This is a genomic window from Halorubrum sp. AS12 (assembly GCF_051122765.1).
Taxonomy (GTDB): domain Archaea; phylum Halobacteriota; class Halobacteria; order Halobacteriales; family Haloferacaceae; genus Halorubrum; species Halorubrum trapanicum.
In genome coordinates this window covers 562796-620466 of record NZ_CP185385.1, presented here as the reverse complement: position 1 = coordinate 620466, position 57671 = coordinate 562796, and the positions used below count along the sequence as shown (strand labels likewise).

The 57671-nt window shown below is 67.7% G+C and carries 44 protein-coding genes, 1 tRNA gene and 8 pseudogenes (2 of these 53 running past the window's edge); 29 read left to right on the top strand and 24 right to left on the bottom strand.

The annotated features are described in order from the left end of the window. Positions 1 to 1354: the 3' portion of a long-chain-fatty-acid--CoA ligase gene (locus tag ACODNG_RS03140; RefSeq protein ID WP_434523047.1), read on the top strand. 263 nt of this gene lie to the left of the window's left edge; the window shows 1354 of its 1617 coding nt (coding positions 264-1617); its start codon lies off the left edge, out of view; it ends in the stop codon at positions 1352 to 1354. 11 nt (positions 1355 to 1365) lie between these two features. Here the strand turns inward: ACODNG_RS03140 and ACODNG_RS03135 are convergent. Then, positions 1366 to 1729: pseudogene (locus tag ACODNG_RS03135) on the bottom strand (DUF5779 family protein). Positions 1730 to 1869: 140 nt separating this feature from the next. Here ACODNG_RS03135 and ACODNG_RS03130 point away from each other — a divergent pair. The 4 genes from ACODNG_RS03130 (at position 1870) to ACODNG_RS03115 (ending at position 6340) form a co-directional block, all read left to right on the top strand. Next, complete coding sequence (locus ACODNG_RS03130; protein WP_434522395.1) at positions 1870 to 2538, top strand: DsbA family protein; 669 nt, start codon at positions 1870 to 1872, stop codon at positions 2536 to 2538. Positions 2539 to 2639: 101 nt separating this feature from the next. Beyond that, positions 2640 to 3974: an MFS transporter gene (locus ACODNG_RS03125; RefSeq protein ID WP_434522394.1), complete on the top strand. Its 1335-nt coding sequence runs from the start codon at positions 2640 to 2642 to the stop codon at positions 3972 to 3974. Positions 3975 to 4064: 90 nt separating this feature from the next. Further along, positions 4065 to 4838 carry a prephenate dehydrogenase gene (locus ACODNG_RS03120; protein WP_434522393.1) on the top strand — a complete coding sequence of 258 codons (774 nt, stop codon included), beginning with the start codon at positions 4065 to 4067 and terminating at the stop codon, positions 4836 to 4838. Between the two features lie 26 nt (positions 4839 to 4864). Next, positions 4865 to 6340 (top strand): small ribosomal subunit Rsm22 family protein, encoded by a 1476-nt coding sequence (locus ACODNG_RS03115; protein ID WP_434522392.1) that lies wholly within the window; start codon positions 4865 to 4867, stop codon positions 6338 to 6340. Between the two features lie 33 nt (positions 6341 to 6373). Here ACODNG_RS03115 and ACODNG_RS03110 read toward each other — a convergent pair. Next, a pseudogene (locus ACODNG_RS03110) lies at positions 6374 to 7121 on the bottom strand (SOS response-associated peptidase). A gap of 184 nt (positions 7122 to 7305) precedes the next feature. Here ACODNG_RS03110 and ACODNG_RS03105 point away from each other — a divergent pair. Continuing rightward, the gene (locus ACODNG_RS03105; RefSeq protein ID WP_434522391.1) at positions 7306 to 9057 is read left to right on the top strand and encodes an alpha/beta hydrolase family protein; all 1752 of its coding nucleotides are present in this window, start codon (positions 7306 to 7308) and stop codon (positions 9055 to 9057) included. 78 nt (positions 9058 to 9135) lie between these two features. After that, a complete protein-coding gene (locus ACODNG_RS03100; RefSeq protein WP_434522390.1) occupies positions 9136 to 9906 on the top strand; it encodes a ribonuclease H-like domain-containing protein in 771 nt (256 codons plus the stop codon). Positions 9907 to 10011: 105 nt separating this feature from the next. Here the strand turns inward: ACODNG_RS03100 and ACODNG_RS03095 are convergent, their stop codons facing one another. Both ACODNG_RS03095 and ACODNG_RS03090 read right to left on the bottom strand, forming a co-directional pair. Further along, positions 10012 to 10893 carry a WD40/YVTN/BNR-like repeat-containing protein gene (locus tag ACODNG_RS03095; RefSeq protein ID WP_434523046.1) on the bottom strand — a complete coding sequence of 294 codons (882 nt, stop codon included), beginning with the start codon at positions 10891 to 10893 and terminating at the stop codon, positions 10012 to 10014. Positions 10894 to 11181: 288 nt separating this feature from the next. Then, complete coding sequence (locus ACODNG_RS03090) at positions 11182 to 12258, bottom strand: polymer-forming cytoskeletal protein (RefSeq protein ID WP_434522389.1); 1077 nt, start codon at positions 12256 to 12258, stop codon at positions 11182 to 11184. A gap of 177 nt (positions 12259 to 12435) precedes the next feature. Here ACODNG_RS03090 and ACODNG_RS03085 point away from each other — a divergent pair, with 177 nt between their 5' ends. Together ACODNG_RS03085 and ACODNG_RS03080 are read left to right on the top strand one after the other, a co-directional pair. Next, on the top strand, positions 12436 to 12615 hold the full coding sequence (locus ACODNG_RS03085) for a DUF5786 family protein (RefSeq protein WP_434522388.1): 180 nt from the start codon (positions 12436 to 12438) through the stop codon (positions 12613 to 12615). Positions 12616 to 12706: 91 nt separating this feature from the next. Further along, positions 12707 to 12904 carry a DUF5800 family protein gene (locus ACODNG_RS03080; RefSeq protein ID WP_006628666.1) on the top strand — a complete coding sequence of 66 codons (198 nt, stop codon included), beginning with the start codon at positions 12707 to 12709 and terminating at the stop codon, positions 12902 to 12904. Between the two features lie 22 nt (positions 12905 to 12926). On the opposite strand, the gene ACODNG_RS03075 is transcribed toward ACODNG_RS03080, so the two are convergent. Next, entirely contained in the window at positions 12927 to 14228 is a 1302-nt protein-coding gene (locus tag ACODNG_RS03075) for a PQQ-binding-like beta-propeller repeat protein (RefSeq protein WP_434522387.1), read from the bottom strand. Between the two features lie 109 nt (positions 14229 to 14337). Between ACODNG_RS03075 and ACODNG_RS03070 the strand changes: the two genes are divergently transcribed. Next, complete coding sequence (locus tag ACODNG_RS03070) at positions 14338 to 14490, top strand: hypothetical protein (RefSeq protein WP_434522386.1); 153 nt, start codon at positions 14338 to 14340, stop codon at positions 14488 to 14490. A 587-nt stretch (positions 14491 to 15077) separates the two neighbouring features. Next, on the top strand, positions 15078 to 16178 hold the full coding sequence (locus ACODNG_RS03065) for a hypothetical protein (protein ID WP_434522385.1): 1101 nt from the start codon (positions 15078 to 15080) through the stop codon (positions 16176 to 16178). A 120-nt stretch (positions 16179 to 16298) separates the two neighbouring features. On the opposite strand, the gene ACODNG_RS03060 is transcribed toward ACODNG_RS03065, so the two are convergent. After that, positions 16299 to 16460 (bottom strand): hypothetical protein, encoded by a 162-nt coding sequence (locus tag ACODNG_RS03060; RefSeq protein WP_434522384.1) that lies wholly within the window; start codon positions 16458 to 16460, stop codon positions 16299 to 16301. Between the two features lie 225 nt (positions 16461 to 16685). Between ACODNG_RS03060 and ACODNG_RS03055 the strand changes: the two genes are divergently transcribed. Next, positions 16686 to 17936 carry a tyrosine-type recombinase/integrase gene (locus ACODNG_RS03055; RefSeq protein ID WP_434522383.1) on the top strand — a complete coding sequence of 417 codons (1251 nt, stop codon included), beginning with the start codon at positions 16686 to 16688 and terminating at the stop codon, positions 17934 to 17936. 841 nt (positions 17937 to 18777) lie between these two features. Here the strand turns inward: ACODNG_RS03055 and ACODNG_RS03050 are convergent. The 3 genes from ACODNG_RS03050 to ACODNG_RS03040 form a co-directional block, all read right to left on the bottom strand. After that, positions 18778 to 18952, bottom strand: a tRNA-Trp gene (locus ACODNG_RS03050). A gap of 118 nt (positions 18953 to 19070) precedes the next feature. Then, positions 19071 to 19295, bottom strand: a complete 225-nt coding sequence (locus ACODNG_RS03045) for a DUF5795 family protein (RefSeq protein WP_434522382.1) — start codon at positions 19293 to 19295, stop codon at positions 19071 to 19073. A 105-nt stretch (positions 19296 to 19400) separates the two neighbouring features. Next, positions 19401 to 20426 carry a DUF5794 domain-containing protein gene (locus ACODNG_RS03040; protein WP_434522381.1) on the bottom strand — a complete coding sequence of 342 codons (1026 nt, stop codon included), beginning with the start codon at positions 20424 to 20426 and terminating at the stop codon, positions 19401 to 19403. A gap of 522 nt (positions 20427 to 20948) precedes the next feature. Here ACODNG_RS03040 and guaB point away from each other — a divergent pair. The 3 genes from guaB (at position 20949) to ACODNG_RS03025 (ending at position 25183) form a co-directional block, all read left to right on the top strand. Further along, positions 20949 to 22433 carry an IMP dehydrogenase gene (gene guaB, locus ACODNG_RS03035; RefSeq protein ID WP_434522380.1) on the top strand — a complete coding sequence of 495 codons (1485 nt, stop codon included), beginning with the start codon at positions 20949 to 20951 and terminating at the stop codon, positions 22431 to 22433. A 91-nt stretch (positions 22434 to 22524) separates the two neighbouring features. Beyond that, entirely contained in the window at positions 22525 to 23112 is a 588-nt protein-coding gene (locus ACODNG_RS03030; RefSeq protein WP_434522379.1) for a HalX domain-containing protein, read from the top strand. 70 nt (positions 23113 to 23182) lie between these two features. After that, entirely contained in the window at positions 23183 to 25183 is a 2001-nt protein-coding gene (locus tag ACODNG_RS03025) for a DEAD/DEAH box helicase (RefSeq protein WP_434522378.1), read from the top strand. A gap of 50 nt (positions 25184 to 25233) precedes the next feature. Here the strand turns inward: ACODNG_RS03025 and ACODNG_RS03020 are convergent, their stop codons facing one another. Beyond that, complete coding sequence (locus ACODNG_RS03020; protein WP_434522377.1) at positions 25234 to 26295, bottom strand: phytoene/squalene synthase family protein; 1062 nt, start codon at positions 26293 to 26295, stop codon at positions 25234 to 25236. Positions 26296 to 26472: 177 nt separating this feature from the next. On the opposite strand from ACODNG_RS03020, the pseudogene ACODNG_RS03015 reads away from it, so the two are divergent. Next, positions 26473 to 27664, top strand: a pseudogene (locus ACODNG_RS03015) (acyl-CoA dehydrogenase family protein). Positions 27665 to 27682: 18 nt separating this feature from the next. On the opposite strand, the gene ACODNG_RS03010 reads toward ACODNG_RS03015, so the two are convergent. Continuing rightward, positions 27683 to 29707, bottom strand: coding sequence for a PH domain-containing protein (locus ACODNG_RS03010; protein WP_434522376.1), 2025 nt, complete (start codon positions 29705 to 29707; stop codon positions 27683 to 27685). Next, entirely contained in the window at positions 29704 to 30168 is a 465-nt protein-coding gene (locus ACODNG_RS03005; RefSeq protein WP_434522375.1) for a PH domain-containing protein, read from the bottom strand. The genes ACODNG_RS03010 and ACODNG_RS03005 overlap by 4 nt, the downstream gene beginning before the upstream one ends. A 168-nt stretch (positions 30169 to 30336) precedes the next feature. Here ACODNG_RS03005 and ACODNG_RS03000 point away from each other — a divergent pair, with 168 nt between their 5' ends. Beyond that, on the top strand, positions 30337 to 31626 hold the full coding sequence (locus tag ACODNG_RS03000; protein ID WP_434522374.1) for a Glu/Leu/Phe/Val family dehydrogenase: 1290 nt from the start codon (positions 30337 to 30339) through the stop codon (positions 31624 to 31626). Between the two features lie 602 nt (positions 31627 to 32228). Here the strand turns inward: ACODNG_RS03000 and ACODNG_RS02995 are convergent. Beyond that, positions 32229 to 33149 carry a cation diffusion facilitator family transporter gene (locus tag ACODNG_RS02995; protein WP_434522373.1) on the bottom strand — a complete coding sequence of 307 codons (921 nt, stop codon included), beginning with the start codon at positions 33147 to 33149 and terminating at the stop codon, positions 32229 to 32231. A gap of 172 nt (positions 33150 to 33321) precedes the next feature. On the opposite strand from ACODNG_RS02995, the gene ACODNG_RS02990 reads away from it, so the two are divergent. Then, positions 33322 to 34023 (top strand): HD domain-containing protein, encoded by a 702-nt coding sequence (locus ACODNG_RS02990; RefSeq protein ID WP_209546101.1) that lies wholly within the window; start codon positions 33322 to 33324, stop codon positions 34021 to 34023. Positions 34024 to 34038: 15 nt separating this feature from the next. Here ACODNG_RS02990 and ACODNG_RS02985 read toward each other — a convergent pair whose 3' ends face one another. After that, complete coding sequence (locus ACODNG_RS02985; RefSeq protein WP_434522372.1) at positions 34039 to 34770, bottom strand: TetR/AcrR family transcriptional regulator; 732 nt, start codon at positions 34768 to 34770, stop codon at positions 34039 to 34041. Between the two features lie 166 nt (positions 34771 to 34936). On the opposite strand from ACODNG_RS02985, the gene ACODNG_RS02980 reads away from it, so the two are divergent. Both ACODNG_RS02980 and ACODNG_RS02975 read left to right on the top strand, forming a co-directional pair. Continuing rightward, entirely contained in the window at positions 34937 to 36649 is a 1713-nt protein-coding gene (locus ACODNG_RS02980) for a COG1361 S-layer family protein (RefSeq protein ID WP_434522371.1), read from the top strand. Between the two features lie 60 nt (positions 36650 to 36709). After that, positions 36710 to 39207, top strand: a pseudogene (locus tag ACODNG_RS02975) (efflux RND transporter permease subunit). A 58-nt stretch (positions 39208 to 39265) separates the two neighbouring features. Here the strand turns inward: ACODNG_RS02975 and ACODNG_RS02970 are convergent. Further along, a complete protein-coding gene (locus ACODNG_RS02970; RefSeq protein WP_434522370.1) occupies positions 39266 to 39688 on the bottom strand; it encodes a hypothetical protein in 423 nt (140 codons plus the stop codon). A gap of 252 nt (positions 39689 to 39940) precedes the next feature. Between ACODNG_RS02970 and coxB the strand changes: the two genes are divergently transcribed. Both coxB and ACODNG_RS02960 read left to right on the top strand, forming a co-directional pair. Next, positions 39941 to 40717: a cytochrome c oxidase subunit II gene (coxB, locus tag ACODNG_RS02965; protein ID WP_209546094.1), complete on the top strand. Its 777-nt coding sequence runs from the start codon at positions 39941 to 39943 to the stop codon at positions 40715 to 40717. Further along, positions 40714 to 43213, top strand: a pseudogene (locus ACODNG_RS02960) (cbb3-type cytochrome c oxidase subunit I). The gene coxB and the pseudogene ACODNG_RS02960 overlap by 4 nt, the downstream one beginning before the upstream one ends. 34 nt (positions 43214 to 43247) lie before the next feature. Here the strand turns inward: ACODNG_RS02960 and ACODNG_RS02955 are convergent. Next, positions 43248 to 43730: a DUF7575 domain-containing protein gene (locus tag ACODNG_RS02955; protein ID WP_434522369.1), complete on the bottom strand. Its 483-nt coding sequence runs from the start codon at positions 43728 to 43730 to the stop codon at positions 43248 to 43250. Between the two features lie 79 nt (positions 43731 to 43809). Here ACODNG_RS02955 and ACODNG_RS02950 point away from each other — a divergent pair, with 79 nt between their 5' ends. After that, a complete protein-coding gene (locus ACODNG_RS02950; RefSeq protein WP_434522368.1) occupies positions 43810 to 43950 on the top strand; it encodes a hypothetical protein in 141 nt (46 codons plus the stop codon). Between the two features lie 81 nt (positions 43951 to 44031). Continuing rightward, the gene (locus tag ACODNG_RS02945; protein ID WP_434522367.1) at positions 44032 to 45024 is read left to right on the top strand and encodes an NAD-dependent epimerase/dehydratase family protein; all 993 of its coding nucleotides are present in this window, start codon (positions 44032 to 44034) and stop codon (positions 45022 to 45024) included. A gap of 36 nt (positions 45025 to 45060) precedes the next feature. Here the strand turns inward: ACODNG_RS02945 and ACODNG_RS02940 are convergent, their stop codons facing one another. After that, positions 45061 to 45810 carry a GNAT family N-acetyltransferase gene (locus ACODNG_RS02940; RefSeq protein WP_434522366.1) on the bottom strand — a complete coding sequence of 250 codons (750 nt, stop codon included), beginning with the start codon at positions 45808 to 45810 and terminating at the stop codon, positions 45061 to 45063. 64 nt (positions 45811 to 45874) lie between these two features. Continuing rightward, a pseudogene (locus ACODNG_RS02935) lies at positions 45875 to 46680 on the bottom strand (pirin family protein). 202 nt (positions 46681 to 46882) lie between these two features. Between ACODNG_RS02935 and sod the strand changes: the two are divergent. Next, positions 46883 to 47482 (top strand): superoxide dismutase, encoded by a 600-nt coding sequence (sod, locus tag ACODNG_RS02930; protein ID WP_434522365.1) that lies wholly within the window; start codon positions 46883 to 46885, stop codon positions 47480 to 47482. A 586-nt stretch (positions 47483 to 48068) separates the two neighbouring features. Here the strand turns inward: sod and ACODNG_RS02925 are convergent. After that, the gene (locus ACODNG_RS02925) at positions 48069 to 49031 is read right to left on the bottom strand and encodes an ArsR/SmtB family transcription factor (protein ID WP_434522364.1); all 963 of its coding nucleotides are present in this window, start codon (positions 49029 to 49031) and stop codon (positions 48069 to 48071) included. Positions 49032 to 49177: 146 nt separating this feature from the next. On the opposite strand from ACODNG_RS02925, the gene ACODNG_RS02920 reads away from it, so the two are divergent. Beyond that, positions 49178 to 50665: an aldehyde dehydrogenase family protein gene (locus ACODNG_RS02920; protein WP_434522363.1), complete on the top strand. Its 1488-nt coding sequence runs from the start codon at positions 49178 to 49180 to the stop codon at positions 50663 to 50665. Positions 50666 to 50696: 31 nt separating this feature from the next. Here the strand turns inward: ACODNG_RS02920 and ACODNG_RS02915 are convergent, their stop codons facing one another. From ACODNG_RS02915 to ACODNG_RS02905, 3 genes are all read right to left on the bottom strand, one after another. After that, on the bottom strand, positions 50697 to 51335 hold the full coding sequence (locus ACODNG_RS02915) for an NAD(P)-dependent oxidoreductase (RefSeq protein WP_434522362.1): 639 nt from the start codon (positions 51333 to 51335) through the stop codon (positions 50697 to 50699). A 77-nt stretch (positions 51336 to 51412) separates the two neighbouring features. Beyond that, positions 51413 to 52072: a thiaminase II gene (tenA, locus tag ACODNG_RS02910; protein ID WP_434522361.1), complete on the bottom strand. Its 660-nt coding sequence runs from the start codon at positions 52070 to 52072 to the stop codon at positions 51413 to 51415. Between the two features lie 182 nt (positions 52073 to 52254). Beyond that, the gene (locus ACODNG_RS02905; protein WP_434522360.1) at positions 52255 to 52530 is read right to left on the bottom strand and encodes a cytochrome C oxidase subunit IV family protein; all 276 of its coding nucleotides are present in this window, start codon (positions 52528 to 52530) and stop codon (positions 52255 to 52257) included. A 203-nt stretch (positions 52531 to 52733) separates the two neighbouring features. Here ACODNG_RS02905 and ACODNG_RS02900 point away from each other — a divergent pair, with 203 nt between their 5' ends. Beyond that, positions 52734 to 53252 carry a hypothetical protein gene (locus ACODNG_RS02900; RefSeq protein WP_434522359.1) on the top strand — a complete coding sequence of 173 codons (519 nt, stop codon included), beginning with the start codon at positions 52734 to 52736 and terminating at the stop codon, positions 53250 to 53252. 57 nt (positions 53253 to 53309) lie between these two features. Here the strand turns inward: ACODNG_RS02900 and ACODNG_RS02895 are convergent. Further along, a pseudogene (locus tag ACODNG_RS02895) lies at positions 53310 to 53856 on the bottom strand (halocyanin domain-containing protein). A gap of 157 nt (positions 53857 to 54013) precedes the next feature. Here ACODNG_RS02895 and ACODNG_RS02890 point away from each other — a divergent pair. Further along, on the top strand, positions 54014 to 54604 hold the full coding sequence (locus ACODNG_RS02890) for a hypothetical protein (protein WP_434522358.1): 591 nt from the start codon (positions 54014 to 54016) through the stop codon (positions 54602 to 54604). Between the two features lie 36 nt (positions 54605 to 54640). Here the strand turns inward: ACODNG_RS02890 and ACODNG_RS02885 are convergent, their stop codons facing one another. Next, complete coding sequence (locus tag ACODNG_RS02885) at positions 54641 to 55789, bottom strand: acyl-CoA dehydrogenase family protein (RefSeq protein ID WP_434522357.1); 1149 nt, start codon at positions 55787 to 55789, stop codon at positions 54641 to 54643. A gap of 124 nt (positions 55790 to 55913) precedes the next feature. Between ACODNG_RS02885 and ACODNG_RS02880 the strand changes: the two are divergent. Continuing rightward, positions 55914 to 57671 (top strand): annotated as a pseudogene (locus ACODNG_RS02880) (beta-glucosidase) (it continues 457 nt past the right edge of the window).

Here is a 57671-nt window from a genome sequence, read left to right as displayed (position 1 = left end):
CCGGCTCACGCCGGACGACTTCTCGTACATGCTCTCGGACGCCGGGGTCGACGCCATCTACGCCGACGCCGAGTACGCCGCGAACGTCGAGGCGGTCCGTGAAGAGGTGCCCACCGAGACGTTCCTCACCAACGACCCCGACGCGGTCGAGGGCGACTGGGAGTCGTTCGACGCCGCGCTCGACGACGCGGACCCCGACGCCTACGAGCGCCCGGAGATGGACGAAGACGAGGTGATCACGATCAACTACACCTCCGGGACCACCGGCGACCCGAAGGGGGTCTGTCGCACCCACCGCGCCGAGACGCTCCACGCCTATCTCATCTCGATCCACCAGGAGATCGTCGACGACGACGTGTACCTCTGGACGCTGCCGATGTTCCACGTCAACGGCTGGGGCCACATCTACGCGATCACCGGCGCGGGCGCCCGCCACGTCTCCACCCGCGGGGTCGACGTCGCCGAGACGTTCGACCGAGTCCGCGAAGAAGACGTGTCATACTTCTGTGCGGCGCCGACCGTACTCAACATGCTCGGCGACCACTACGCCGAACACGGCGGCGAGACGACCGGAGACAACGATGTCCGGGTTGCCACCGCGGGCGCGGCGCCGCCGGAGGCGACGATCCGCACCGTCGAAGAGGAGTTCGGCTGGGAGCTCAAACACGTGTACGGCGCGACCGAGACCGGCCCGCTGATCACCACCTCGGACGCCAAGCGCCACTTCGACGCCGATTCCGACGACCGGTTCGCGGTGAAGAAGACGCAGGGGATCGGCTACCTCGGCACCGACGTGCGCGTTGTCGACGAGGACGGCGAGGACGTGGCCGCCGACGGCGAGACGATCGGTGAGATTGTCGTCCGCGGCAACCAGGTGATGGACCGCTACTGGAACAAGCCCGAGGCCACCGAGGAGGCGTTCTCGGAGCGGCTGGAGGGGTACTACCACATGGGCGACCTGGCCGTCGTCGACGAGGACGGCTTCGTCTCGATTCAGGACCGCAAGAAGGACATCATCATCTCCGGCGGCGAGAACATCTCCTCGATCGAACTGGAGGACACCCTCTTCGAGCACGAGGTCGTCTCCGACGTCGCCGTCATCCCCGCGCCCGACGAGCGGTGGGGCGAGACCCCGAAGGCGTTCGTCGTCCCCGAGAGCGGCGACCCGGACGACGCGGGCGCGACGCCCGAGGAACTCAAGACATTCGTCCGCGAGCGCGTGGCCGACTACAAGACGCCCGGCGAGGTGGAGTTCGTCGATGAACTCCCGACGACCGCGACCGGGAAGATCCAGAAGTACGAGCTGCGCGAGCGCGAGTGGGACGAGGAAGACCGGATGGTCGGCGAAGGGTAGAAGGGAACGCCTCAGTCCTCTCCAGCGCTGTTCTCCTCGGACTCGTCCGCCTCGACGCTCTCCTCCTCGTCGACGCCGGAGTCGCTCAGCCGGTCGGTGTCGATGCTCACGCCCGGCGGGGTGACGACGAGGAAGCCGCGGAAGTCGGATCAGCTCGCCGTCCATGTCCTTCACGTCGCGTGCGAAGGGTGCGGCCAGCTCGTTGAGGTCCCCCTCGATCGACAACACCAGCGTGTTCCCGTAGTCGACGCTGCGGACCCACTCCTCCGGGTCGGTCGTGCCGTCCAAGACGCCGAGGACGACGTCGCCGGCGGCGGCGAACGCCTCGTCCATCTTCGCCTCGGCGTCCCGCAGGTCGAGGTCCCAGTCGCTCATACGTGGGGGTCGACAGGCGGCGGCAAAAGCGTTCGGGAGCGGCGCCGTCGCCGACCGCGCGGTCGGCGGTCCCCTCTCCGCGCCGAACCGGTTCGTCCCTTCGCGGTGTGGTTAAGTGCGTCCCGCCCTCACCGGCGGATATGGAACGCACGCGGCGGTCCCTGTTGGCGGCCGGAGCGACGGTCGGCGTCGTCGGCGCGGCGGGGTGTCTCGGCGGTGGCGGTGGCGGCGGTGGCGGACTGAGCTTCGACGCCAGAGCGTACGACTGCGATCTGACGGAGCCAAGCGACCCGGACCTTGACTACCGACCGACCCTCGGGAACCCGGACGCCGACGTGACTGTCCAGGCGTTTGAGGACTTCACCTGCGGTCACTGCGCGAGCTACACGCTCGACCACTTCCCGACGATCCGCGAGGAGTACATCGAACCCGGAGACATCCACTACGAGCACTGGGACTTCCCGCTCCCGGTCAACGAGACGTGGGCGGTCCCGATCGCCAGCGCGGCTCGTGGCGTGGGGGACCGTCACGGCGACGAGGCGTTCTTCGAGTTCGCCTCAGCCGCCTACGAGTCGCAGGGAGCCTACGGTGATGGCAGCAGTGTAGACACCATGCCGGGCGGCGCCGACCCCTGCGCGGTCCTCTCCGACGCGGAGTTCACCGCGTACGAGGAGGCTACCCAGAGCGACAAGTCCGAGGGCGAGTCGATGGGCGTCTCCGGGACGCCGACCATCTTCGTGAACGGGAGCCCGGTGGAGGGCGGGTACGCCGCCGAGACGGTCGCGTCGGCGATCGACGCCGAACTCTGACGCGCGCGACGGGAACCGCCCGGAACCTGACGGGGATCGGTCGCCGAACGCGTCTTCTCGGAACGTCGGTCTTTTGGCCGTTCGCCCCGTTTTATAAGTAGATGAGCGACGCCGACCAGTCCGCCGATCCCTCCGCTGAAGCCGACGGTCCCGCCGGCGTCGACGCCTCGGTCGCCGGCGATCCGTCCCCCGCGGCCGAGACCGACGCCGGCGACCGCCGTCGGCTCGGGGGCGTCGTCCTCGCGGTGCTGATCTCGCAGGTCCTCCTCTACCCGGGCGTTCCCGACCTCGTCGTCGCGCTCGGCGCGCCAGCCGGCATCGACGCCGGGATGTGGTTCCTCGTCGCGGAGTTTGGCGCGTTCGTGACGTTCGCGGTCGTCTGGGGCGCGCTCTCGGACGCGCTCGGAACGCGGATTCCCCTCATCGTCGTCGGCGCGCTCGGCGGCGCGGCCTCCTACGTCGCGCTCGCGTCGCTGCCGGGTCTCGGACTCGGCTTCGAGGTCGCGCTCCTCGTCAGGGTCGTGGGCGGCGCGCTCACCATCGGCGCATTCTCGCTCTCGATCACCCTGCTGATGGACTTACGCGGCGGCAACGGCCGCAACATGGGGACCGCGGGGCTCGCGATCGGTCTCGGCGCGGCGGTCGGCTCCGTCGTCGGCGGGTCGCTCGCCGACCTCGGCGCGCTGTACCCGGTGTACGCCGGCGCGGTCGTGCTGGCCGCGGCGGGGCTGCTCGCGGCGACCGTCGACGACCGGGCCGCGACGGCCTCGACGGCGGACGGAGTCGACCACGCAGCGACCGACGAGGTCGGCTTCCGCGATGTCCTCGCCCGCGCGCGGACGACGCCCGGTCTCCTCGTGCCGCTCGCGTTCGGCTTCGTCGACCGACTCACCGCGGGCTTCTTCGCGCTCGTCGGCGTGTACTACTTCCAGGACCCGGCGACGTTCGGTCTCTCGTCGGCCGGCGCGGGCGCGACGCTCGCGCTCTTTTTCGTCCCCTTCGCGCTGCTTCAGTCGCCGCTCGGCGCGCTCTCGGACCGGATCGGCCGCTTCCTCCCCGTGGTGGCCGGGTCGCTCGCGTACGGCGTCGTCACGATCGGCGTCGGCGTCGCGCCGGCGTACCCGATCGCCGCGGCGCTGATGGTGCTTGTCGGCGTCTGCGGCGCACTGATGGCGCCGGCGACGATGGCGCTCGTCACCGACCTCGTCGAGCCGGAGGTGCGCGGCGCGGCGATGGGCCTGTTCAACGTGTTCGGGTCGCTCGGGTTCCTCGCGGGCTTCCTCATCGGCGGGAACGCCACGGACGCGTTCGGCTACACGCCCGCGTTCCTCGCGGTCGGCGGGCTGGAGCTGGCCATCGCGATCGCGCTGCTGCCGGCGGTCCGGTCGATCTCGCCCGGTGCGGGCGTGATCGGGCGGCTCGGCGCGGAGGGGTGACCCTGACGGTCTCGGGCACCGCGCTCCCCTCCCGTCCCCGCCCCGAGGCGAGTCCTTTTAACCGGCGCGTCACTTCGGTTCCCGTAACCGATGGACCTCCTCGTGGTCGGCGCCGGTGAGATCGGGCGCTGGGTCGCCGACACCGTCTCCGCCGACGCCGCGCCGGTCGACGCGAGCGTCGCGTTCGCCGACCGCGACCCGTCCGTCGCGGCCGACGCGGCGGCGGGACGCGACGCACGGACGGTCGACGCCGACGGGGACACCAGCCACGACGCGGTCTGTCTCGCGGTGCCGATGTCGGCGGTACCCGCCGCAGTCGAGGCGTACGCGCCCCGGGCGGAGCGGGCGATCGTCGACGTCTCCGGCGAGATGACGGACGCGGTCGCCGCGATGCGCGACCACGCCCCCGACCTCGAACGCGCGAGCTACCACCCGCTGTTCGCGCCGCCGCGCGTTCCGGGGAACGTCGCGGCCGTCGTCGACGAGGGCGGCCCGCTGGTCGACTCCCTCTCGGCGGCCGTCGAGGCCGGCGGCAACGACGTCTTCGAGACGACCGCAGCGGAACACGACGAGGCGATGGAGACGGTTCAAGCGGGCGCGCACGCGGCGATACTCGCGTGGCGACTCGCCGCGGAGCCGGTCCGCGAGGAGTTCCACACGCCCGTCTCGGCCGCGCTCGACGAGGTCGCCGACACCGTCACGGAGGGGTCGCCCGCGGTGTACGCCGAGATCCAGCGCGCCTTCGACGGCGCCGAGGACGTGGCCGACGCGGCGGCGGCGATCGCCGACGCCGACGACGAGGCGTTCGCTGCCCTCTACGAGCGGGCCCGCGGTGACCGCGAGGGGCGGGACAGACTAGAGTGAGACGACGCGAGGCAGACGAGAAACCAATGATCGACAGAACCGCGGTCCGGAACAACGCGAACTACCTGCGCAACGTTAGACCGATCGACCCCGAGGAGATCGCCGAGTACATCGAGGGGACCCCGCACCCGGCGGTCGTCCGCGAGACGCTCCGCGAGGAGGCGTTCGACCTCCGGCTCCGCGAGCGCGATGACGGCGCCTTCGTCCCCGTCGAGGAGACGCCCGTCGACCCGCCCGGCTGGGGACCCGAGGCGCTCCCCGAGGCGTACACGTTCGCCTTAGAGGACCTGCTGGTCCGCGAGTACGGCGCGAACTGGCACCGCGGCGAGTCCGGCGACGCGCTCCGCGAGCGGGTCCGCCGGATGAAGACGGACTACCTCTACGAGAACGAGGTCGAGTACGACCGCGTCGCGGCGCTCGGCTACGCGATCTACCACCTGCCGGCCTACTACGCGACGGTCGGCTACGTCCTCGACGACCTCACCGAGAACGGCCTGCTCGACCGGACGCTCCGCGTCCTCGACGTGGGCGCGGGCGTGGGCGGTCCCGCGCTCGGTCTCCACGACTACCTCCCCGACGACGCGGTCGTCGAGTACCACGCCGTCGAGCCGAGCGCCGCGACCGACGCCCTCGACCGGATGCTGGAGGAGACCGGCCGCAACTTCCGGACGACGGTCCACGAGACGACCGCCGAGGCGTTCCTCGGGCTCGACGAGGAGGAAGGACCCGCCCCCACGACGGACGATCCCTTCGACCTCGTCCTCTTCGGCAACGTCCTCTCGGAGCTGGCCGACCCCGTCTCGGTCGCCGACGCCGCGCTCGACGCGCTCGCCCCCGACGGGAGCCTCGTCGCGTTCGCGCCCGCCGACCGGAACACCGCGATCGGACTCCGGCAGATCGAACGGGAGGTCGTCGCGGGCGACGGCGAGGGCCGCGGCGGCGACCGCCCCGGCCGCGACGCCGAGATATACTCGCCGGCCCTGCGGCTGTGGCCCGACGCGGTCCCGAGCGATCCGGGGTGGTCGTTCGACGTCGCGCCCGACCTCGCGGTCCCGCCGTTCCAGCGCCGGCTCGACGAGGCGGCGGCGCGCGGCGACACCGACGAGCCGGGCGAGTTCGTCAACGTCGACGTCCAGTTCGCCTACTCGATCCTCCGCCCCGACGGGAAACGCCGGGTCGATATCGAAGCGAGCGCGGAGCGGTGCGCGCGCATGGCCGAGTCGGAGCGCCACGTCACCGACCGGGTGAACCTGCTCGCGGTGAAGCTGAGCCACGACTTGAGCGAGGGCGAGAACGCCCTCTACCGCGTCGGCGACGGCTCGCAGGCGACCGACCACTACCTCGTCTGTACCCGCGAGACCGCCCTGAACCGCGACCTCCGGGAGGCCGACTACGGCGCGGTCGTCTTCGTCGAGAACGGGCTGGTCCTCTGGAACGAGGACGAGGGCGCGTACAACGTCGTCGTCGACGACGAGACGGTCGTCGACCTGGTCGCGCCCTGACTCGGCCGAAATTACGGTCCGGGCCGACGCCGCTCAGTCCCCGGCGACCGGCTCGATCAGCTCCGGCGCGTCGGCGCCCGGCGAGTTCACCCGCGTCGACACCGGGTGCGCGGTGAGTTCGTCGCTCGGATACGGGTCGAGCAGGGCGGCCGCCTCCTCGGAATCTCCTCGGAGCCACGCCTCCTCCTCGCCCGCGTCGGGGTCTAGAGATCACCGCCATCCGGTGATGGAGGTCGGCGACGAGGTCGTTCGGTTCGGTGGTGAGGACCGCGAACGTCTCGATCACGTCCGCCTCGTCGTCCTCGTCGCCTCCGTCCCCGCCTCCGTCGCCGAACGCGTCGAGTCCGGTCTGGCTCGTCTCCGGCGTCGGCGGCTCCCAGCGCTCGTAAATCCCGGCCATCGCGAACGGGCGGTCGTCGTCGAAGGCGACTCGGTAGGGCGTCTTCCCGGAGCCGCCGCGGTCCCCGTCGGGACCGCCGCCGACCCACTCGTAGAAGCCGTCGGCGGGGACGAGACCGCGCCGGCGCTCGAAGGCGTCGGCGAAGCTCCGCTTCTCGCGGACCGTCTCCGCGCGGGCGTTGATGAGGTCGAACGATTCGTCGGCCCACGAGGGGGTCAGCCCCCACTCCATCCGGGTCGCTTCTTCGGGGGCCTCGTCGGTGATCACCGGCAGCGACTGCCCCGGCGCGCAGTTGTAGCTCGGCTCGCGGTCGCCAAAGTCGGCGTCGAACCGGTCTTCGAGGTCGGCGGTCGGGGTGAAGAGCGTGTAGCGGCCGCACATACGTTGCCATCGGCGCGAACGGGCTTCAATTCGGCGCAGGCGGCGGCATTCCCCCGCCTCCTGGATCGTCACCGCTCGTCCGACGCGCATCGCTCTGAACTGTGTCACGTTACCGATCTGCTTCCGCTTAGCACACCATTATATTCCTCTAATCTTCATGAATGACCTACGGCCATCAGTAAACATGAACAGACAAAGGCTCGTACTGTTTGGAGTCGCGCTCGCGCTGATACTCATCGGCGGCGCCGTCGGGTGGTGGGGACACACCGCCGGCGGCGACCTGACGATTCAGGAGACGCAGATCGAGACCGAAGGGGGAACGATCGACGCGTACCTCTACGTCCCGCCCGGAGTCAGCGCCGATGACCCGGCGCCGGGCGTGCTGGCGACGCACGGGTACATCAACAGCAAGGAGACGCAAGCGCCGTTCGCGATCGAGTTGGCCAGGCGCGGCCACGTCGTGTTGGCCATCGACCAGACCGGCCACGGCTACTCCGACCCGCCGGCGTTCTCGCAGGGGTGGGGCGGCCCGCCCGCGCTCGACTACCTCTCCGAGCACGAGCTCGTCGACGAGGACCGGATCGCGCTCGAAGGCCACTCGATGGGCGGCTGGGCGTCCGTCGCGGCGGCCGCGACGTACCCGGACAGCTACGAGTCGATGGTCCTCGCCGGCTCGTCGACCGGATCGTCCGGCGCGCCGCCGGGGAACGCGACCTTCCCGCGGAACCTCGGTGTCGTCTACGCCAAGTACGACGAGTTCCACGGGCTGATGTGGGAGACCGCGACCGCGCCGTCGACCCCGGAAAGCGAGAAGCTCCAGTCCGTCTTCGGCACCGACGAGCGGATCGAGACCGGGACGGTGTACGGCGACTTCGAGTCGGGTACCGCCCGGGCGCTGTACCAGCCGGGCACGACTCATCCCGGAACGACCCACTCGCCGACCGCCGTCGGACAGGCGGTCCAGTGGATCGAGCGGACGACGGGCGGCGAGACCTCGCTCGACCCGAGCGACCAGATCTGGCACTGGAAGGAGCTGGGGACCGCCGTCGCGCTGCTCGGCGGCTTCCTGTTCCTCTTCCCGACGATCGGGACGCTCTCGGAGGCGGGCGCGCTCTCCGCGGCGACGCGGTCGGTCCCGGAGCCGGTCGCCGAGCGCGACCTCGGCTGGGGGCTCTCGGTCGCGTTGACCGCGTTGCTCCCGGTCGCGACGTACTACCCGCTGATGCTCCTCGCGGGGCAGGTGATGCCGCTGACCGCGGTGACGCCGCAAAACGAGACGAACGGCATCGTGCTGTGGATCCTGGGGAACGCGGCGATCATCGCGCTCCTACTCGGGGTCTGGCACGTCCGTAGCGATCGGACGTTCGCCGAGGCGCGCGACCGGTACGGGCTGGACGCGGGCGACGGCGCCGGGACGCTGGCCCGGTCGGTCGCGATCGCGGCCGGGACGGCGCTCGCGCTGCTCGCGCTGCTTCTCGCGTTCGACGCCGTCTTCACGCTCGACTTCCGCGCGTGGGTCCTCGCGCTGAAGCCGCCGAGCGCGCTCCACGTCCGGATCGGGATCGGCTACTTCCCGGCGTTCTTGGCGTTCTTCTTCGCGCTCGAACTGCTGCTCCACGGCCGGCTGCGCACCCGGGCGGCGACCGACTCCCTGCGTCGGGCTATCGCGGGGAACGTCGGCCTGCTCGCCGGCCCGTTCGTCGGGTTCCTCGCGGTCCAGTACGGCTGGCTGTTCGCGACCGGCGCCCTGCCGCTGCCGGCCACGGCGCTCCAGACGATCATCGCGTTCCAGTTCGTCGGCGTGCTGATCGGCGTGGGCGCGGTCTCGACGTACAGCTTCCACCGCACGGGGCGCGTGTGGGTCGGCGCGGTCCTCAACGCGCTGCTCGTGACGTGGCTCGTCGTCGCCTCGCAGGCGACCCACCTCCCGCTCTGAGGGAACGACCCTCTCGATGACGGGAGGGGACGGACTCTTCCCGTCGACTTTTTCACCGCGCGTCGCTCGGAGACGGACATGCGCATCGAGAACAGCTTCATCCCCGTCGAGGGGGTGGGCGAGACGACCGAACGACGCCTCTGGGAGCGAGGGGCCACGACGTGGGACGAGTTCGATCCCGCGGTCGACGTGCCGGGGATGGGCGCGACGACCGCGGACCGGATCGAGTCGTTCATCGCGGACGCGCTCGCGCGACTCGACGACGGCGACGCGGACTACTTCGACCGGAAGTTCCCCTCCGGCGAGCGCTGGCGGCTCTACGAGAACTTCCGCGAGGAGACCTGCTTCTTCGACATCGAGACGACCGGTCTCGACGAGCGGCGGGATCGAGTGACGACGGTCAGCTTCCATCAGGACGGGGAGACGACGACGCTCGTCGCCGGCGAGGACCTCACCGCGCGACGGCTCCGCGAGCAGTTCGCGGACGCGAGCCTGCTCGCGACGTTCAACGGCGCGCGCTTCGACGTCCCCTTCTTAGAGACTTCCTTCGACGTCGACGTCGACACGCCCCACCTCGACCTGATGTACCCCGCGAAGCGGATCGGTCTCTCGGGCGGGCTGAAACCGATCGAGAAACAGCTCGGGATCGAGCGCGACCGACCGGACATCTCCGGCCGCGACGCGGTCCGCCTCTGGCGCGAGTACGAGCGCGGGGACGAGGAGGCCTTAGAGACGCTCGTCTCGTACAACCGCGAGGACACCGTGAACCTCCGGACGCTCGCGGACGCGGTCTGTGCCGCGCTCGACGAGGAAGTGTTCGTCGCCGCCCCGGACGGAGACGGCGACTGAGAGGGACCCGAGAGGTCGCGGACGGCGGGTATGGACTGTCGCGACGGCTAATCCGTGACGGCTACCGTCGTACGGCCAATTCCGTGACGGCTACCGTCGACGCCGTTACCGACGCAGGACGGTTCCACCGGAGCCAACGACGACGGCGTCGCCGTCGCCGTCGACCGCGTTCAGGTTCTCGCCGACCGGCGTGTCGAGGACGACCCGGTCGTCGGCCGTCAGCTCCTGAACGACGCCGCCGCTGCCGACGACGTAGCCGGTCTCGCCGTCCGTCTCGATGTCGACGAGATCGGCGTCGCCGAGGGCGTCCGGCGTCCAGTTCGCGCCGTCGTACGTCAGGACGGTGCCGTTGCCGCCCGAGACGGCGACGTCGTCGGGCGCGTCGCTGTCGAGCCCGTAGAACGTCACGTTCGCGTCCTCGATGCCGATCGCGTTCCAGGTGACGCCGTCGTCGGTGACGAACACGCGACCGTTCGTGTCGATCGCGTGCCCGCTCCGGGGACCGTGGAAGTCGATCGCGGGGAGCGCGGAGCCGCTGCCGGGCGTGACGTAGTCCCACGTCTCCGCCGCGCCGTTCTCGAAGCTGTGGTAGATCTTCCCGGAGTCACCGGCGACGTAGACGTTCGCCTCGCCGGCCTCGCCCGTGACCGCGACGTCGTTGTAGTTGTTCGTGTTGTCCATCGGCGCGGAGTGGTCGACGAGCGTGTCCGTCGCGGGGATGTACTCGCCGATGGCGCCGCTCGCACCGACGAACCAGACGCGCTCGCCGTCGTCGGTGACGGACGCGCCATAGAGGTTGTTCCCGTTCCCGGTCGGGCCGCCGTCGCGGAGCGTCCGCCAGCCCTCGGCCGCCGGCGCGGTGAGGACGCCGCCGCCGCCGACCGCGAAGCGACCGGCGTTCGCCGACACCACGTCGTGGAGCGTGCTGTCGGTCTCGGTCTTCTCGACGGTCCACTCGCTCTCCGCGGCCGCGGCGACCGTAGTCACGCTTCCCGATGCGACGAGCGCACCCAGTCCCGCCAGCGTCGCGCGGCGGGTCGTCGTCAGTGATCGGCTCATGACGCACCCGGGAATTTCTGTGCCGGTTGTAAGTATCTTGTGTCCGTTCAAGAAATAAGTGAAATTAACTCGGCTAAAATCGGCTTAATCGTCCGTGTCGTCGACGTTTTCACACCGTTACTCGATCCTCTTTATGCCCGAAATGCCCACTTTCGTGGCTTCTACCTGCTGTTCGGTGTTATCACAGATCAGACCGAACAGGTTCGGTCCGCCGGATCAGGAGTCGCCGTCGGATCCGACCGCGTCCGTCGTCGATCCCGCGTCGGCCTTCACCGGCGTGGTCTCGTCCTCAGTCGGGCCGTCGGCGTCGGACTCGGCTTCGTCGGTTTCGTCGGCGGCAGCCGCCGCGTTAGCGTCGTCTGCCTCGCCGTCCTCGCCTCCGTCGGTTTCGTCGGCATCAGCCCCTGAGCCAGCGTCGTCAGCCTCGTCGACGCCGTCGGCCGTACCCTCAGATCCGCTCTCTTGGACCAGTTTCATCTCGCCGCGCGCACGGAGGGTGCCCTGAATCTCCGCGCCGTCGTACACCACCAGATCGCCCGCGGAGACGTCGCCGAGCACGCGAGCGCCCGCTTCGACGGTAACGGTCCCGCCGCGGGTCGTCACGTCCCCGTGGATCACGGTCTCGGCGCCCACGGTGATATCCTCGCGGGCGCGCAGCGAACCGAACACTTCGTTTCGCTCGCCGACGCGGATCGACTCCGCGCGGAGGTTGCCGTGGAGCCGGCAGTCGTCGCCGACCGTCGCGGGCGTCGACACGCGCCAAGCGTCGTCGGAGATCTCGGCGCTCCGCGGAACGAGCAGCGGGTCGCGGACGTCGTCGCCGTCGGCGAGCGCCTCCGCCAGCTCGTCGGCGGCGTCCGTCTCGCCGACGCGCAGCAGCTGCGAAAGGACGATGAAGTAGAACACGATCGTCGGCACCGGGTTACGGATGACGATCCAGCCGTTGGCCTCGAACCCCTCCTCGATCGTCACGTCGTCGCCGATGTCCAGATCGCCGGAGACCATCAGGCGGCCGGTGACGGTCACCCGCTCGCCGAGGTACGCGTCCTCGCCGACCAGCACGTTGCCGTCGACTGAACACCAGGTGTCGAGCCGGCAGTCCCCCTCGGCCTCGATGTCGTTGGCGACGCGCACGCGCTCGCCGATCGCGACGTTGCGGCCGCGGACGCCCAGCTCGACCGTGGACTGGCCGCCCACGAGCACGTCGCCGTCGACGACGACGTCGTGCTCCTCGACGGTCGTCCCCGAGGGGATCGCGAGCTCCTCGATCGGGCCGTCTCCTCGCAGCGACACACCGGGAGCAGTCGCCCCGCGGGTATAAACGGTGCGGGGCGTCGGACGCGCGTCGGACGCGGCGTACACTCCGCGTTCCGGAGCGGTTTCGCCCGATCCTCCTCCTTTTCCGCGTGAATCGCTACCGAACTGGATCGCGGTCGCTGTGCTTTTCCGTGCGCCGCCGAAAAGATATCCATGGGATTTGGATCGTACGACGAGAGCGAACAGAAGGATCAGGACGTCGACACCGACGAGGACGACGCGGTGAACGTTCACGAGAACGATCACGACGGCGACGTCTCCATCGAGGGCGACACCGACACCGACGACCTCGTCGGCCGCCTCTCGGAGATGCGCGACGACGACGACGAGTAATCGGCGACGAACACCCGGCACCACGTAGTCCTCCAAGAGCGACGCGGGTCGTGTCGCGCTCCTTTTACAGACACGCCGCCTACCCGGACGCATGAGTACGGATCTGACGTTCACCGACCGCGGTGTCGACGTCGTCTACGAGGGGACGGAGTTCGAACTGGAGAAGACGCTGATCGAAGAGGCGACCGGGAAATCGTACCGCGACGTGACAGACCACGAGGTCCTGACGATAGTCGCCGAGGACCCGGAACTGGACGGCGAGCCGGTCCGGATCGGCGACGTGCTTTAAACGACGGCCGAGAGCAGTCCCCTCACTCGGCGGCGACGAGCTTGTACCCGCCGCCGTCGACGTCGCCGCTCGCCGGGGCGGGCGCGCGCTCGGCGTAGTAGATCTCGCCGTCGACGACGCGGGGCGCGCTCGTGATCCACCCGTCGTGTTCGACCCGCCACACCTCGTCGCCGGAGTCGGCCTCCAGCGCGTAGAGCGTGCCGTCCTTCGACCCCGTCAGCACGCGGTCGCCGGCGACGGTCGCGCAGCCGGTCAGTGGGCGACCGGTCCGGAAGCGCCACTCCACGTCCCCGGTCGACGCGTCGAGCGCGTACAGATGGTCGTCGTGGCTCCCCATGTACACCACGTCGCGCTCGGGGTCGATCGCGGGTCCCGTCATCGACAGGTCGCCCGTCTCGAAGTGCCAGTCCTCCTCGCCGGTCGCCAAGTCCACCCGGTAGACGTTGGTGTCCCACGAGCCGAAGAAGGCGGCCCCGTCGTACGTCGCGATCGGGCCTTTGATCTCGCCGTTGTTCGTTTCGGGCGGGTCCGTCGCGAACCGCCACTGGAACTCCAGCTCCGGGAAGCTCCAGCAGTAGCAGTAGCCGTCGTTCGACCCGCACACCATCCGCCCGGCGTCGAGCGAGAGGGCCGGCGAGGAGTGGGGGTGATCGGTGGGACGGTGCTCCGGCTCCGCCCAGGTGATATCGCCGGTTTCCGCGTCGACCGCGAACAGCCGCCCCTCGGGCGTCGGGAACTCGACCGAGACGTACAGCTCGCCGTCGCAGTACAGCGGGCTGGACCCGATCGAGCCGCCGAGGTTCGTCGACCACTCCAGGTCGCCCGAGTCGAGCGCGAACGCGTAGCAGACGCCGTCGTACGCGCCGACGTACGCGCGGCCGTCCGCGACCGCCGGCGTGCCGTGGATCCCGCGGCCCTCCGTGTCGGTCTCGCCGCGCCAGCGCACCTCGCCGGCCGCCGTTATCGCGAGGAGTTCGCCGGTGTCGCCCGGGAGGACGACGCCCCCGTCGGGGAGCGGCACCGCGCTCGCCTTCGCCGCGCTGTGTTCGCCGGTGTTGACCTCGGGAATCCGCCACGCCTCCTCGACCTCGTCGGGCACCGTCTCGTCCGGGTAGTACCCCCACCGCTCCAGCGACCCGCGGAACTGCGCGACGCCCGGAGGGATCGTCTGCCGCGTCGAGTCCCCCGCACCGGGATCCACGTCGGGGGCCTCGCGGTCGGCGTTCACGGGCGGACTGTCGAGGGAGGCGCAGCCGGCCGCGGCGGCGGTCGTCGCCGCGCCGACCGCGGCGAGCCACTCGCGACGAGAGCGGGCGTCGGTCATCGGGATAGCCGTCGCGCCGGGGTCGCTTTAGTGTGGCGGCCGTGCCGGTCGCGGCCGGAGTCGCGCGTTTCGACTGGACGAATTTTCCGACGGTGGCCGAAGTCACGGTATGGAGATCGGATTCGAACTCGGAGCGAACGTCCCCTCCGGCGTGTTCGCGCTCCACGCCGCCATCGCCGTCGTGTTCCTGGGTCTCGTGGGCGTGAACGGCGCGACGGCGAGACGATCGGGCTGGCGCTGTACTTCGCGATGGCGGGCATGATCGCGGTCGTCGGCGTGCTGGCCGGACGGATCGTGTCGCGGCGGTAGTCGCAGGCCGGATCGAATTTTCAGCGCCGTCGCTCGCGGTCTTGCTCGCAGGAGAGGAAAGTGGGGCCGGAGAGTGGAGCCAAATTCACATATTTGACTTTTCTGGTCTTCTCACCAACCGATCCGACTGTTGGCGTCTTGTTATACTGGCTCATTGTGGACTCGGTCGTTTTATTGAGTCACTCCCGAATCACGACTTGAAGCGGTCGATCTAAATGAACCACTTTAGCGTTAGGAGCGCGTCTTTTGCTGTATAACCCGGAGATCGGTTCTGTGAAGGCGTAGCTAGCGGGGCTACGCTGGAAGAGCTATTACCCCTCCAAAACCGAACCATGACGACGGCACATCGTCATAAAAGCTCCCGTGTGATTTTATTATTTTTCTGATGGAAATGCGAGAGTTAGAAAACACACGGAACCCCTAAAAACGTCTGACGCCGGAAATCACAGTGTTGTTGACTATAATCGAAAATATATTTGATAGTTTACATTAATCATTAAACTTTTTTATATTGAACATAATTAGTAGGTGTGATGAACGATGGTAGAATATATAGAAATTAGCGAGGAAAAATTAAAAATTATACCAGATAGTATCCAATATCAATTGGGCATAAGTGTAGGTGACAGAATCAAGTGGAAGGTATTCGATGACAATAGTGCGATAGTTGAACGTGCTAAGCCGAATGAGTCGGATAATAGTGTGTCTCGTCGTGTTGTTTTAAGGGATATTGGGATCTCATTTATTGGTGGTTTGGCCACCGGTATCGTTGGTAGTGGGGCAGCAACTGCTATGGAGGTTGATGAAGCGCTTGAGCCATACCTGCCTAGTTTCGTCGATGAGTCGATCTACTCAAGATTACTGTGGTTTACTGGAGATATATTTGTAACTCCTGGCCGCGGTGCGCCTGAAATCAGTGATCTTGGTGAAATTGACTTTCTTACACAAGTAGAACTTGCTAATGCTGTTTTAAAAACCGTTGATGATGTTGAACCACAGTCCGTTAATGAATTAGATGTAAATAAAGCAGGACATATCGCAACAACAACAGGCCCGCTTGGCTCTGAATTTGTAGCGTTAAGTATGGGGTACGATCCAGACTCGATTGCTGAGTACCAAGGGCGTTTGCCGTATATTTTTGACTTGGCACCTTCAGAAAAATACTATGGCATGTCCCTTGATGAGATAAGAAGTGAAAGAACGAACTGGCCTATTACAAAATCTTATGGAGATCCTACGCCAATTGAACCGGAAAAAAGGGATGGGAAACCCACCCTCGGAGATTCTAACCGACCAAAGTACCGAATCGATTATGGAATGGCGGTTGTCAAGAGGTTACATGAGGGATGGGAACAATACGAAAAGTACGAAGATTATTCTCCACTAACAGAGTATGATAATAATGTCCATCTTCTCGTTGCTGGCTGTCATGGTGAAGGGACACTCGCTGTAGCTAAAGCACTTTCAGATGAGGAAATGATCAGAGAGATTGAACAAAAAATACCATCAGATGTGAATAGATATCAAGCAGTTTTCACTGCATATATTGATCACTATGATGAGTGTGAGGATAGGCGTGGGGATACTGTTTACGTCCCCGAGTTTCAAAATATCTCTTTGTATGACGCGAAGCCGCTCTAATGGAGAACAGATACCTTATTCCTTCAAAACTGCTTTTTTGAGCACCAGCGATCGTATCCTACTCCTGACCTGCTCCGGGGCTCCGTCTCTAATCGCGCGGTCCGCATCACCGGTCACCCCTTAGCGGACAGGTCCGCTCCGTTTGATTTTTTCCGGGACCTCGTCGAGAGTCTCCGCGAGCTCTTCTTCGGACCTTCCCGCTGGCACTTCCACGACTACACTAATGTCGTCCCGGTCCGCACTTGCCAGCATCCGGTCGTCCCCGATGCCGACATCAACCACGATCGGCTACTCCGACGCGACCTCTTCGAACATCTCGCGGTAGACCGTGCCGCCGTCCGTGGCAACCCATCAGCGTCGCTGTTAGAGTGGCCGCCTAGACGTTTCAGCGTAGCACACCACTGGTTGTTCTCGCTGACGTAGAATTCGCAGAAATCGCAGATCCTCGGCTCTCCGTTTACCTCAACTTCACGAATGTTTAATTTAGAAATTGGGGACAGAGATATTATGAACCACGGTGCTACCGCTCCCTGGTTCAAATCCCTCCTCAGCACGTCGCCGTCGCTCGCGGTGTTGCTCGCGACGGCAGGAAGTGGGGCCGGAGGGATTTATGAACCCCCGCCGTCGTGCCATTTCAAGGCACTCCGGGGCCTATCTACCTCGCTCCCGACAGGTCGCTCGATTCGCGCCTCTCTCCACCAACGGTGGTCGGATTCAACCGTGAACCACAACGAACCTGACGACCCATCCGAAGTAACGAGCCCGAGACAAGCGAGAAGGCGATTCATCGCCAGCAAACGCGGAACGGTCAAAGACTCCACCACGCGAGCCTACAAATACCCGACTAAGAGTTTCGTACAGTTCTGTGAGGACCGCGGCGTCGAAACGACCGGCGAGATCGGCGGCCACGTCATCGGCTCGTGGAAGCGGGAGCGCCAAAGAGAGATCGCGCCCGTCACTCTCCAAAACAACGTCAAACACCTTCTCGTCTTCGTCAGATGGTGCGAATCGATGGAGTTGATAGACTACGGGACCGCCGATCGAGTGAAAGTCCCCGACATTAGCAAGAAGCAACAGGTGAGCGATGAAACAGTCCGAGCCGGACAAGCCGAGAACGTTCTCCATTACCTCGACACCTACGAGTACGCGAGCCGGGAACACGCGCTGTTCAAACTTATGTGGGACACCGGATGCCGAATCGGTGGGGCTCTCGCTCTCGATCTTGACGACTTCGATCACAAACATCCCCGCCAGCCGCGGCTCTACTTTCGGGACCGCCAAGACGAGGGAACTGGACTCAAGAACGGCGAGTCCGGTGAGCGGGACGTGATGATCAGCGATCAACTCGTCGCCGTCCTCATCGACTACATCTCCGCGAAACGTGATGAAGTGACTGACGAGTACGGCCGCCATCCCCTGTTTACGACGCCGAACGGCCGGCTTTACCGACAAAAAGCCTACCACAATTTGGTTCCCCGAACCCGGCCGTGCGTCACCACCGGAATGTGTCCCCACGATCGGGAAGAAGCCGAGTGTGACGCCGCCCAATCGGTCGAGAAGGCACCTTCTTGCCCGTCCAGTAAATCACTCCACCCCATCCGGCGGGGCTCGATCACGAACCAGATCAATCTCGGATGGGATAAATCGAAGTTGTCCGAACGGGTTGACGTTTCGGTCCCGGTGCTGGAGAAGCACTACGATGACAGAAAACTGGAGGAGGAAGCCCGAGGTCGAGAGGAGTTCACCGACCTTCTTTAAATCAGAAGGCCTTTTCTAACTTCATTATTCGCGGCCCTGTGGACATTCTATCTTTAGAGATATTCTCGTCTGTAACAACTGGCCGCTGAAGGGTGCTTATTGAATCCAGTTACGCGTCCTGTCATCTCAAACCTCGCTGAAACCTCGTCCGATCAAGTACCCAACTATTGTAATCACGCCAGATATGATTGCTCCGGTGACAAGTGGAAATATGAAACCGGCTGGCCCCGCTATAATCGGGATGAACAGATTGAGTGTGAAACCAAAACTTGGACCGAATGCGAGTATCCAATTCCCAACGAGATCTGTACCCTGAAACGCCCGAAAGACAACGATGGCGGTAACAAGGAGCGCGGTTCCCCAGACAATAGCCGATTGTACTGAAGTCGAGGGTTCCAAGTCCCAGACCCGCAACCCAGTCAAAGTCCCAAGAACAAATAAAAACGCGGCCGTGGCCACTAAAATCTCACTTGTTCGCTTGTTCAAGAGCATATACATTTGGCTTGTCTTACATTACGTATGCCTTGTGGGTCAAACTGGGTCTAAACGATCTACGAGTCCCCTGTAATGACCACGGCCGAATCAACCGAGAGGAACTGAAACGTGCGAGAAGGTGGCGCGTTTGAACATTTGACATATTCGCGCCGCTATCTGTATGAGTGATAGACTGTTGAGGAATCACGGTTATATATGCCGCGACCGTGAATCCAAGTGACCACCAAACGATGGCGGGGATGAACCGGTAACCGGTTCAAATCCAGTTGTCGAATCTACTAACCGAAATTCGAGAACCGAAGTTAGAGGCGTTGTACCGTCTGTTTACCGAGGAAAATCGAGATAGTGGGGCCGGAGGGATTTGAACCCCCGATCGACTGATATCTCCGGTGCGCCTCGGAACTCCAGAGGGTCGTCAACACGACCGATGATCAGTCGGCCGCTCGGTATATCAGTCTGGAGTGTCGTCCCGGGCACAAGCCTCTGGAGTCAGTCGCCATGCCTGGCTTGGCCACAGCCCCGCGTGATCTCGCATCAGTTCGTTGCCGAAACGCGGATAAAGGGGTTTCGATCGAGGGCGTTCGGGGGACGTGACGGCGACGACCGAAAGCGCGTGACGCCTCGGCGATCCGACCGGCGCTACTCCCGGTCGTCGTCGCTCCAGTCGCAGTCTTGGCACTTGTAGCCGGTGACGAACTCGGTCACGCTCGGCATGTATCCGACCGAGATGATGTCGCCGCCGCACTCCGGGCAGTCGCGGTCGGCGTCGGTAATCGACTCGGCCTCCAGCACCGACTCTCCCTCGACCAGCTCTGCGAGCTTTTCGGGCGTCACCATCCGCCCCTGAACGACGCGGTTCGACATACCGGCCGTTCGGCGCCGAGTACCTAAACCCCGGCGACACGCCCGGGGCGCGGGCGGCGACCGAGGCGGCGTCAGAGAACGGACCTCCCGAGGGTTACGTCCGGACTACAGCCACGGCGCCCGGGAGTCGTCGTCGGTGAACGGGTCCGTCCCGTCGTCGTCGGTCTCACGCCCCTCGCCGCCGTTCGCGAGAACGGCGACGTCGTCGTCGACGATGGGAGACGGTCCCTCCGGCGGGGCGTCGAGCGGCGGGTCGCTCGGCGCGTCTTCCTCGACGGTCTCGTCGGCGGGATCGGTCGAGGCGGGGTCGTCCGAGTCATCCCCCTCGGCGGAACCGTCTGCCGGTCCGTCGTCGTCCGACGCGTCGCCGCCGCCGACGGCTCCCTCCAGCGCGCCCGCGTCCGGGTCGTACGCGAACAGCGTCGTCACGGCGAGCACCGCGAGCGCGACCGGCGCGTCCGTCTGCATGAGGTCGAACGGGCCGAGCAGGATCGGCAGCGCGAGCACGCCGAGTGCGACCGCCGACCCGAACCGGAACCGATCGATGTCGACCCGGCCGCGGAGGTGCGGCGACAGCAGCGCGATCGACAGTGCGAACCCGACGCCGACGGCGGCGGCCGCGGTCCCGTTGACCACGTACTCGGTCGACGTCTCCAGGGCGAACCCCGACGGGTCGAAGCTCGCGACGAGACCGAGACCGATGATCACGCCCGGACTCGGCAGGTACTCGCCGATCTCGGAGCTGGCGGTCTTGGCGGCGATCGTCAAGATTACCAAGCCGGCGAACCGCTCGAAGACGGCCAGATCGAGGAGCTCCTGGAGCATCGGCGCGAGGGCGGCCTCGACGGCGGCCACCGGGATGATAACCGCGCCGATCAGCAGCACGGACGTGACCATCTCTCGCCGAGAGCCGTCCATCTCCGCGAGGATCACCGCGGCGGTCGCGGAGCCGCCGAAGATCAAGATTCCAGTCTCGACGACGCCGGTGGCCGATCCGAGAACGCCGGCGACGACGAGCGCGGGGAAGATGCCGTCGACGAGCGGCAGGACCATCACGGTCGCGAGCAGCTTCGTCGCGCTCCCGACCTGCTGTTCGAGTCGCAGGGCGACCGGGTGGCGTGAAGTGCTCATTTAGGGACGATAGCCCTGACCGACGGGGAGGCGGTAGGATGCGTGCGACTCGCGATGGTCGGGGGACCAGCACTCGGAGTCCACGCCGCGGGAGGTCCGACGAGCCCATGTAAAGCGTTTGCGCGGATTGCCGGCTGTAAAGCGGACGCCGAGGTCGACGTTCGGCTGGCCGGCGATGCGCGCGTTCACGGGACTGTCGGAGTCCATACTCGATATACGTGTTTCGGTCGCGTTAAAGGTTGTGTGAGACGTGTCCGCACGACACGATGGATCGACGCCGAACACACAGGTTCGGCGACGATCCGTCGGATCTCGACGCACTTCCTCGATCATCTCTCGGCTTCCGAACTCCTGGTCGCCGATCGCTCCCGGGCAGCGACATTCGTCGGACAGATCTCGCGTCAACCGGGTTTCAACCGGAGAATGACCATATTCGTGTATACAACACGGATTCGGATGTGATCAACCTCCACGTCCGTGCTGTCTCGCAACGCTTTTCATCGGCCGTTCATGACGGATTATATGGCGACAGATTCTGGCCGATTCTCGGCGAAGCTCGACGTTCCGGAAGCGCTGACGTTCGACGACGTGCTGCTCCGCCCGAAGGAGAGCCGGGTCGAGCCGGACGACGCGGACCTGAGCACCCGCGTGTCGAAGAGCGTCGAACTGACCGTCCCCGTACTGTCGGCGGCGATGGACACCGTCACCGAGAGCGACCTCGCGATCGCGATGGCCCGCGAGGGCGGTCTCGGCGTTCTCCACCGCAACATGACCGTTGAGGAGACGGCCGCCGAGGTCGAGCGCGTCAAGCGCGCGCACGAACTCGTCATCCGCCGCGAGAACGTCGTCACCGTCTCGCCGGACGACACCGTCCGCGAGGCCGACGCCGTGATGGAGCGGCAGGGCGTCTCCGGCGCCCCCGTCGTCGACGACGACGACACGGTCCTCGGGATCATCTCCGGTACCGACATCCGCCCGTACCTGGAGGTCGGCGAGGACGACGCGGTCCGCGAGGCGATGACCGACGAGGTCATCACCGCTCCGGAGGACGTCGAGGCGCGCGAGGCGCTCGAGCTGATGTACGACCACAAGATCGAGCGCGTCCCCATCGTCGACGACGACCGCCTCGTCGGGCTGGTGACGATGCAGGGGATCCTCCAGCGCCGCGAACACGAGGAGGCCGCCCGCGACGAGGACGGTCGCCTGCTCGCCGGCGTCGCGGTCGGTCCCTTCGAGGAGGAGCGCGCCGTCGCGGCCGACGAGGCCGACGTCGACGTTATCTTCATCGACTGCGCGCACGCGCACAACCTCAACGTCTTGGACTCCGCGGAGGCGATCAAAGGGACCGTCGACGCGGACGTCGTCGTCGGCAACGTCGGGACGCGCGAGGCCGCCGAGGCCGCGGTGGACTTCGCCGACGGGCTGAAGGTCGGCATCGGCCCGGGTTCGATCTGTACCACGCGCGTCGTCAGCGGCGCGGGGATGCCCCAGATGACCGCGGTCGCGGAGGTCGCGGACGTGGCCGCCGACCACGGCGTGCCGGTGATCGCCGACGGCGGAATCCGCTACTCGGGCGACGCGATCAAGGCGCTCGCGGCGGGCGCGGACGCGGTGATGCTCGGCTCCTACTTCGCCGGCACCGACGAGGCCCCGGGCCGCGTCATCACGATGAACGGGAAGAAGTACAAGCAGTACCGCGGGATGGGGTCGGTCGGCGCGATGAAGTCCGGCGGCGGCGACCGCTACCTCAAGGAGGAGGACGAAGACGAGGAGTTCGTCCCCGAGGGCGTCGAGGCCGCGACCCCGTACAAGGGGAGCCTCGCCTCCGAACTCCACCAGCTCACGGGCGGGATGCGCTCCGGAATGGGTTACGTCGGCGCGGAGACCGTCCCCGACCTCCACGAGCGCGCGGAGTTCGTCCGCGTCTCGGCCGCGGGACAGAGCGAGAGCCACCCGCACGACGTGATGATCACGGACGAGGCGCCCAACTACAGCCCGGACGAGTGATACCGGTCGGCCGGAGCGCCGAAGAGGTATTTTAATATAGCCAGCGGCGAGACGAAACGTGTGAGCGAACACCCCCTCGCTCCCGTCATCCATGAGTGAGCAACCGCCGCTGGTCCTCGTGGTCGAGGACGAACCCGATCTGGCCGATCTGTACGCCGCTTGGCTCGGCGACGAGTACCGCGTTCGAACCGCGTACGGCGGCCACGAGGCGCTCGATCAACTGGACGAGGCCGACGACGAGGTCGACGCGATCCTCCTCGATCGACGGATGCCCGGTCTCTCCGGCGACGAGGTTCTCACGGCCGTCCGCGACCGCGGCATCAACTGTCGGGTCGCCATGGTCACCGCCGTCGAGCCGGACTTCGACATCCTAGAGATGGGCTTCGACGACTACCTCGTCAAGCCCGTTACGAGCGATACCCTTCGAGAGACGGTCGAGGGGCTGCTGCGACGCGGCGAGTACGACTCGGAGGTCCAAGAGCTGTTCTCGTTGACCTCGAAGAAGGCGATGCTGGAGTCCGAGAAGAGCGCGAGCGATCTGGCGGACAACGAGGAGTACCAGCGGCTCACCGACCGGATTACCGAGCTCCGCGAGCAGGCCGACGAGTCGCGCGACGCGGTCGCGACCAACGACGAAGACTACGAGAAGCTCTTTCAGGACTTCGACACCGACGGATAGCCCGCGACCGAACCGGTTGAGGGGGATTCCGCCGACTCTTTATCACCGATCCGGCCGAACGCGTGTTCGTATGCGCGTCCGGGATCTGCCGCTTTCGCCGTCAGTTATCGACCACTTCGCCGAGCGCGGCGTGCGCGAGCTGTACCCGCCGCAGCGCGCGGCGGTCGACGCGGGCGTCTGCGAGGGCGCCGACGTCGTCGCGGCGGTGCCGACCGCGTCCGGAAAGACGTTTGTCGCCCAGATCGCGCTGTTGACCGCGGACGGTCCCGGGCTGTACGTCTGTCCGCTCCGCGCGCTCGCCCGCGAGAAGTACGAGACGTTCGCGGCGTTACCCGGCGTCGAGGTCGGAATCTCCACCGGCGACTTCGACGCGACGGGCGAGGAGCTGGCGGGCAACGACGTCGTCGTCGCCACGAGCGAGAAGGTCGACTCGGCGATCCGAAACGGCGCCTCGTGGGTCGACGAGCTGGCCTGCGTCGTCGTCGACGAGGTCCACCTGCTCGGCGCGAAGCGCCGCGGGCCGACCCTCGAAGTGACGCTGGCGACGCTCCGGCGCCGGAACCCCGACCTCCAAACGGTGGCGCTGTCGGCGACCGTCGACAACCCCGAGGCGATAGCGGACTGGCTCGATGCCGCCCTCGTCGAGTCCGACTGGCGGCCCGTCGAGCTACGGACCGGCGTCGCCGTCGGCGGAGACGTCACGTTCGACGACGGAACGTCCCTGTCGGTCGACGTCGCGGCCGCCAATGATTCGGATCCCGACGGCAACGTCGACCGCGACGAGACGGAAGCCGACGGTGGGGTCGACGACGAGACCGACTCCACTGAGGTCACAGCCGCGCTGGTCGCCGACGCGGTCGCGGACGGCGGCCAGTGTCTCGCGTTCGTCCGCTCCCGTCGCGAGGCGGTCGACCTCGCGGAGCGGCTCGCGGACGACGGACTCGCGGCGGACCTCGGGATCGAGGATGCGGCCGCGGCTGCGGCGGACGAGGTCACCGACGTGGACGGCACGCTCACCGGGCAACAGCTCGCGGACTGCCTGCGCGCCGGCGTCGCGTTCCACCACGCCGGGCTCCGCTCCGGCCACCGCTCGGTCGTCGAGTCGGCGTTCCGCGAGCGCGACGCTGCCTGTATCTGCGCGACGCCCACGCTGGCCGCCGGGGTCAACGTCCCGGCACGGCGCGTCGTCGTCCGCGACCAACGACGCTACGGAGAGAGTGGAATGTCGTGGATCCCGACGCTCGAGGTCCACCAGATGTGCGGCCGAGCGGGGCGCCCCGGTCTCGACCCGCACGGGGAAGCCGTCCTCGTCGCCGACGCCGACACGCGGGCGGAGGTGCGCGAGCGGTACGTCGAGGGCGAGCCGGAGGCCGTCGAGTCGCAGCTCGCCGACCCGGGCGCGCTCCGGACCCACGTCCTCGCGGCGATCGCGACGGGATTCGCGGCGACCGAAACCGAGATCCTCGACGTCTTCGAGGGGACGTTCTACGCCCGGGAGACCGGCGCGGGCGGCCTTGCCGACGCGGTCGCCGTCGCGGTCGATGACCTCGTCGCGGCCGGGATGGTCGCCCGGGAGACGGGCGGCGTCGAGGACTACCGGCTCGTCGCGACGGCGGTCGGCGAGACGACCTCGAAGCAGTACGTGCGTCCCGAGACGGGCGAGTCGATCGTCGCCGGGCTCCGGGCGGCAGCGGACCTCTCGGACGCGACGACGCTCACCGCCTTCGAGGTTATCTGCGACACGCCGGACATGGAAGACACCTATCTCGGAAACGCCGAGCGAGCCGACATCTACCGGTTCGCGCGGAGCAACGCCGCCCACCTGACCACGGACATGACCGAGCCGGACGACTTCGAGGGGTGGCTGGAGTCCGTGAAGACGGCGCGCATCCTCGACGAGTGGATCGGCGGCGCGACCGTCGAGGAGCTGGTCGAGCGCTACCGGATCGGTCCCGGTGACCTCGACTCGCGGGTCGAGCGCGCGGAGTGGCTGCTGAGCGCGGCCGAGGCGCTGGGGGAGACGATCGGCGTGCGCGTTCCCGCGGTGTCGCGGGCGCGGTCGCGGCTGTGAGAAACGAGTGGGGGAGGAACCGGCGCCGACCGCCGTCGGACCGCGGCGCTTCAGTCGGCCGAGCCGACAGCGCGGTGGAACGGGGTCCGGGCGATCGTCTGCCGCAGCTCCGCGAGCGAGTCGCGGCCCACGTCGCTCGCGGCGGACATCACCGCGAACACCTCCTGTCTGGACACCTTCACGCCGGTCTCGGTGAGCGCGTCCTCCGGGCGGCTCCCGAGTTCGCGGAGGGTGCCGACCGCGAGCAGGTACGGGACGGTCCACGCCTCCAGCGTGTTGCCGTTCGAGAGCGGCATCGTCTCTAAGTACGCCTGCGCGTCGTCGAGGAACGACCGCGCGTAGTCGGCGGTGCGGTCGACGACGCGCGCGGACGACTCGCGGTTCTCGGGGTGGACGACGCGCTCCTGGTCGACGCCCTCGGCTTCGAGCCACTCCGCGGGGAGGTAGACGTTGTTCTCCTCGGTGTAGTCGTCGTAGACGTCCTTCGAGACGTTCACGAGCTGTAAGAGGAGACCGAACTCCTCGGCGGTCTCGCGCAGCTGCTCCGCGCGCTCCTCGCCGATGTCGCCACGGGTGAGCAGGTTCGTGATGAGGTTGCCGACGGTACCAGCCGCGTAGTAGCAGTACTGCTCTAGCTCGTCGCGGTCGTCGATCCGAAGCCCGCCTTCGGTGGCGTGGCGGTCGACGAACATCGCCATCCCGTCGACCATCTCCAACACCGGCGGGACGATTGCCTCCTGCGCCTCCGGATCGAGCTCCTCGAACGTCGCGGCGATTGTGGGCGCCTCGGCGACGACGGTCCAGTCGTCGTCGCGCTCCGCGGGCAGCCACTCGTCGACCGCCTCGCGGAACTCGCCGATGTCGGTCTCGTCGTCCGGGTCGATCGCTCGCCGATACGTTCGTAGCACGTCGCTCTGGGCTTCCGGTGGGATGTGGCCGGCGTCCTCCACCGTGTCGGCGACGCGACAGAGGAGGTAGCCGACGCAGATCTGGGAGGCCATCGGCTCCTCTAACACGTCGACGGTCAGCGCGAAAGTCCGCGAGACCCCTTGGACCGCCTCGTGACACCACGCGAGGTCGGCCTCGCCGGGGGCGTGTTCTCGTCCGCTCATTCAGTTGCCAGACGTTACGGCACAACGCATAAAAAGCCTCGTGGAACGCCGGCCGGCCGTTCCTCGTCGATCGGGACGTCGAAACCGGACGACCCCGTCGCCGCTCGTGCCGACGAACCGGAGACCCGTGTACAACCGTGTGAAAACGGCTAAGTCGGCCCGGTCGAACGTCCCGACATGGAGTTCACGCTCACCGAAGAACAGCGCCAGATCCGCGACACGGTCGCGGAGTTCGTCGACGAGGAGGTCGTCCCGCGCGCGGCCGAGATCGACGAGAACGACGAGTTCCCCGCCGACCTGGTCGACGAGATGGCCGATCTCGGTCTCATGGGGATGCCGTTCCCGGTCGAGTACGAGGGCGCCGGTCTCGACTACCACAGCTACGCGATTGGACTCGAAGAGATCTCTCGCGGCTCCGGCGGACTCGGCACCGTCGTCGCCGCCCACACGTCTCTGGCCGGCAACATGCTGTACGAGTTCGGCGACGAGGCCCAGAAGGAGGAGTACCTCACCGCCTTGAACACCGCCGACGACATCGGCGCGTTCGCGCTCTCGGAGGCCGAGGCCGGCTCGGACGTGCCCGCGATGTCGACCACGGCGGAGCGCGAGGCGCGAAGCGCCTCGGAACGGAGCGGCGTCGCCGCGGAGCGCGACGGCGACGGCTACCTCGTCAACGGCGGGAAGCTCTGGATCTCGAACGGCTCCGTCGCGGACACGGTCACCCTCTTCGCGAAGACCCACCCGGACGCGGGCCGGAAGGGCATCTCGTCGTTCGTCGTGCGCCCCGAGGAGGACGACGGGTTCATCGTCGAGGGGACCGAGGACAAGCTCGGCGACAAGGGGTGTCCGACCGCGGAGCTGCGGTTCGACGACATGTGGATCCCCGAGGACCGGCTGCTCGGCGAGGAGGGTGAGGGGTTCGTCCAAGCCCTCAAGACGCTCAACGGCGGGCGGATCACGATCGCGGCCCGGTCGGTCGGCATCGCGCGCGCCGCGCTCGACGAGGCGACCGAGTACGCCCAAGAGCGCGAGCAGTTCGACCGCCCCATCTCCGACTTCCAGGCGATCCAGCACAAGCTCGCGGACATGGACACGAAGGCGCGCGCCGCGGAGCTGCTGATCGCACGAGGCGGCCGACCTGAAGATCCGCGACGAGGACTACATCAAGGAGGCCGCGCAGGCGAAGCTGTACGCCTCGGAGATCGCCCGCGAGGTCGCCAACGAGGGGATCCAGATCCACGGCGGCTACGGCTACACCAAGGACTTCCCGGCCGAGCGTTTCTACCGCGACGCGAAGCTCTCCGAGATATACGAGGGAACGAGCGAAGTGCTGCGCAACACTATCGCACAGCAGTTGCTGGACGAGTAGGACCGCGGCCCGGAGCGGTCAGGCTCTCGGATCGCCGTCGTCGCTGTCGGCGGTGCGGTCGCCTTTCGTCTCGTCTCCGTCGCGGTCGCCTTCCGTCTCGTCTTCGTCTCGATCGACGTTCGCCGCTCCGCCGTCGCTCTCGTCGTCGAATCCGGGGCCGTGGGCGACGTCGGCGTCCGAGGGGTTCTGGTCGACCGCGTATCCGCCGGTGTCGATTCGGTCCGCCGGCTCCGAGTAGTCGCGGTCGCCCGGCGAGAAGTCGGGGCGGACGACGCCGTCGTCCGGGATGTCGGACTCGTTGTCGGGCGCCGCGTCGTCGGTTGTCACGTCTCCGGTCGACGCCTCGTTGGTCGTCGCGTCTCCGGTCGACGCCTCGTCGGTTCTCGTCCCTTCTGGCGTCGTGTCCGGTTCCGCGTCGACTCCGGTGCTCTCGGTGTCTTCGTCGCGGTCGACACGCTCGACGCGGTTGACGCGCTCAACGCGGTCAACGTTCTCGTCACGGTCGGCGCGCTCGTCCCGGCCGCCGCCCTCGTCGATCCACTCGAAGCGGTCGCTCTCCTCACTGCGCCGCTCCGCGACGGCGGTCGCGAGGCGTTCGGTGAGCGTCTCTTTCAGCGCCTCGGCCTCCTCGATTTCGAAGTCGACCGCGGCGGCATCGCTCCCGGTCAGCGACCCGGTCCCCGCCGTGTCGGCGACGATCGTCGCGACGCCCCACCGGCGCTGGAACACGGTCCGGCTGTCGATCACGTTCTGGATCCGGTAGTACGGGACGACGGCGACGGTCCGACCCCAGAACCCGTTCCGCGTGAGCAGGTGGTCTTCGCCGAGCCAGTAGCCGCGGTGTTTCCACTTCAGGTGCGCCGCGGGCGGCACGGCGAGGAGGAGCGCGGCGACCCCGTACCAGGGGAGCGGCGCCGCGACGTACCAGTTCACGGCGTACGCGATCCCCGTGAGGACGCCGACGACCATGGCGTACCGGACGACGTACCGCCACCGGATCCGCTTTGGCGGGCGTTCGAACTCGGGCGTCCCGAACGACTCGATCTCGTGTGCGAGCCGGTAGACCCGGTCGGTCGCGGCGATCGGCACGGCGGACTGGTTGCCGGACTCGCCCCCCTGCCCGGGAGCGTAGCCCGCGGTCTCGATAGAGAGGCTCGCGTATCCGAGCGCCCGCTTGGCCGGGTTGTCCGTGATCCGCAGCGTCTGGATCTTCTCGGTCGGGATCGACCCGCTGTACCGGCGGAACAGGCCACGCTCGTAGCGCAGTTCGTCGCCGGCACGGGAGAGCCGGAACCCGTAGTAGTTCGAGAAGGCCACGCCCGCGCCGATGAGCCACGACGCGAGGAAGAGGGCGGCGACCCCGACGATCGCCGTCGCGGTCAGCGCGGCGGCCGACGTCTCCGGCAGGAAGCTCGACAGCACCGGGAACGACCCGGAGCTGAGGAACGCCAGGAGTCCGATCAGGCGCCCGTCGAACGACAGCGCACCGACGAGGGCGAGTTCGCCGGGCGAGATGGCGAACAGCTCCTCTTCGTCCGGAGCGAACGCGTCCTCGCGGCCGCGGTCGACCGCGTCGACGCCGGTCGCCGTTCCCTCTCCGGCGTTGTCCGGGCGGTTCGCGTCGGACTTCCGGCGCTGGACCTCCCGCTGGATCCGGGTCGCCTCGTCGGGCGTGACGTATCGGATCGACCCCTCCGTGCTGGAGCCGCCGGCGGTCTCTAAGTCGACCGCGGCGACGCCGATCGCGCGCTGGATCACCCCCCGGCTCACGTCGACGTTCTGGATCCGACGATACGGGATCTCCCGCTCGCGTCGGGAGATGACGCCGGAGGAGATGTCGAGCGTGTCCTCGGTGAGGACGTACTCGAACCGGCGGTAGTACGCGACCTCGTAGGCGAACATCGCGACGAGGATCGCGGCGCCTCCGCCGACCGCCAGCGGGAGTCCGAACCCGCCGCTGTTCACGATGACGAACAGCGCGACGGCGGTCCCGGCCGCCTTCTGGAGCGCGCGGTACGGGACCGACTGCGGCGCCAGCTTCACACCGCGTCCTCCCCGTCGGCGCGGATCGCCAACCGCTTCAGCTCCTCGCGGAGGTCGCTCGCGCCGTCCGGCGTGAGTCCCGGAATCCGCACGTCCGCGCCCCGCGATCCCGCAGTGTACACCACGCAGGAGGCGAGTCCGGCGGTCCGCTCGATCGGGCCGCGCCGGGAGTCGACGTGCTGGATCCGCACCAGCGGCACCGTGGTCCGCACCTGCGTGATCACGCCGCGGTCGAGGTAGATCGCGTCCTCGCGGATCTCGTAGCTCCAGCGTCGGTAGCGGAGCAGCGCGTGCGCGACCGTGATCGTCAGGACCACGGCCCCCACGGCGACCGGCGCCCACTGCGGGAGGTACTCGAGGTACACGCCGCCGACGAACGGGGCGGTGATCAGTGCCGAGAGGAGCACCGCGCGGAGGACCCACACGATCTGGACTCGGGGGTGGAGCGTCTGTGCCGTCATCGACGGTCCCCCGTCGCGCGTCCGTGTGTCATGGACGGCGATTGACGGTCCCGACGTATAAGTCCGGCCGGAAACGGCCGAGAAAAAGAGAAAAATCATGATATATATTGTCTCCCGATGGCGATACTTGCCGAAACCGATATCACCCATGGTCGAGTCGTGCCGGCCATGACCGACGATCCGTTCGAGAACATGCTCGCCCAGATGGACCGCGCCGAGGAGTACGCAGACGTGGACCACGGTATCTTCGAGCGGCTCAAACACCCGGAGCGCACGCTCAAGGTCACGCTCCCGGTCGAGTTGGACTCCGGCGAGGTCGAAGTGTTCGAGGGGTACCGCTGTCAGTTCGACAGCGCCCGCGGGCCCTTCAAGGGCGGCGTCCGGTTCCACCCGTCGGTCACCCAGCGCGAGGTCGAGGCGCTCGCCGGGTGGATGACCTGGAAGACCGCGCTGGTCGATCTCCCGTACGGCGGCGCGAAGGGCGGCGTGATCTGCGAGCCGAAAGAGCTCACCCAGAACGATCTGGAGAGCCTCACCCGTCGGTACACCGAAGGGATCCGCCGGATGATCGGTCCCGAGACCGACGTGCCCGCGCCGGACATGAACACGAACCCGCAGACGATGGCGTGGATGATGGACACCTACTCGATGTACGAGGGGCACTCCATCCCGCAGGTCGTCACGGGCAAGCCGCTGGAGATCGGCGGGACGCCCGGCCGCGTCGAGGCCACGGGTCGCGGGGTCTCGCTCGTGACCGAGCGGCTCTTCGAGTACCTCGACCGCGACCTCTCCGACGCCTCCATCGCGATTCAGGGGTTCGGGAACGTCGGGTCGAACGCGGCCCGGCTCCTCGACGAGTCGGGCGCCAACGTGGTCGCGACCTCCGACGTGTCGGGCGCGGCCTACGATCCCGACGGACTCGACGTGGCGGCGCTCGGCGCGCACGTCGACGCGGGCGGCCTGATCGAGGAGTACGTCGCGGGCGAGTACCGGGGGAACGCGGACGGCTCCAGCTGGGACGACCCGGACGCGATCACCAACGCGGAACTGCTGACCCTCGACGTCGACGTGCTCATCCCGGCCGCCGTCGAGGGCGTGATCACCGCGGACAACGTCGACGACCTCCGCGCGTCCGCGATCGTCGAGGCCGCCAACGGCCCGACGACGGTCGCCGCCGACAAGGCGCTCACCGAGCGCGACATCCAGGTCGTGCCGGACATCCTCGCGAACGCGGGCGGCGTCATCGTCTCGTACCTGGAGTGGGTCCAGAACGCCCAAGAGTTCTCGTGGCCGCTGGAGACGGTCAACGCCGAGTTGGAGCGCCGCATCGGCGACGCGTTCGACAAGACCATCGAGCAGTACGACGCCAAGGAACTTCCTGACCTGCGGACCGCCGCGTACACGCTCGCCTTGGAGCGCACGGCGAAGGCCCACGAGTACCGCGGGCTGTTCCCGTAGACGGCGAGCGACGAGCGATAGCGGGAGTACGTTTATCTAGACGACTGAGCGGTTGTTTATAAGTGAAATCTTGGTGCCGGTGCCGGCTATTTATAAGTGACAGACGAAGCGGTGCGGACCTCCAAAGCCCCAGCCGCTCTCTTATAAATGAACGGCCTCGGATCGGCGACGAACACCGCCAAAGCCCCAGCCGATCGGGTATAAATGATTGACCGGAGATCGACGGCGAACACCTCCAAAGCCCCAGCCGCGAGGGCTCGGTGCGCTCGCTGCGCGCCTCGGTCGCTCACTCTGTTCGCTCCCTCGGTGCTTACGTCGCGCGCCTTCGCCCTCGCGGCTGCCCCTTTGAGTCCCGCCCCGCACAGCACCTCACGCCTCCCCAGCCTCGTCGGTCGCCCTCCGCTTCGCTCCGGGCGGCCGACTCCCTCGCACCGTCGGTTCGCGGCCCTCCGGGCCGCTCGCCGGGGCGCGCCACCGCACCGCTTTTATAAGTCATCACCGCAGCGAGAGCCGACCGGCGCCGTGCGCGGACGAGTTAACCCGCACGCCGAGGCGACCCCGTCGTTCGTCCCCGTCTCCTCGCTCGCACGGATCTCTCCGTTCTACTCGCCGCCCCGGTCTTCGGCGTCCTTCCACTCGCCGAGTCCGGACGGGTCGAGGTGGACGTGGACATCGCCGACGTCCTCCAGCGCGCGGAGGCTCGTGACGAGCTCCGTCTCCACGTCGTGGGCCTCCCGGAGCGTCATCTCCCCGTCGACCTCGACGTGGACCTCGACCTCCAGGTCGGTCCCGTCGTAGTAGACGGTGAGGTCGTGGACCCCCTCGACCGCGGGGTTCTCGCGGAGCGCGGCGACGACGCGGTCGCGGTCGCCCGCCGGCGGGGCGCCCCCGACGAGGTAGGTGACGTTCTCGCGGCCGATCTCGATCCCCTGATAGACGACGAGGAGGCTGACGAGCGCGCCGGCGACCGGATCGAGGATCGGGACGTCGAGGAACACGCCGAACACGCCGACGAGCGCCGCGATCGTGGTGTAGATGTCGTTGAGGCAGTCGACGGCGAGCGCGGCGAGCGCCGTCGAGCCGAGGTCGGCGTTCACCAGCTCCGTGTACCAGTACAGCAGATACATGTCCGCCATCGCGAACAGCAGCGCGGCGACGAGGAGGAGGCTCTTCTGAGGCGGACTGTGCGTCCCGAGCAGCCCGAGGACCGACTCGCGCAACAGGAGGAGCCCGAGGACGACGATGGTCGCGCCGACGAGCAGCGCCGTCAGCGGCTCGATCCGCTGGTGACCGTGCGGATGCGTCTCGTCGGCACTCTCGTACCGCGATCCCCCCCAAACGAACACGACCGCGCTGGCGACGAGGTCGGCGACGGAGTGGGCGGCGTCGGCCACCAGCGCGACGCTGCCGAAGGCGAGCCCCGCCGCCCCCTCGACCGCGATCTTCACCGCGTTGCCGGCGACGTTCACCGCCGCCGCCCGCTGGAACCGGGCGCGGTCGCCGTCCCCGAAGGGGCTCAACATAGAGGTCGGTGCGCCCCGGACCCTGTTAAGGGTCTCGCGTCGCGTCGAATCTCGCCTCGCCGCCCGACGGCGACCCTCCCCGCCGGCCGTCTCCGGCGGGAGACTCCGTCGTAACGCCTAAGACCGAAACGCTCCTCGGCTACGGTAATGAATCACGATCTTTTCGCCCGAGGTGGTCCCGGTGGGCGTCGAAATTAAGGAAACGGAGGTGAGCGACGAGGATTTCGAGGAGATGAAGGGGTTCGTCCGCGACTACCTCGCGGCCAGCGTCGAGGGCGAGGACGACGGCGGACGCATGCGCTGGTACCCCTGGCACTCGTCGTCGTACCGCTTCAACCACATCCTCAACGTCGTCGACCTCGCGACCGAAATCGCCGAGGCCGAGGGCGCCGACGTCGACGTGGTCCGCGTCGCCGCCGTCTTCCACGACGTCGCCAAGCTGGAGGCCGAACAGGACGTTCACGCGGAGGCCGGCGCGCGCGTCACCCGCGAGTACCTCCAGAGCCGCGGCAACTACCCGGAGTCGTTCATCGAGGAGGTGTGCGGGGCGGTCGTCGACCACTCCTACACCGGCGACCTCGCCGACGTGCCCCTCGAAAGCCGGTGTCTGATCGAGGCCGACGTGCTCGACAAGGTCGGCGCCAACGGCGCCGTCCTCATGCTGTTGCGGATGGGGTACGAGTCCCGCACGCACATGGACGCCGCGAAGATGGTCGACCGCGTGCTCCAGCGCGCGTACGACCACACGGATCGCGTCGTCTCCGACACCGCCGAGGGCATCGCCCACCAGCGCATCAAGCGCGTGAAGTGGCTCCGCGAGTGGCTCGAAGAGGAGGTCTCCCGGATGGACGCCGAGGGCGTCACGGACCGCTGACGGCGCCTCGGCCCGCTACTCCCCCGAATCGGTAGTCTCGACGAGCGGTAACATCGCTTCCAGGTATCGGTCGATCCCGGCCCGCGACTCCGCGACCCACGACTTCTCGTTCGTCGTCGTCCACCGGAACATCGCTCCGGTGGCGAACGTCTGGAGCGTCAACGCGACTTCCGACGCGGCGACGAAGCGGTCGCCGTTCGTCCCCTCGGCGCCGTCGCGGGACGCGTCGGCCGCCGCCTCGCGGACGAGTCGCTCGAGGTACTCGCCGAAGACGCGGTCGCTGCGGTCGAAGTGTTCGCGGTACGCCTCGTCGCTGCCGGCCTGCGACCGGAGTTCGGTCATCACCGTGACGAACCGCGCGTCGGGAGCGTACTCCTCGTCGAGCGACGCGGGGTCGACCGCGGCCGTGAGGTAGCCGTCGAGCTGGTCGCGCGCCGAGCGATCGAACGCCTCCTCCGGGGCTATCTCGGTCCCCTCCCTCGCGGCCGCGTCGTCTCCTTCCGACGGCTCTGCGACGGCCCCGTCGGCGATGGACGCCTCGAACTCGTCGAGCAGGAACCCCAACAGATCGATCAGCAGGTCGTCTTTCCCGTCGTAGTGGTGGTACACCAGCGAGGGACTCTTGTCGAACTCGTCGCCGATCCGCTGGATCGTGACGTTCGCGTACCCGTGTTCACAGAGCGCGCGGAACGCCGCGCCGAGGATCGCCTGTCGGGTGTCCGACGGCTCCGCGAACGGGTCGTTCATACGTCGCGTAGACGAGTGCGCTATATATGGCCCCTGATTGAACGTTCATTCAACACGCTTATTCCTCGGGAGACCGAGCGGACCGTATGACTCGTTTCGACGCGTCACGGTACGGCCGGTCGGCGCCGCCGACCAGCTCCGCCCGCGGGACCGCTGGAGGGGATCGATGAGTCGGTCGACGCGGCTCGCGACCGTCGCGCTCGCCGTCGTCGCCGCGAGCGCGCTCCTCGTCGGCGTCTCGCTCGCCGGCGCCGCGGCGCCGAGCGCTGGGGGCGCCTCCGGCGGCGGCTCCGCCGCGCTCTCGGGGGTTGACGGCCCGATCGCAGACGGCGCCGTCGCGCAGACGGAGTCCGACCCGACCCCCAGACAGATCCGCGGGTCGCCGGTGCTGGATCTGTTCGTCTCGCAGCGGTCGGTGCCCAGCGGCGCCGAGTCGACGGTGACCGTCGACATCATCAACACCGGCGAGATGGAGATCGGCAACCAGCTTGACTCCCGGGTGACCACCGCCCGCGGGCTCACCCTCGAAGTCGACGACGGCGACGTACCGATCGACGTCGAGGACGGCAAGATACCGGTCGGCGACGTGCCGACCTCCGCGAGCCCCGTCTCCGTCCCCCTCGACGTGACCGTGCCCGACGACGTGCCCGACGGCAGGTACGAGGTGGAGGCGACGGCCCGCTACCGGTACACCTTCGAGGTCATCCCCGAGTTCAACGACCACAAGGACCGCCGGGGGATCGACGACTTCGACCTGACCATCGTCGTCGACGACGGCGCGCGCTTCGCGGTGCTGGAGACCGACACCGACGCGCAGGTCGGCGGCGGCGGCGACGTGACCGTCACGATGTCGAACGTCGGCGATGAGACCGCCCGCGACGCAGTCGTCTCCGGAACGACGACCAGCCCGGGAGTCCGGCTCGGGTCCGGCGAGGGCGGCGGCCAGTCGTTCGTCGGCGACTGGTCGCCCGGCGAGAACCGGACGGTGACGTTCGACTCGTCGGTCGGCGAGGCGTTCGGCGGCGGCGCGTACGCCCTCTCCTCGACCGTCGACTACCGGGACCCGGACGGGATCGACGAGACCGCGGCGCCCGCGCGCGCCGGCGTCGTCCCGATCCGCGAGCAGTCGTTCTCGCTGGACGACGTCTCCGGGACGCTCGAAGTCGGGTACTCCGGGACGGTCTCCGGCACGATCACCAACGAAGGACCGCTCGACGTCGAGAACGCTGTCCTCGTCGCCGACTCCGGGAGCAACCGCGTGAGCCTCGGCGAAAGCCGGTACGCGCTCCCGACGATCCCGGCGGGCGAGTCCGAAGAGTTCTCGTTCGACGCCGACGTGAGCGGGAGTGCGGACCCCGGGCCGCGGCAGTTCCGCTTCACGACCGAGTACGACAGCGGCGACGCGACGGTCGCCGTCGAGGAGACCCGCCGCGTCGAGGTCGCGCCCCGACAGTCCGAGTTCGATCTCGCCGTCGACAACGCCACGGTCTCGGCCGGCGAGACCACGCGGATCGACGTGGAGATCACGAACCGGCGGCCGGAGACGCTGTCGTCGATCAACGCCGGACTCTACGCCGAAAGCCCGCTGACGGCGGTCAACGACGAGGCGTTCGTCGACGAGTTGGAACCCGGCGAGTCCGAGGAGATCTGGTTCGAGGTGTCGGCCGCGTCGGGTGCGAGCGTCGAGGACCACCCGATCGAACTCGACTTCCGGTACGATGACGAGCGGGGCAACGACCGCATCTCGGACGTCACGCAGGTCCCGGTGTCCGTGACCGCCGCCGTCGACGACGGGGGCGCGCCGACCGGACTGATCGCCGTCGTCGTCCTGCTCGTCGTCGCCGCGGTCGGCGGCGCCGTCTGGTACCGACGGCGGTGATCGGATGACGGGACACGCCACTGAACGCCGAGCGACGGCACGCCGGACAGCGGGGCGCCGGTGACCGCGGCCGACCGCGCCATCGAACGGATCGACCGCGTCGTCACGGAGCGGCCGCTGGCGGTGATCGCGGTCTTCCTGCTCGTCACCGTCGCCTTCGCGGGCGGCCTGACGGGTATCGAGACGAGCGCGGGCGCGGACCAGTTCACCCAGGACATCCCCGCACAGCAGGCGCTCGACGACATCGACGAAGAGTTCGAGACGTCGATCGGCGGCTCCGCCACCTCGGCACAGGTGATCGTCTCCGACGACAACGTGCTCTCTCGCGACGCGCTGGTACGGACCTTGGAGACGCAACACCGGCTGGAGTCGCGCTCGACGCTCCGGGTCGCGTCGACGTCGAGTCACGCGGACGCGATCGCGCGACAGCTGGATCCGGACGCGGCAAACGCGGCCGAGCGGCGCGACGCCGTGGCGGAGGCGACGCCCGCCGAACTGCGGACGGCCATCTCCGAGGCCGACGCGGCGGGCGCGATCGCGGCGCAGGTGTCCGTCGACTACAACCCCACCGCGCAGGCGGCCGACACGGCCATCGTGGGGATCACCTACGACCTGCCGGACGCGGCGACGACGGCGCGGGTCACTGAGCTTCAGACCCGCAGCGTCGACGTCGTCGACACCGTCCCGGGCAACGAGGCCGGCGAGAACGCAATCCTCTTCGGCGACGGCGTCCTCCAGTCGGAGATCACCGCGCTGCTGACCGACACCGCGATCATCGTCTTCCCGGCGGCGCTTATCCTGATCGTCGGGTTCCTGATCTTCGCCTACCGCGACCCGATCGACATGGCGATCGGGATCTCCGCGCTGCTCCTGTCGCTTTTGTGGACGTTCGGCTTCATGGGCTACGCCGGGATCCCCTTCTCGGACTCGCTCGTGACCGTCTTCCCGCTCCTGCTCGCGGTCGGGATCGACTTCGGGATCCACATCGTCAACCGCTACCGCGAGGAGCGCGAGACTGGGACCGGGATCGAGGCGTCGATGCGGACCACGACCGACCAGCTGCTCATCGCCTTCCTGCTCGTGACGATCACCACGGTGTTCGGACTCGTCTCCAACGTGGTGAGTCCGTTCGATCCCAACCGCGACTTCGGGATCGTCGCGGCCGCCGGGATCATCTTCACGCTGGTGATATTCGGCGTCTACCTCCCGGCGGCGAAGGTGCTCGCCGACCAGTGGCGCGAGGGGCTCCCGATCCCCGAGTTCGGCACGAGCGCGCTCGGGTCGGGCGGGTCGCGGCTCGCCCGCGTCCTCCGCGTCGGCGTCGACCTCTCGCGGATCGCCCCGGTCGCCGTCGTCGCTCTCCTCCTCGTCGGCGGCGCGGTCGGCGGCGCCTACGGCACCGGCGTGAACACGGAGTTCTCGGAGGAGGCGTTCTTCCCCGACCAAGACCGACTGGAGACGTACGCCGACCTCCCGGAGCCGTTCGCGCCGACCGACTACACCTTCCTCGACGTGTTGAACCTCTTCGAAGAGGAGTTCGAACAGGACTTCGTGGGGTCGGTGACGCTGTATATCGACCAGTCGGTCAGAGACGACGACGCCTTGGAGCTGATCGACCGGACGACGCGGAACCCGCCGGACACCTTCGCGACGACCGACGAGCGGCGCGCGCAGGCGACGAGTATCGTCACCGTGATCGACGACCGGGCGGCGCAGGACCCCGAGTTCGCGGCGCTGGTCGAGCGCAACGACCGCCTCGGCAACGGCGTGCCGGACCGGAACGTCGACGAGGTGTACGACGCGCTGCTCGACTCCTCCGCGGGGGGCAGGCACGCGGCTACGTGGCCGCCGACCGCGGCAGCGCGCGGATCGACTACACGATCGAGCCGGGCGTCGACAACTCTGAGGCGGTCTCCGACGTGCGCGGCCTCGCCGAGCGCACCCCGCTCGAAGCCGTACCGACCGGCTCCCTCGTCGTCAACGAGGCGGTGATCGACCTGTTGACCGAGTCGGCGATCCAGAGCCTGTTCGCCGCCTTCGGACTCACGGCGCTGTTCTTAGCGCTGTCGTACGCGTACCTCGAAGGGAAGGCGGTGTACGGACTGTTGAACCTCGTTCCGGTCCTCGTCACGGTCGGCCTGCTCGTCGGGTCGATGCGGCTGTTCTCGATTCCGCTGACGCCGATCAACGCGCCGATACTCTCCGTTTCCATCGGACTCGGCGTCGACTACACCGTCCACTTCGTCCACCGGTTCGTCGACGAGTACAAGTCGGGCCTTCCCATCGACGAGGCGCTCGACGTCACCATCGCCGGGACGGGCGGGGCGCTCACCGGCAGCATGCTCACCACCGTCTCCGGGCTGGGGGTCCTGTGGCTCGCGGTGATCCCACTGCTCCGCGACTTCGGCGTCCTGCTCGCGCTGGGCGTGTTCTACGCCTACCTCTGTTCGATCCTGCTCGTCCCGTCGCTCGTCGTCGTGTGGGACCGGTACGGCGGGCTGGTCGGACTCGGTCTCGACGACGGACTCCGGGGATCCGGCGCCGAGAGCGGGCGCTGACGGCGGCACTATGTTCGGCTCTCTGTAGCAGTCGTCGAGGAAAAGGCGACGGGTCTGTTCAGCCGACGACGCCGACGAGCAGCTGAGCGCTGACGAGGACGAGGAACGCGGCGCCGGTCGCGAGGGTCCCGGCGGCGACGCCGTGCGCGTTCCCGAGTCCGCGGCTCCGCGTCGCGAAGTACGCGCCGAGGAAGACGAAGCCGACGAGCAGCAGCCCGACGAGCAGGTACGCGACGTTCACCAGGGTGCCGGCGAGCCCCTCGGGGAGGCCGAAGCTGCCGACGCCGAGGAGGATGCTCCCGCCGACCAGTACGGTGACGCCGACGAACGAAATCGCCCACACGACCGGCGTCCGAACGATCTCGCCGAGCGTCGCGACGGTCGCCTCGTAGCGTCCGTCCGCCTCGGTACCTCCGGGGGCGGACCGCTTTCCCCCGATTTCGGCGACTGCGATGAACGTGGCGGCGACGAGTAGGCCCATCAGACCCGTGCTCAAGAGGCTGAGTGATGTCATGGATATCCGTTGTTAGGGCCTCCGTTCGCGCGTACAAATACCCTTCGACGCGCCGTGCTTCGTCCCGCTTTCGGCGCTCCCGGCTCCGAGTTCCGGGAGGCGACTCGTGGGAGCTGGTTCGGGCGGGGAAATCGGGTCCTCGACTCCCGATCGTTCGCCCCGCTACACAAGAGATAAGTGTGCCATCGCTAAGGGAGGTACAAGAGCAGACAGACGAACATGATAGATCCAGTTATCCTACAACAGGGGAACGACTGGCGCGCACAGGCGGAGATCTTCGACGAGATTTTCTTCGTCTTCCTCGCGCTCGGTACCCTCGTCGGCACCATCGTCGTGTCGTACACGCTGTGGAACGTGTACAAGTACCGCGACGACGGCAATCGGTCGGACGAGGAGTTCGACGCGCCGGTCGTGGGCGAGCTCCCGACGGGACAGGGCGGTCCGAAAGCGAAGAAGCTCTTCCTCTCGTTCGGGTTGAGCGCGATCGTCGTCATCAGCCTCGTCGTGTACGCGTACGGGCTGCTCCTCTACGTCGAGCAGGGACCGGACACCGGCGACGAGGGAGATATCGAGATTATGGTCGAGGGTTACCAGTACGGCTGGGCCTACGAATACCCGAACGGGCACACCGAACGGGGTGAACTGATCGTGCCGGCCGACCAGCGGGTCGACCTCAACATCACGTCGAGAGACGTGTGGCACAACTTCGGCTCGTCGGACTTACGGATAAAGTCCGACGCCATCCCCGGAGATCACAGCGAGACTTGGTTCACGGTGAGCTCCGAGGATGTCGAGGCGCAAGGCGGGGAGGCGACGTACCGCGTCGAGTGCTTCGAGTTGTGCGGTTCGGGTCACTCCGCAATGGAGGGCCAGATCACGGTCATCCCGGAAGACGAGTGGCAAGAGTGGTACAACAGCACCGGTAACAGCTCCGAGAGCGCCAGTATCGAGGCTCCCGGTGCCGGACTCACCGCTGCGAGCGGGGTAAGCGCATGAGCGGACTCCCGCCGACAACCTCCGTCAAGCGGTGGCTCGTCACGACCAACCACAAGGACATCGGTATCCTGTACACGATCACCGCGCTGTTCTTCCTGCTGTTCGGCGGCGTGATGGCGCTGCTCATCCGCCTCCAGCTGTGGGACCCGACGAGCCAGATCCTCTCCGGGCTGGCGTACAACGAGGCCGTCACCGCCCACGGGCTGATCATGGTGTTCTGGTTCCTCTCGCCGTTCGCGTTCGGGTTCGCGAACTACTTCGTGCCGCTTCAGATCGGCGCGGACGACCTCGCGTTCCCCCGGCTCAACGCCTTATCCTACTGGCTGTACCTGTTCTCGGGCGTCCTGCTCGCGATCAGCTTCTTCCAGGGCGGCACGCTCTCGGCGGGGTGGACGATATACGCCCCGCTCAACGTGCCGATGTACACGCCGAGCATCGGGTCGACCGGCGCGGTGCTCGCGCTCGCGATGTTCGTCACCGGTACGACGGCGTCGACGGTGAACTTCCTCACGTCTATCCACCACTCCCGCGCGGAGGGAATGGGGATCATGGACATGCCGATGTTCACCTGGTCGATGCTCGCGACCGTGTGGATGATGCTGTTCGCGTTCGCCGCGCTGCTCGCGGTCGGACTCATCCTCGCGGCCGACCGCGTCCTCGGGAGCGTCTACTTCTCCGCGACCGAAGGCGGGTCCCTGCTGTGGGGCCACCTGTTCTGGTTCTTCGGTCACCCGGAGGTGTACATCGTCTTCTTCCCGGCGCTCGGCGTCATGCTGGAGCTGTTCCAGACGTTCTCCGGGCGTCGCCTCGTCGGGCGGAAGTGGGTGATCATCTCCATCTGTCTGATCGCCGTCCAGTCGTTCCTCGTGTGGATCGCACCACATGTTCCTGACGACGATCAACCTGGAGATCAAGACGCTGATGATGGCGACGACCATCGGGATATCGCTCCCCTTCGACCTGGTCGTCTTCGCGCTGATCTACACGCTGATCAAGGGGCGGATACAGTTCACCACGCCGTTCCTGTTCGCGTTCGGCGCGCTGCTGCTGTTCATCCTCGGCGGGATCACGGGCGTCTTCCTCGGCGCCATCGTGCTCGACTACGAGTTCCGCGGCACCTACTGGGTGGTCGCGCACTTCCACTACGTGATGTTCGGCGGCGCGACGGCGCTGTTCGGCGGGGCCTACTACTGGTTCCCGAAGATCACGGGGAAGATGTACGACGAGCTGCTCGGGAAGCTCCACTTCGTGGTGTTCTTCATCGGCTTCAACGCCGTCTACTTCTCGATGTTCCTCGGCTGGGAGACCCCCCGTCGGGTGTTCGAGTACAACCCCGAGTTCCAGATCTACCACCAGTTCGGGACGATCGGAGCCTTCGTGCTCGGCTTGTCCTTCTTCATCATGTTCTACAACTTCGCGAAGTCCTACGTCTCCGGCGAGCCGGCCGGCGACAACCCGTGGGACTACTCGCGGACGGCGGAGTGGGCGATCTCCTCGCCCCCGCCGCTCGAGAACTGGCCGAACCGGCCGTCGTACGCCTCCGGGAAGCTGGAGTTCGTGAAAGACTACGTGCCGGACGGCGGTCCCGCGATGAAGACCGACGACAACGGCGACGTCGCCACTGACGGCGGCGACAGCCACTCGGCGCACATCTCGGAGTACCCCTACTGGGACAAACACCCGAGCCACGCGAGCATCTGGCCGTTCGCGCTCTCGCTGGCACTCGGCGTCACGCTGTTCGGCTTCTCCGGCTTCGCCGACTCGGTCACCGTCCAGCTGGGCGAGACGGCCGCGCAGAGCAGCGTCACCGTCTCGAACGCGCTGTACCCGATCGCGATACTCCTCGGTATCGTCGGTCTCCTTTACACCGGCGTGAAGTGGGGTCTCGAAGACTTCTACGCGCCCCCGTCCGAGTTCGCCGAGCGCTGGCCGTTCAACGGCATCGAGAAGGTGAAGCTGGGGATGTGGTTCTTCCTGGCCTCCGACGTGATAGTCTTCGGCGCGTTCATCTCGGCCGCGGTCTTCGTCCGCTACAACGCGGGCTGGATGAGCTGGTCGCCGCTGACCGAGTCGCTGCCGGGACTCATCAACACCTTCGTGCTGATCACGTCCTCGTTCACCGTGATCTTAGCGCTGGTCGCCGCCCGCCGCAAGAGCCGGCAGGGACTCCTCGCGACGCTCGGCACGACAATCCTGCTCGGGTTCACGTTCATGGCGATCAAGCTGTGGGAGTGGAACCACGAGATATTCGACCGCGGCGTGACCATCTCGGCGAACGCCCACGGCGACCCGATTCAGGCGTCGATCTACTACGTCACGACTGGGCTTCACGGGATCCACGTGCTACTGGGTCTCGTGATCGCCATCTTCCTGTTCGTCAGGGCGTACCAGGGCCACTACCTCGACGACGAGCGGCCGATCGAGTACTTCGGTCTCTACTGGCACTTCGTGGACATCGTCTGGGTGTTCATCTTCCCGCTGTTCTACCTCTTCTGAGGCGGTTCGCGGTCCGGATCTTTTGCTTTCGTACTTACGACGCGTCGTCCTCCCCCAGCGGCTCCGCACACCACTGACAGAAGTCGAACGTCGGATCCGTCTCTTTGCCGCACTCCGGACAGCGGATCGTTTCCGCGGACGCCGGAGTTCCTTTGCCCGCCGACGTTTCCGCGGACGTGGCGTCGGAATCGGCGACCGCGTCCGCCGGGTCGGCCGCGCGCGCCGCGTCGCGTTCCCGCTCGTACTCCCGGTTGTTCCGGCGGGCCACGACGTACGCGTCGATCACGCTGGCCCCGACGACCGCCGCGGCGGGCGCGATGTCGCGGAGCGGTGGGGGGTTCCCGGTGAACGCGGCGGAGATCGCGGCGTCGGGAACGAACACGACAACCGCCGCGGTGACCGCCAGGTACCAGCCGAGCGCGCGGGCCCACCGACGGAGGTACGCGTGGCCGAGTCCGGAGATGACGAGCGCGAGCAGGGCGGCGAGCCAGGGTCGCCGTAGGGAGTGATCTGACATAGCCGACCGTACGGTCTCACGCCCTGAGAAGCTACCCCTCTCTCGGAGCGTTTATGTGGCGGACGCGCCGAACTCGGGTATGTTCGGCCTGCCGACCGGCGAGTTCCTCGGCGGAATCGCGATCGCGGTGTTCGGCGTCGGGACCTGGGGTATCGGTCTCGGTGTCGCGTACCTCCTGTACCGGCGGTGGCGCGGCGACGGGCCTCGGGACGACGAGTAGGCAGCGGTCGTCCGCGTCGTCAGCGACCGACTCGCCTTCCGATTCGGCCACGCTTTTCACCTCGCTCGTCCGATCCCGAGTATGACAGACACGGCGCTCGTCGTCGGCGGCACGCGCTTTATCGGCCGACATACGGTCGAGGAACTGCTGGCACACGACTACGAGGTCGCGATATTCAACCGAGGAAACCACGAGAACCCCTTCGCTGACGACGACCGGGTCACTCACGTCGAGGGCGACCGGACCGACGAGACCGCGTTACGCGCCGCGAAGCTGTCGGTCGACCCCGATATCGTGATCGACTGCGTCGCCTACCACCCGGCCGACGTGGAGACCGCCACGGAGGTATTCGCCGACGTCGACGGCTACGTGTACATCTCGTCCGGGTCCAGCTACGCCGCCGAGGAGATCCCCAAACGGGAGGACGAGACGCCGCTAGAGCCGTGTACCGACGCGCAGGCGACCGACGACTCTCACGAGACGTACGGCAACCGGAAGGCGGAGGGCGACCGCGCCGTCTTCGCGGCCGCCGAGGAGGGAGTCTCCGCCATGGCCGTCCGCCCGTGTATCGTCTACGGGCCGCACGACTACACGGAGCGGCTCGACTACTGGATCGACCGCGTGCTCACCTACGACCGCGTGGTGGTCCCCGGCGACGGGCAGAACCTCTGGCACCGGGCGTACGTCGAGGATGTCGCGAGCGCGCTGCGGATCGTCGCCGAGCGCGGCGAACCGGGGACGGCGTACAACGTCGGCGACCGGCGCGCGCTCACCCTCCGGGAGACGCTGGAGGCGATCGCCGACGCGGGCGGGGTCGACTGCGAGATCGTCCCGGCGAGCGACGACGCGCTCGCGGCCGGCGGACTCGCACCCGACGAGTTCACCCTCTACCGCGAGTACCCGCACCTGCTCGACACCTGTGCGCTCGCCGACCTCGGCTGGGAGTCGACCCCGGTCGACGAGGCGATGGAACGGACCGTCGAGGAACACCGCGAGTCCGACCGCGACGGGAGCGAGTGGGACCCCGGCCGCGAAGCCGAGGAACGCGTCATCGGCGTGAAAGAAACGCTCTGAGAAGGGGCGTCGGTCCGACGATCGAGCCGAACCGCGTCAGTACGCGGCGTCCCAGCGCGTCGGCTTCCGTCGGTTTCCACAGTCGCGACACTCCATCCGGTCCATCGTGTCGATCGCGATGTCGGTTCCTTCGCAGTTGCCACAGAGGTAGCCGTACCGGCGCTCGTGGTCCGGGTCGGCGTACGCGACGTAGAACGGCGCCTGCGACCCGCGGTCGCTCTCGTCGAACGCGACGTGGACCGTCTCGCCCTCCTCGGTCTGGTACGTCGCCTCGGAGATGCCCCTGAGCCGGCCGACCTGCTTTCGGTACTCTCGTTCCGCGAACGTCTCGCCGCCGATGTCGACGTCGCGCTCGCCCGCGAGCTCGTACCCCTCGCGCTCGTAGAACTCCGTCCCCGCCTCGTTGTCGGCGAGCACGCGCGCCTCGATGCGGTCGACATCGGCCGAGCGGAGCGCGGACTCGACCCGTTCGAGGAGGGCGGAGCCGATTCCCGACCCCCTGTGGTCCGGGTGGACGTGGAGCCAGTCGATCTCGCCGACGCGCTCGCGGCGCCCGACGACGTAGCTCTCCGCGAACCCGACGACGACGCCGTCCACGACGGCGACCGGGAACACCGCGTCGTCGTCCTCGACGTCGTCGCCGAGGTCGCCGGCGTCGTACCACTCCTCGACGGCCTCGTCCAACAGTTCCTCGTCGACGGCGTGTCCGTACGAGGCCACGAGCGACTCGCGGGCGACCGAGCGGACCGCGTCGATGTCCGCGGCTGTTGCGGCGCGTAGATCCATACGGGTAGATCTCACCCCGACTACAAAAAACTCGGTCGGTGTTCTCGCCGCGACCCGGCGAGTCTCAGCGGACGAACGGGCCGCGCTGGTTGATCGGCTCGGCATGCGGACGCCCCGAGACCGCGACCGCGCGGAGCGAATCCTCGGCACTGACGTCGACGGTTTCGGCGTCGGTCACCGGGAGCACCTCGCCCTCGGCGATCGGGTCTCCGCGCTCCGTCGCGTCGTCTCCCCCGGTATTCTCGACGTTCTCCGCCCCGCCGGTGCTCACCGTCCCCGCGCCGTCCACGGCGTAGAGGAAGCCGGTCCAGCCGTCCGGAATCGACCACCGCCACGAGCCGGTAACCTCGGCGTCGAGGTACTCCAGCGGCGTGTGCGTCGACAGCGGCGACCCCTCTCCGACGACCGTGGTGACCGTCGCGCCGTCGACCGCCTCGGTCGAAAGCTCGTCGGCCGCGGCGTCCGAGTAGTCGGGGTCCATCTCCTTGTCCTCGCGGGGCAGGTTCACCCAGAGCTGGAGTCCGTTCCGAGCCGGCGCCGTCGGCGGGGAACTCGGAGTGCCGGATCCCGCCGCCGGTCGTGATGTCGCATCGCCTCGTTCTCGCGGGCGGTGTTCGTCACGCCGAGGCTGTCCTCGTGGTCCATCCCGCCCTCGATCATGTACGAGACGATCTCGAACCCGCGGTGCGGGTGGATCGGGAACCCCTCGTTCGGCTCGATGTAGAACCGCTCGAAGAGGACGAACGGATCGAGGTGCTGCGGGTGCGCCTCGGTCGGGAACGCTCGATTCGAGTTCACCCCGGTGCCGTGGCGGACGGTCTGGCCTGAGAGGGGCGCCGTCCGGGTCGCGCTCGACTCGTTTTCAGTCACGTTCGAACGGAGCCGACCACCGGCGATAAGCATCACGATTACGGAACTGAGAAATGGTCACTTTCTGTACTGTATTTTCAGAGAAAGACGTTTAGTGGTCTTTTCGCACGTTTTTATGGTACTACAGACTATACAGATTGTTTACTGGAACGCGTTACAGAGAATCTTCTTACCCGTGGCGCGAGTATAGTGAGACGCAACAATGAGCTACGAACTCGATCCGCTGCCGTACGATTACGACGCACTGGAACCGCACATCTCCGAGCAGGTTCTCGAATGGCATCACGACACCCACCATCAGGGGTACGTCAACGGCTGGAACTCGGCCGAAGAGACGCTCGAAGCGAACCGCGACGCGGGCGACTTCTCCTCGTCCGGCGGGGCCATCCGCAACGTGACTCACAACTCCTCGGGTCACATCCTCCACGACCTGTTCTGGCAGAGCATGTCGCCCGAGGGCGGCGCCGAGCCGGAAGGCGCCCTCGCGGACCGCATCGAGGAGGACTTCGGCTCGTACGAGGCCTGGAAGGGCGAGTTCGAGGCAGCTGCCTCCGCGGCGAGCGGGTGGGCGCTGCTCGTGTACGATTCGTTCTCGAACCAGCTCCGCAACGTCGTGGTCGACAAGCACGACCAGGGTGCCGTCTGGGGCGGTCACCCGATCCTCGCGCTGGACGTCTGGGAGCACTCCTACTACCACGACTACGGCCCGGCCCGCGGCGAGTTCGTCGACAACTTCTTCGAAGTCGTCGACTGGGACGAGCCGTCCAGCCGCTACGAGCAGGCCGTCGAACTGTTCGAGTAATCGAAGCGTAGTCGACCGCGAGATCGGTATGTCGTGACGGTTCCCCGCTCCGTGCGCTCGGCCGCCGGCGACGGAGCGGGGCTGTGGGCAGTCGCGGCGGCCTCTTTCTCTCTCACTTTTCGACTCTGGAGTCCCACCTCCTCGGAGATTATCTCGTCCGAAACAACTGCTCGCTTATAAATAGCTAACAGTAGATCGGCAGAGAACTCTTCCAAAGCCCAGCCGCTCGCTTATAAATCATCGACTGCGAGTTGGCGGCAAACACCTCCAAAGGGCCAGTCGTGAGACGGGCGCACGCTTGCTGCGCGCCTCACTCGGTCGCTATCGCTCCCTCGTTGCGGTGCTTACATCGCCTGCGCCCGTCTCACGACTGCCCCTTTGAGTCCCGCCCCGCACGGCACCCACACCTCACGCCTCCCCAGCCTCGCGGCTCACGCTTCGCGGCTGCGCCGCTCGCGTTCGCCGCGTCCCTCGCGCGTGCTGCTCGCGGCCTACCGGCCGCTCGCAGGCACGCGCCACCGTAGTTCTTTATAAATAAATCTCGCTGTCCGCAGTCGTCGAGGGGCGATCGTCCAGATTTTGGCAGTTACCGCGCGTCGAGCTCCGGGCCGTCGGTCTCGACGACCGTTCCGGTCTCGTCGACGCCCACGCGCATCTCGTCGCCCGCGCAGGCGACCGTCAGGCGAACGCGCAGCGGGTCCTCGGAGACGACCGTCGTCGCGGCGTCGCTCACGCACCAGTCGAATTCCCAGAACGGCGCCGAGCTCAGGTCGACGCCGCGGTCCGCGTGGAACCGGAGCACGTCGGCGTCGTCGAGAAGGAGGAGTCCCACTGTCGAGCGGAGGTCGTAGCTACAGCGCTGGCAGGCGTGTTCGACCGCGACCTCCTGACCCTCCTCGTCGGGCGTCCGCACCAGATCGGTCTCGACGGTCCCGGTACACTCGGGGCAGACGCCGTCGGCGGCCAGACAGTAGTGGTGCCGGACGTAGTGGTGGAACGCCTCCAGCAGGTCGTCGGTCGACCGCCCGTCGAGCGCGCCCGCCGGGAACGGGTAGCTCACCTGGATCGCGCCGCAGTCGGTACAGCCGATGGAGAGCGTGTCGTCGACGTACCAGGCGTGGAGGTCGCCGCCGCAGGCGTGACACGACCCCTCCGCCGGGAAGAAGCCGAGCTGCGCCCGCTCGGTCAGGGTGCCGGTGAAGATGGAGCTGACCACCTTCCGCCCGGGCGCGCGGAACTCGTAGCCGTCGTCGCGCCGCCGGACGAAGTGACCGGTGAGCTGGTCGAGGTGGTAGCTGAAGTTCGCGCTGTCCGTCGCGTCGACCCGCTCGAACAGGTCGGTGAAGCTCACGGGCGACTCGTCGCCGCCGAGTTCGAGCAGCGCGTGAAGGACCTCGACCCGCGTCTCGTTGCCGAGGACCGAGAACACCTCCGAGGGAGGGATCCGCGATTCGGTTCGCGGGGTCGCGGCCGGGGCGTCGGCGCCATCGATGCGGTCCGTGCGCTCTCCGTCGGAGGCGACGCCGCCGGACCGGTCGAACTGACTCATACGTCACCTCTCGTTTACCGGGCGGTAAAGTCTGTTGAAGCGGGCGGAACGCGGGCGGGCACCTCGACCCATCCCCCTCTCGCTATCCGGACGACATCTCCGCTATCTCTCCTCTTTTCCCCGTTTCCCCCGTTTGATAAAACGCAATGAGTGACCTATCGATCGACGCGGACTGGGACCGGCTCTACGTCGACGGCGAGTGGCGGGCCAGCGAGAGCGGCGAGACCATCGCCGTCGAGGACCCCTCGACGCGCGAGACGGTGACGGAAGTCGCCGCCGGGACGGAGGCCGACGTGGACGCCGCCTACGAGGCGGCCGCCGAGGCACAGGAGGCGTGGGGCGAGCAGCCGCCCGCGCGCCGGCAGGAGGTCGTCCAGCAGTTCCTCGGCGCGCTCGACGCGCACAGCGAGGAGATAATCGAGCTGCTGGAGTACGAGGTCGGCGGCTCGGCCATCATGGGCGAGACGTCGATCCAGATCGCGACCGACCACGCGAGCGAGGCCGCGACGCTCCCGCGTCGGATGAAGGGGGAACACGCCGCCTCCAACATCCCCGGCAAGGAGAACCAGCTCCAGGTCGGCCCCAAGGGCGTCGTCACGGTGATCTCGCCGTGGAACTTCCCGCTGAACCTCTCGATGCGGGCGGTCGCGCCCGCCATCGCGGCCGGGAACTCGGTGGTGCTCAAACCCTCGACGAACTCCCCGATCACCGGCGGGCTGCTGTTCGCGAAGCTGCTCGAAGAGACTGACCTCCCCGAGGGCGTCGTCAACGTCGTCACCGGCCGCGGCTCGGAGATCGGCGACCGCGTCGCGAGCCACCCCGAGAGCGACGTCGTCGCGTTCACCGGCTCGACGGAGATCGGCAAGCGCGTCGCGGGCCTCGCCGGCGAGAACCTCGCCGTCCCGGCGATGGAGCTGGGCGGCAACAACGCGCACGTCGTCACCGCGGACGCCGACCTCGACCGCGCGCTCGACGCCGCCGCGTTCGGCTCCTTCGTCCACCAGGGACAGGTGTGTATCTCGATCAACCGCCACGTCGTCCACGAGGACATCTACGACGAGTACGTCGCGGGCCTCGTCGAGCGGGCCGAGTCGCTGCCGGCCGGCGGCGTCCACGACCCGGAGACGATCGTCGGCCCGATCATCGACGAGTCGCAGCGCGACGAGATGCTCGGCTACGTCGAGGAGACGGTCGAGGCGGGCGCGACGCTGGAGACCGGCGGCCACACGGTCGACGTCGACGGCGTCGACGACTCGCTGGTCGTCGCGCCGACCGTCCTCTCGGGCGTGACCAACGACATGCCCGCCGCGGCGAACGAGCACTTCGGCCCGATCGCGCCGGTGATCCCGTTCTCCGACGTGGACGAGGCGGTCGAGATCGCCAACGACACGAAGTACGGGCTCTCCGGGGCGGTCCACTCCGGCGACCTCGGCACGGCGAAGGAGATCGCCGACCGTATGGAGACAGGCAACGTCCACATCAACGACCAGCCGATCAACGACGAGGCGCACGTCCCGTTCAGCGGGATCGGCGCTTCCGGCGTCGGCCACTACAACAGCGACGCGTTCCTCGACGAGATCACCGAGACGAAGTGGATCTCGATCCAGCACGAGCCGCGCGAGTACCCGTTCTAAAGGGGCGGACGCGGCGCCGCGTCGCGCCGTTTCAGTACCCGGTGCCGACGTAGCTACCGACCCCGTCGCCCGATTCGAGTTCGTCGACGAGCGCGACGGCGAAGTCCTCCATCGAGATGTAGCTGTCTCCCTCCTCGTCAGCCACCAGCTCCCCCTCGGCGGTCCGGTACTCGCCCGTCCGCTCGCCGGGTTCGATGAGCGCGGCGGGCGCCAAGTACGTCCACCGCAGGTCGTCGGCACCTTCGAGGATCCCGTACGCGTCGATGGCCGCTCGCGCGAGGGGTTCCCACTCGTCGGGGAACTCCTCCGTCTCGACGAGCCGCGTGTCCGGCCCGACACGGAGTCCGCCGGCGCCGCCCGTCCACACCAGTCGGTCGACCCCGGCACGACGCAGTCCCTCGATCACCGCTTCGATCATCTCCGTGAGGACCTCCGGCGAGTCGTCCTCACCCGGTCCGAGCGCGGATGCGACCGCGTCGTGGCCGGCCGCGAGCCGCGCGATCTGATCGGGGTCGGTCGCGTCGCCCGCGACGGCGGCGAACGCCTCGTCGTCGATCCCCTCGACGGTCCCGCTCCGGGAGACGCCCGTCACCGAGTGCCCGCGGTCGAGGAGTTCGGTCGCGACTCGCTGCCCGATACGACCGCTCGCGCCCAAGAGTAGCACGTCCATTGTCGTCCGGACGAACGGGCCGCGCGGAGTATAGCCTTCCGCAACCAGCGGGCGTTGCTCCGGCTCGCGCCGCCCGGTTACACCTCCCACTCCTCTTCGGTGTAACACATCTCCCAGAACGCGTGTTCGAGCCGGGCGCTCCGCAGGAACGCCGCCCGCATCGCGTCGCGCTCGCCCGGGTACGCCTCGCCGTACCGGTCGACGAGGTCGCGCATCCACCCGACCGTCTCGCGGAACTCGTCGCTCGTGTACTTCTCGATGAACGGGGTGTATCGGTGGTCTTCGCTCGCGAGGTCGGCCATGTGGTCGGCGACATCGAGGTACCCCTGTCCGCACGGGTAGACGGCGGCCGCGACCTCCGCGATCGACCCTTCGTGGGCCGTCCGGACGAGGTAATCGGTGTACGCGGCGCAGGTCGGCGCCTTCTCGACGGCTTCCAGGTCTTCGGGCGAGAGCCCGTAGTCGGCGGCGAACGACCGGTGGAGGTCCATCTCGTCGGCGAGCGTGGCGTGCGCGGTCCCCGTCAGCCGCCGGGTCGTCTCCTCGTCGTCCGCCTTCGCCCCCGCGAGCGCGAAGACGCGCGCGTAGTCGAGCAGGTACCGGTAGTCCTGTTTCACCCAGTGGCGGAACGCCGCCTCGTCGAGGCTGCCGTCCGCGAGTTCGACGACGAACGGGTGTTCCTTCTGCGCGTCCCAGATGTCCAATCCGGCCTCGAGGAGTCGGTCGCTGAATCCCATCTCGTCGGAGTCTCGTTTGCGGCGTGATATAACTAACTAATATCACTTGTTAATACCACTTCGGATGGACGCCGTCAAGGGCGCGCGGGTCGCGAACGAGACGAAACGCGGTCGCTCGGAAGGCGAGGAACCGAGGCGCTTCGGGAAGGAACTTCGAGCGGGAAAACGCGGGCGCAGGGTCGTTACGAGATCGAGTACGTCGCGGCCGCCATCAGCAGCATGGTGAGCGCGAGCGCGATTCCCATCAGGTAGGTCAGCGAGCGGTTCTCCCACCGGAGGTGCTGGAAGTACGCGACGATGAGCAGCGTCTTGACCGTCGCGATCAGCAGCGTGCCGCCGACCGCTTGGGCGTACGTGAACTCGACGAAGGTCGACTCGAAGAGGAGGAAGTTCAGCGTCGCCGCCGCGAGAAGGGCGACGTATATCGCCGTATACAGCTTCACGGAGTCGTGCGCCATCTTGCCTCCCTCTTCGTCCCTGCGCTTAAAGAATTAACCATCCGGGGGTTCCCGGTGTCGACCCCGAACAGTGCCCGCGTCGACGCCGGTCCCCCTCGGTGTCGACGCCGCGCGAGACCGACACCGGCGTTTCGGATCCCGAAACGCCTATGCGCTCGACGGCCGGAACTCCGGCCGGTCGCAGCACGCGATCGGTACCTCACGTGACTCCGCTCGAACCGACGGACGACCTGCTCGAATCGCTGTACGTCGTCAACAAGGTCGCAAAGCAGTTCGCCGACGAGGCCACCGCCGCCTACGAGCGCGGCGACGTCACCGAGAGCAACGTCCGCTCGGCGCGAAAGGACGCGCTCTATCGGGTCAAGACCGCCGTCCTCTCGCGGATCGTCGCGTACGACGCCGACCGGGTCACCGGCGAGTACCACGCCATCAACGGCGACGTGTGGCTGTTCCTCACCGTCGGCGACTGGCACTTCCACCAGCCGCCGCACGCGATCGGCGGCGACCTCACCGACGCGATCGCGATCTCGAACTCGCGGGCGGACCCGATTGACGCCCCGTACGTTCGCGACGCCGGCGTGGAGCGCTCGGACCGCACGCTCGACGAGGCGCTCTCTCACCTGGCTGACGCCGGCGTCAACGCCAACGACCACCTCGCGCGGCCGACGGTCACCAGCGAGCACGACCGGATCGTCGACGTTCGCTGGTCGTTCCTCTCGTAGGTCTCGTCTCGCCGTCGAAAAAACGAATTCGCGTCCGAACGGTCCGCCGAGAACGGATCAGGCTTCGACGACTTCGATCGCGCCGAGCATCCCGTTCGCCGCGTGGGGCGTGCCACTGGTACAGCTGGATCCCGGTGTTGTCGAACGACTGCTCGAAGGTGTATCCCTCCTCGGCGACGCGCTCGCCGTTGGTGAAGTCCGACTCGGAGTCCTCGACCGATTCGACGTTGTGGTTTCCGCCGTTCCCGGTCCACTCCCAGACGACGGTCGTGCTGGAGTCGATACGGATCGCCGCGGGCGAGAAGCCGAACCCGACGTCGCCGGTCCCGACCTCGACGGTCACCTGGTCTTCACCGGTGTGGTCCGCAATCGTCCCGTCGTACTGGTTGGCGTCGGCGAGGTACTCGTCGATCTCGCTCGGCACGTCCCCGGACCCGCCGTCAGAGCCGTCACCGCCGTCGGATCCGTCACTACCGTCGGACCCGTCGCCGCCGTCGGAGCCGTCGCCGCCGTCACCGCCGCCGGAACAGCCGGCGAGCGTTCCGATGGTCAACGCGGCTCCGGTCCCGGCGAGATACCGCCGTCTGGACAGTTTGTCAGACATCGGCGAAAATAGGGATTGGAGCCTTACAAACCCCGTGATGCCTTTCGGTTTCCGGGAACGCGCCGCGTCGCGCGGCGCGACCGACCCGGACCGGAGCGTCGGTCACCGCGCGGCGGCGAGAGCCGGGTTTATCGCCCTCCGCCCCCTCCGGAGACGCATGCGCGAAGACGCGTTGGCGACTCGGCTCGTCGAACACTACGAGGCGACGGTCGACGACCCGAGGATCCGGCTCGAAGAGCCGTACGACGCCGACGGGCGGGAGGGAGTGGTGGACCTGTTCGTCCGGACGTGGACGCCCGAGCCGGTCGATCGCGTGATCGAACTCAAGGCCGACGCCGCGGTCCGCCGCGCCACCGGCGCGAACGAGGTTCTCCGGCAGTACCGTCGGATGGAGCGGTACTTCCACGCCGACGAGCGCCACGCCCTCCGCCCCAAGCTCGGTCGCACCGAGCCGGGGGCCCGCTACCTGCTGTGTTTCGCGCCGACGCCGACCTGCGTCCACCACGTCGCGACGAACCGCACGCTGTACGGCTCCGTCGATCCCGACGCGCGGGCCGGCGACGTGCCCGCGGTCCGCACCGTCGCGTTCCTCACCGGACTCGCCGGCGACCCCGCCGACCTCGGACTGGTCTCCGTCAACGGCGAGGTCCGCTTCGGATCGGAACCGTTCCGGCAGGCGGTGCCCGACGGCTCGCGGCTCGCCGAGAGCCTGCGTGCCGTCGACGACGACCTGATCGAGTTCCCCTGACGCGGCCCGAAAATCAGTTTCCCCGCCCGAGACCGCCTACAGCCCCAGTTCGCGGCCGATGACGACGTGTTGGATCTCGCTCGTTCCCTCGCCGATCTCCATCAGCTTCGCGTCGCGGTAGAAGCGCTGCGGCGCGAAGTCGGTGGTGTAGCCGTAGCCCCCGAGCGTCTGGACCGCTTCCTCGGCGACTTCGCGGGCCGCCTCGCTGGCGTCGAGCTTCGCCAGCGCCGACTCCCGGGTGACCGACTCGCCCGCGTCGTACTTCGACGCGGCCCGGTGGGTCAGCAGTCGCGCGCGCTCGATCTGGCGGTGCATGTGGACGATCTTGTCGCGGATCGCGTCGAACTTCGCGATCGGCTTGCCGAACTGCTCGCGCTCGCCCGCGTACTCCTCGGCGGCCTCGTAGGCACCCTGCGCGAGTCCCACGGAGAGCGCGGCGATGGAGATCCGCCCGCCGTCGAGCGTCTTCATCGTCTGTTTCCACCCCTCGCCCTCCTCGCCGAGCAGCCGGTCTTCCGGAATTCGCACGTCGTCGAAGGCGATCTCGCAGGTCGGCGAGCTGTTGAGTCCCATCTTCTCCCAGACGGTCGTCACCTCGAAGCCGTCGTCGTTCTCCGGGTCGACGATGAACGTCGAGATGCCGTCGTAGCCGGCCTCGGAGTCGGTGACGGCCTTCACGAGGATCGAGTTGGCGACGTTCGCGTTCGTGATGAACTGCTTGGTGCCGTTTAACACGTACTCGCCAGCGTCGGCGTCGTACTCGGCGGTCGTGTCCATGTCCGAGGCATCCGAGCCGCTCCCCGGCTCGGTGAGCGCCCACGCGCCGATCCCCTCTCCCTCCGCGAGCGGCCGGAGCCACTTCTCCTTCTGTTCGTCGGTGCCGAACAGGTCGATCGGCTTCGCGCCGAGCGAGGTGTGCGCGGCGTACGACAGCCCGATCCCGCCGGAGACGCGGCCGAGCTCCTCCGTGACCAAGGCGTACATCAGCTGGTCGCCGCCGAGTCCGCCGTACTCCTCGGAGACCGGCACGCCCATCATATCGAGCTCCGCGAGGGAGTCGAACACCGCCTCGGGGAACCGGTGTTCGTCCTCGATCTCTTGGGCGATGGGCGCTATCTCCGCCTCGCAGAACTCCCGGACGGTGTCGCGTATCATCCGGTGTTCCGCGGGTACCTCGAAGTCCATGGGCAAGAATTGCGACCCGCGGCCATAAACGATGCGAACGACCGTGATCAATTCTGCCGGAGCGGCCCGCCGACTCGCCGCTGTTGTAAGAGCTAAGTGGGTCCTGACTGAACGGTCAGTCAACATGAGTCGAGACGACGTCGCGGCGGTCGTGGCGGAGCTAACGCTCGCGGAGAAGGTCGGACTCGTCCACGGGACCGTGGACGCCGAGGGAACGGCGACGGGATTCGTCTCCGGCGTCGAGCGCGCCGGGATCCCGCCGATCAGGCTGACCGACGGCCCGCTCGGCGTCCGGACCGACGAGCCGGCGACCGCCTTCCCCTCGTCGCCCGCGCTCGCGGCGACGTTCGACCCCGACCTCGCCGAGCGGTTCGGGCGGGCACTGGGCCGCGAGGCGACCGCGCGCGGGCAGGACGTGCTTCTCGGACCCGGCACGAACCTGATCCGGGTGCCACACTGCGGGCGCAACTTCGAGTACTTCTCGGAGGACCCGATCCACGCCGGCGCGTTCGCGGCCGCGGTGACCGAGGGGATCCAGTCCGCGGGCGTCGTCGCGACCCCGAAACACTACGCCGCGAACAACCAGGAGACACGCCGCGCCGAGGTCAGCGCCGAGGCGGACGAGCCGGTCCTCCGAGAGCTGTACCTCCCCGCCTTCCGCGACGCCGTCGAGGCCGGGGCCGGGTCGGTGATGTCGTCGTACAACCGCGTCAACGGCACGTACGCGAGCGAACACGAGCGCCTCCTCACGGACGTGCTCAAGGGCGAATGGGGGTTCGACGGCTACGTCGTCTCGGACTGGTTCGGCACCGAGAGCGTGGTCGACAGCGCGACCGCCGGACTCGACCTCCAGATGCCCGGGATCACGGTCCCGGAGCTGCTCGAATCGATGGGGATCCCGCCCGAGACCCCCGAATCGACGGGGAGAGGCCCGGACGGTGCGGAGTCGGAAGGCGACAGTCCCCAAGGCCTCTTCGACGCGGCGGAGGACTCCCCGTTCGCGGGCGGGATGCCGGACCCGACGAGCGGGGACGGTACGCGACCGACCTCGGTCCCGCGATCGAGCGCGGCGACGTGCCCGAGTCCCGCCTCGACGACATGGTGACGCGGGTCCTCCGGTCGCTCGACGCGGTCGGGCACCTCGACGGAGAGGGGGCGACCACGAGGCCGGCGCGCTCGACACCCCGGAGCACCGCGACCTCGCGGCGACGATCGCGACGCGCGGGACCGTCCTGCTGGAGAACGACGGCGTCCTGCCGCTCGCGGACGACGCCGACGTGGCCGTGGTCGGCCCGAACGTCGACGAGGCGCTCCTCGGGGGCGGCGGCTCCTCGGAGGTGACCCCGTTCGTCCGGACGACCCCCCGCGAGGGGATCGAGGCGCGTGCGGCGGGCGCGGTGACGGTCGCCCGCGGGCTGCCCCGCGTCGAGGGAATTTCGATGTTCGACGCGATGGGCGGCGCGGGCGGTCCCGAGACCGAGGACGCGGACGCGCCGGACGACGGCGCCGACGCCGGACCGGAGGAGTCGGTCGAGGTCGAGGACGCCGTCGCGGCGGCCGCCGACGCGGACGTCGCCGTCGTCTTCGTCCGCGACCGGGCGACGGAGGCGGCCGACCGCGACTCGCTCCGACTTCCGGGACGGCAGGACGAGCTGGTCGCCGCCGTCGCCGACGCGGCCGACGAGACTGTCGTGGTCGCGAACGCGAGCGGCCCGATAGAAACCCCGTGGCACGACGCGGTTGACGCCGTGCTCGCGGCGTGGTACCCCGGACAGGCGCACGGCGAGGCCGCCGCGGCGGTCCTCTACGGCGACGCCGACCCCGGCGGGCGGCTCCCGGTGACGTTTGCGCCCGAGGACGCCTACCCGACGGCCGACGAGCG

Coding starts and splice junctions, on each gene's coding strand:
- ACODNG_RS03130 (WP_434522395.1), top strand. CDS start 1,870: ATGGAACGCACGCGGCGGTCCCTGTTGGCGGCCGGAGCGACGGTCGGC.
- ACODNG_RS03125 (WP_434522394.1), top strand. CDS start 2,640: ATGAGCGACGCCGACCAGTCCGCCGATCCCTCCGCTGAAGCCGACGGT.
- ACODNG_RS03120 (WP_434522393.1), top strand. CDS start 4,065: ATGGACCTCCTCGTGGTCGGCGCCGGTGAGATCGGGCGCTGGGTCGCC.
- ACODNG_RS03115 (WP_434522392.1), top strand. CDS start 4,865: ATGATCGACAGAACCGCGGTCCGGAACAACGCGAACTACCTGCGCAAC.
- ACODNG_RS03105 (WP_434522391.1), top strand. CDS start 7,306: ATGAACAGACAAAGGCTCGTACTGTTTGGAGTCGCGCTCGCGCTGATA.
- ACODNG_RS03100 (WP_434522390.1), top strand. CDS start 9,136: ATGCGCATCGAGAACAGCTTCATCCCCGTCGAGGGGGTGGGCGAGACG.
- ACODNG_RS03085 (WP_434522388.1), top strand. CDS start 12,436: ATGGGATTTGGATCGTACGACGAGAGCGAACAGAAGGATCAGGACGTC.
- ACODNG_RS03080 (WP_006628666.1), top strand. CDS start 12,707: ATGAGTACGGATCTGACGTTCACCGACCGCGGTGTCGACGTCGTCTAC.
- ACODNG_RS03075 (WP_434522387.1), bottom strand. CDS start 14,228: ATGACCGACGCCCGCTCTCGTCGCGAGTGGCTCGCCGCGGTCGGCGCG.
- ACODNG_RS03070 (WP_434522386.1), top strand. CDS start 14,338: ATGGAGATCGGATTCGAACTCGGAGCGAACGTCCCCTCCGGCGTGTTC.
- ACODNG_RS03065 (WP_434522385.1), top strand. CDS start 15,078: ATGGTAGAATATATAGAAATTAGCGAGGAAAAATTAAAAATTATACCA.
- ACODNG_RS03055 (WP_434522383.1), top strand. CDS start 16,686: ATGAACCACGGTGCTACCGCTCCCTGGTTCAAATCCCTCCTCAGCACG.
- ACODNG_RS03045 (WP_434522382.1), bottom strand. CDS start 19,295: ATGTCGAACCGCGTCGTTCAGGGGCGGATGGTGACGCCCGAAAAGCTC.
- ACODNG_RS03040 (WP_434522381.1), bottom strand. CDS start 20,426: ATGAGCACTTCACGCCACCCGGTCGCCCTGCGACTCGAACAGCAGGTC.
- guaB (WP_434522380.1), top strand. CDS start 20,949: ATGGCGACAGATTCTGGCCGATTCTCGGCGAAGCTCGACGTTCCGGAA.
- ACODNG_RS03030 (WP_434522379.1), top strand. CDS start 22,525: ATGAGTGAGCAACCGCCGCTGGTCCTCGTGGTCGAGGACGAACCCGAT.
- ACODNG_RS03025 (WP_434522378.1), top strand. CDS start 23,183: ATGCGCGTCCGGGATCTGCCGCTTTCGCCGTCAGTTATCGACCACTTC.
- ACODNG_RS03020 (WP_434522377.1), bottom strand. CDS start 26,295: ATGAGCGGACGAGAACACGCCCCCGGCGAGGCCGACCTCGCGTGGTGT.
- ACODNG_RS03005 (WP_434522375.1), bottom strand. CDS start 30,168: ATGACGGCACAGACGCTCCACCCCCGAGTCCAGATCGTGTGGGTCCTC.
- ACODNG_RS03000 (WP_434522374.1), top strand. CDS start 30,337: ATGACCGACGATCCGTTCGAGAACATGCTCGCCCAGATGGACCGCGCC.
- ACODNG_RS02995 (WP_434522373.1), bottom strand. CDS start 33,149: ATGTTGAGCCCCTTCGGGGACGGCGACCGCGCCCGGTTCCAGCGGGCG.
- ACODNG_RS02985 (WP_434522372.1), bottom strand. CDS start 34,770: ATGAACGACCCGTTCGCGGAGCCGTCGGACACCCGACAGGCGATCCTC.
- ACODNG_RS02980 (WP_434522371.1), top strand. CDS start 34,937: ATGAGTCGGTCGACGCGGCTCGCGACCGTCGCGCTCGCCGTCGTCGCC.
- ACODNG_RS02970 (WP_434522370.1), bottom strand. CDS start 39,688: ATGGGCCTACTCGTCGCCGCCACGTTCATCGCAGTCGCCGAAATCGGG.
- coxB (WP_209546094.1), top strand. CDS start 39,941: ATGATAGATCCAGTTATCCTACAACAGGGGAACGACTGGCGCGCACAG.
- ACODNG_RS02955 (WP_434522369.1), bottom strand. CDS start 43,730: ATGTCAGATCACTCCCTACGGCGACCCTGGCTCGCCGCCCTGCTCGCG.
- ACODNG_RS02950 (WP_434522368.1), top strand. CDS start 43,810: ATGTTCGGCCTGCCGACCGGCGAGTTCCTCGGCGGAATCGCGATCGCG.
- ACODNG_RS02945 (WP_434522367.1), top strand. CDS start 44,032: ATGACAGACACGGCGCTCGTCGTCGGCGGCACGCGCTTTATCGGCCGA.
- ACODNG_RS02940 (WP_434522366.1), bottom strand. CDS start 45,810: ATGGATCTACGCGCCGCAACAGCCGCGGACATCGACGCGGTCCGCTCG.
- sod (WP_434522365.1), top strand. CDS start 46,883: ATGAGCTACGAACTCGATCCGCTGCCGTACGATTACGACGCACTGGAA.
- ACODNG_RS02925 (WP_434522364.1), bottom strand. CDS start 49,031: ATGAGTCAGTTCGACCGGTCCGGCGGCGTCGCCTCCGACGGAGAGCGC.
- ACODNG_RS02920 (WP_434522363.1), top strand. CDS start 49,178: ATGAGTGACCTATCGATCGACGCGGACTGGGACCGGCTCTACGTCGAC.
- ACODNG_RS02915 (WP_434522362.1), bottom strand. CDS start 51,335: ATGGACGTGCTACTCTTGGGCGCGAGCGGTCGTATCGGGCAGCGAGTC.
- tenA (WP_434522361.1), bottom strand. CDS start 52,072: ATGGGATTCAGCGACCGACTCCTCGAGGCCGGATTGGACATCTGGGAC.
- ACODNG_RS02905 (WP_434522360.1), bottom strand. CDS start 52,530: ATGGCGCACGACTCCGTGAAGCTGTATACGGCGATATACGTCGCCCTT.
- ACODNG_RS02890 (WP_434522358.1), top strand. CDS start 54,014: ATGCGCGAAGACGCGTTGGCGACTCGGCTCGTCGAACACTACGAGGCG.
- ACODNG_RS02885 (WP_434522357.1), bottom strand. CDS start 55,789: ATGGACTTCGAGGTACCCGCGGAACACCGGATGATACGCGACACCGTC.